The sequence below is a fragment of the Streptomyces sp. NPDC049915 genome, from assembly GCF_040656475.1.
Classification (GTDB): Bacteria; Actinomycetota; Actinomycetes; order Streptomycetales; family Streptomycetaceae; genus Streptomyces.
The window spans coordinates 1-40,825 of sequence record NZ_JBFAMH010000041.1 but is presented as its reverse complement, the minus strand read 5'-3'; the positions used below and the strand labels follow the sequence as shown (position 1 = coordinate 40,825).

The window sequence follows — 40,825 nt, the reverse complement described above, 5'->3', positions numbered from 1 at the left end:
GAAGGGGCCCGGAGGCGATCCGCCTCCGGGCCCCTTCGCGCTGTGCGCACGGCCCGGTCGAGCCCGAGCAGATGGCCGAAAACGTTCGGTCATCTGTGCTGTTCCGTGAAGGTGAACCCCCGCTCGTGAAGGGTCGGTAAAGGGTGTTTGGCGGTGAATCGGCAGGGGTTCTCCCCGCCTTCACGGACTGAGCGGAGCGTGATGTTGCCATCTCGTTAGGTGGCCGGTCTTGACGCAAGGTGGCGCTCCCGCGTTGGCTTTTCAGTCACGTGGGTCGTGCCGCTGCACCCGCGTTTCGTACCGCACCCGAAGTGAGCCCCCGCATGCGTCGTACCGCCATAACCGTGGCCGCGTCCACGATGATCCTCACGCTTGCCGGCTGCAGCATGCTCAACTCGACGGAGGGCGGCGCCACCGCGAGGCCCACGAAGGGCGATGCCGTCACCGTGGGTCTGCTGCTGCCGGAGAAGGTGAACTCCCGGTACGAGAAGTTCGACCACCCCATCATCGCCGCGAAGGTCGCCTCCCTCACCCGCAACCAGGGCAAGGTCGAGTACGCCAACGCCGAGCAGAACGCGTCCCGGCAGGCGACCCAGATGCAGCAGATGATCGACAACAAGGTCGACGTCATCCTGCTGGACGCGGTCGACTCGCACGCGATCGCCGACGAGGTGCAGAAGGCGAAGGACGCGGGCATCCCCGTCATCGCCTACGACCGCCTCGCCGAGGGCCCGATCGACGCGTACGTCTCCTTCGACAACGAACTGGTCGGCGAGGTGCAGGGCCGCACCCTGCTCGGCGCCCTCGGTGAGGGCGCCGACACCTCCGACCGGATCGTCATGATGAACGGCTCGCCGACCGACCCGAACGCGGGTCAGTTCAAGCGGGGCGCGCTCAGCGAGCTCAACGGCAAGGTGACGATCGCGAAGTCCTACGACACCAAGGACTGGGACCCGAAGAACGCACAGGCCAACATGGCCGAGGCGATCGCCGCGATCGGCGCCAAGAAGATCGCGGGCGTCTACTCCGCCAACGACGCCATGGCCGGCGGCATCATCAAGGCCCTCAAGGCGGCCGGTGTCTCCACCCTGCCGCCGATCACCGGGCAGGACGCCGAACTCGACGCGGTGCAGCGGATCGTGGCCGGCGACCAGTACATGAGCGTGTACAAGCCCTACCCGACCGAGGCGGAGGCCGCCGCGGAGATGGCCGTCGCCAAGGTGCAGGGCAGGGACATCCAGTTCGACGCGCTCGCCGGCGACACGGTCGACAGCCCCACGCAGAAGGACGTTCCGGCCCAGCTGGTCAGCGTGGTCGCCCTGACGAAGAGCAACATCAAGAGCACGGTCGTCAAGGACGGCATCTACAAGGTGCCGGAGATCTGCACCGCGAAGTACGCCTCGGCGTGCTCCGCGATCGGGCTGAAGTAGCCGCCCGCGCCTGAGCCGCCCGCGCGTCAGCCGTTGCGCGTTGGCGGTCGCAAAGCGGCCGGCACGACGAAGCCGGCCGCGGCAGGCGTCCGTCACGGCCCCGTGGCCGGGGCCAGGGGCACGAACACGCCGTCCGGGGCATGCGGGACCGTCGCACCGCTGAGGTAGCCGTCCGGGTCCCGGTCGCCGGTCACCCGCAGCCCGGTCACCCGCGCCCGCTTCGGGACGTCGTACCAGACCTCGATCTCGATGAGGTCGTGCCCGCCGATCTCGACCCGCTCGTGCTGGCGGCGCACCGCCATCGCGAAGGAGTCCGGCCGCGCAAGCGCCCCGCCGGCGCTCACCAGCCGCTGCTGCGCTGCGACGTAGGTGTGGAAGGCGGGGTCGGCGTTGCGCACCCGCAGGCGGGCGGTGCAGAACTGCCCGTCCGGCTGCGCCTCGCTGTGCGTGCCGGCCACGGCGGTCAGCCCGCACCCGAGGGCGAGCACCGTGAAGACCAGGTGCCCGTCCCGGTGCTCGCCCGGAGCGCGCGGCGAGGGGCGGGCGGAGGCACTCGGCGGCGCGCCGGCGGTCGCCTCGCACCCGGCCGCGCCCATGGCGCCGGCCAGGACGAGCGCGGCCGCCCGGACGACCGCGATCAGCGGGTACGTCGGTGTCGTACGCCCTGCACGGACCATGTCCGGCATTGTCGGGCCGCAGCTCACCGAAGGGGAGAGGTCCGGCCGTCATGGCCGCGCGGCCAAGGGCGGCGAAAGGCCGGGAGATAGCGGTACGAACCGGTGGTTTCCCTCGGTCACGCGCGCCCGAGCCGTGTTGCACCGCACGCTCCGTCCGCGCATAGTTGCGCTGCGAAGAGGCGTGAACCGGGGGTGGAGTGGGCGATGACCGGGCACGGGACGGAGGAGCACCCGCACGGTGCCGACCGACTGTGCGCGGCGGGGGACCGGGTGTACTCCCGGGCGGTGCGGCGCGGCCGGGTGCCGCGCCGGGACGCCGAGCAGGTGCCCTGCCTGCTCGATCTGGCGCTGCTGCACCCCGATCCGGACGACATGGACTGGCTGGTGCCCACCGCGCCCCAGGAGGTCATGACCCGGCTGCTGCGCGGCGTGTACGACGAGGTCGCGGACAGCCAGCGCCGGGTGGGCGCGGCGGTGGCCGCCGTCGAGTGGTACGCCGGCCTCGGTGGCCGTACGCCCGCGGCGGGACCCGGGGTGGGTGAGGGCAGCGCGATCCGGGTGCTCGACGGCCTTGCGCGGATCCAGGCGGCGATGGACGAGGCGACGCAGGCGTGCACGACCGAGGTGTTGACCGTGCAGCCGGGCGGCATCCGCCGTGAGCACGAGCTGTCCGAGGGGCTGCACCGGGCGCTGGCCCTGCGCGGCCGGGGTGTGCGCATGCGGGACCTGTACAACCACGTGGCACGGCACGGGCAGGGCCTGCTGACGTATCTGGAGCTGATGGGCGACGCCGTTCAGGCGCGCACGCTCGACGAGGTCGTGGACCGGCTGATCCTCTTCGACCGCACGGTGGCCTTCATCCCGGCGAACGCCGAGCGCACGATGGCCCTGGAACTGCGTCACCCGGCCCTGATCTCCTACCTGGTCACGGTCTTCGAGCGGTTGTGGCGCCTGGGCGTCCCGCTGAACGCGCCCATCCCCGACAGCGGCATCGAGGGCATCTCGCACCGCGAGCAGTCCATCGCGGCGCTGCTCGCGGAGGGGCACCAGGACGCGGTCATCGCCGAGCGTCTCGGCATCAGTGTCCGCACCTGCCGGGCCCACATCGCCCGTCTTTCGGAGACCCTCGGCGCGGCCAGCCGTACCCAACTCGGCGTCCGCATCGCCCAGGTGGGCCTGGACACCCCGGCCCACCTCACCTTTCCGTGCCAGGAGACCCCGTCCGTCGGATGAGGCGGCCGGGCTTGTGCCGCCTCACTGCTCCTTGTTGAGGATTCCGGACTGGGCTATCAGATAACCGAGCTGGGCCCGGCTGCCGCTGCCGAGGGCGGCGGCCAGCTTGGCGATATGGGCCCGGCAGGTGCGCACGTTCATGCCGAGGCGGCGGGCGATGGCCTCGTCGACGTGGCCCTCCACGAGCAGTTTGGCGATGGAGTGCTGGATCTCCGTGATGCCGTCGGGGGCGGTCTCGTAGGGCGCCCCGGCGCTCAGCGGCACGGCACGGTTCCACATGAACTCGAAGACCTTGATCAGGTAGCGGACGAGTGCCGGGTTGCGCAGTTCCAGGGCCACTTGCTGGTCGTCCCGGGCCGGGATGAACGCGACGGACTCGTCGCAGATGATGAGGCGCTCGACCAGCTCGTCGATCGTGCGGTACTCCACCTTGCCGTTGGCGAGCTGGCCCACGTAGGCCAGTTGCTCCAGGTTGAAGCGCACCGTGTGCTGGTAGAGGGTCCGGATCCGCACACCGCGGTCGACCAGGGCGGTGTCACGGTCCAGCCCCTGACGGATGGTGCGCTCGGTGAAGCGGTTGCTGGGCTGCACCGTGAGCATTTCGGCCTGGCACTGGGCGGTGGCCAGGTCGAGCGCCGCGTTGATCCGGTCGCTGCCTTCCAGCACGGTGATGGAATGGGTGGCCGACGCCATGTTTCCGCTCAGGGCCATGAACGGCTCAAAAGCATCGGACAGTTCGATTGCCCACCGCCGGCGCTCCGCGATCTCCCGCTCGATGGGCAGCAAACGCTGCGCGAGCGCAAGCGCCGGGGGGACCGGACGCAGCCAGTCCGGGTCGTCGGGATCGGGGTGGAGCAGGGCGAACTCCATCAGGCAAGGGGCGGGTTCCGCCTCCGAGCGGGAGATACGGCCTTCGCGGAGGGCACCGGCGTAAAGGCGGCTACCCTCCTCGCAGAGTTCGTTCGCCGCATGGGGATGTGCCGTCTTGGACCGATTCGACATCAAATCTCCACCCCCCAGGGTCCTGAACATGCAGGAACATGATGCACCGATTGTGTGGCCATGACGTGCCTGAATGAGCCATCGTCGTACTCGACGGGGGAAGAGGGGACCTTCAAGTGAGGACGAAGCCGACTATGGGGAAAAGAGTGCTTCGCTCGATACTTGTCGCCACCTTCTCCGCCGTTGTGGCCCTCGGAGCTCTGGGTGGCCACGCCGGTACGAAGGGCGACGATCGAGCGGACAGTAAGTGGCCGGCGGTGGCGGTGTCCTCCGAGTCCGTGGCTACGGCAGACGGTGCTGGGGGCAGATGATGGCGACTCCACCTGACGACCGTTCCTTCCGACGGGAAATGGCCACCGCGTACCGATCGGGCTGGCACTTCATCGATCTGGTCACCGCCATCCCCCACAACGGGGATTCGCTGATGGTGACCGTGTTCGGTGAGCCGGTCGTCGTCACGCGCGACGACGAAGGCGACGTGCGGGCGTACCGGTGTCTGCGGCGGCCTCGGGGGGCGCCGCAGCCTGTGCGGTGTGCCATCCGGTACGGAATGATCTTTGTGAACCTCGACCAGCGCGACCACCGGCTGTCGGAGCCGGACATCTCCGACGTGCGGACCATCTCGGCCACCCCCCGCAGTGCCTGACGCGATTCCCCCGTCGTAACAGATCGCTCAGGTGCTTCCCCCCGCAGCGGCGTCACCGTGACCTGAACACGGTGACGCCGCTGCAGTTTGTGCGCGTGTGCGCCGTTCATCCCCGGCCCATGGCCCGGTCCAGTTCGATCTCGATCACCACCCGCGACGGGTTCGGCGACGGCACCCGCTCGTAGCGCTCCGCATAGCGCCGCTCCGCCTCCGCGACCCGGTCGGTCTCGGTGCGGATGAAGGCGCGGCCCTCCAGCGTGGCCCAGCGCCGGCCGGCGACCTGGCAGACGGCGACCCGCGCGCCCGCGGGGCCGGCGGCCCGCACATGCGCCACCTTCGCGCTCGCCTTGTTGGTGATCACCCGGGCCAGCCGCGCCTCGGGGTCGTAGGTCACTCCGACCGGTACGACGTGCGGGGTGCCGTCGGGGCGCAGCGTCGTCAGGGTGCACAGGTGCCGTTCCCGCCAGAAGGCGAGATACGGCTCGTCCGGTGCGCCCGGGTCCTGGGGGTACGCGGTCATGGGACGCAACCTACCCGCAGCGGTGGCGGACCGCCGCCCTGTCAGCTCTCCCCTCCCTGCCTTGAGTGGAATAGACTCAACTTTGTGTACGTTGACTGAGTCAGTACGGGGAGACGGCTGACCCCAGCACGCGTAGGAGGAGAGAAGCGAACGTGGACGCCGAGCTGACCAACCGGAGCCGGGACGCGATCAACGCCGCCGGCAATCGGGCCGTGACCGAGGGACATCCGGACCTCACCCCTGCTCACCTGCTCCTCGCGCTGCTCCAGGGGCAGGAGAACGAGAACATCGTCGATCTGCTGGCCGCCGTCGACGCCGACCAGGCCGCCGTGCGCTCAGGGGCCGAGAAGGCGCTCGCCTCCCTGCCCAGCGTGACCGGCTCCACCGTCGCGCCGCCGCAGCCCAACCGCGAGCTGCTCGCCGTCATCGCCGACGCCCAGGCCCGGGCCAAGGAGCTCGGCGACGAATACCTGTCCACCGAGCACCTGCTCATCGGCATCGCCGCCAAGGGCGGTCAGGCCGGCGAGGTGCTCACCCGGCAGGGCGCCACGGCAGGCAAGCTCCAGGAGGCGTTCCGCAAGGCGAGGGGAGGGCGTCGCGTGACCACCGCGGACCCGGAGGGTGCGTACAAGGCGCTGGAGAAGTTCGGCACGGACTTCACCGCCGCCGCCCGTGAGGGCAAGCTCGACCCGGTCATCGGGCGGGACACCGAGATCCGGCGGGTGGTGCAGGTGCTCAGCCGCCGCACCAAGAACAACCCCGTCCTCATCGGCGAGCCCGGCGTCGGCAAGACCGCCGTCGTCGAGGGGCTCGCCCAGCGGATCGTGAAGGGCGACGTGCCCGAGTCGCTCAAGGACAAGCGGCTCGTCGCGCTGGACCTGGGCGCGATGGTGGCAGGTGCGAAGTACCGGGGTGAGTTCGAGGAGCGGCTGAAGACCGTCCTCGCCGAGATCAAGGACTCCGACGGGCAGATCATCACCTTCATCGACGAGCTGCACACCGTCGTGGGCGCGGGAGCCGGCGGCGACTCCGCCATGGACGCCGGCAACATGCTCAAGCCGATGCTGGCGCGCGGCGAGCTGCGCATGGTCGGCGCGACCACGCTCGACGAGTACCGCGAGCGGATCGAGAAGGACCCCGCGCTGGAGCGCCGCTTCCAGCAGGTGCTGGTCTCCGAGCCGAGCGTCGAGGACACCATCGCCATCCTGCGCGGTCTGAAGGGCCGCTACGAGGCGCACCACAAGGTGCAGATCGCCGACAGCGCGCTGGTGGCCGCGGCCACCCTGTCCGACCGGTACATCACCTCCCGCTTCCTGCCCGACAAGGCCATCGACCTGGTCGACGAGGCGGCCTCCCGCCTCCGCATGGAGATCGACTCCTCGCCCGTCGAGATCGACGAACTCCAGCGCGTCGTCGACCGGCTGAAGATGGAGGAGCTGGCGCTGAGCAAGGAGACCGACGCGGCCTCCCGTGAGCGCCTGGACAAGCTGCGCCGCGACCTCGCCGACAAGGAGGAGGAGCTGCGCGGCCTGACCGCCCGCTGGGAGAAGGAGAAGCAGTCCCTCAACCGGGTCGGTGAGCTGAAGGAGAAGCTGGACGACCTGCGCGGCCAGGCCGAACGGGCGCAGCGCGACGGTGACTTCGACACCGCCTCCAAGCTGCTGTACGGCGAGATCCCGGCCCTGGAGAAGGAGCTGGAGGCCGCCTCCGAGGCCGAGGAGGAGGTGGCCCGGGACACGATGGTCAAGGAGGAGGTCGGCTCCGACGACATCGCCGACGTCGTCGCCTCCTGGACCGGCATTCCGGCCGGGCGTCTGCTGGAAGGTGAGACGCAGAAGCTGCTGCGCATGGAGGACGAGATCGGCAAGCGGCTGATCGGGCAGGGCGAGGCCGTGCGCGCGGTGTCGGACGCGGTACGGCGTTCACGCGCCGGCATCGCCGACCCCGACCGCCCGACCGGCTCCTTCCTCTTCCTCGGCCCGACCGGTGTCGGCAAGACCGAACTGGCCAAGGCGCTCGCCGACTTCCTCTTCGACGACGAGCGGGCGATGGTCCGCATCGACATGTCGGAGTACGGCGAGAAGCACAGCGTCGCCCGGCTGGTCGGTGCCCCGCCCGGATACGTCGGCTACGAGGAGGGCGGCCAGCTGACGGAGGCGGTGCGGCGGCGGCCGTACAGCGTGGTGCTGCTGGACGAGGTGGAGAAGGCGCACCCGGAGGTCTTCGACATCCTGCTCCAGGTGCTGGACGACGGCCGCCTGACGGACGGTCAGGGGCGCACGGTCGACTTCCGCAACACCATCCTGGTGCTGACCTCCAACCTGGGCAGCCAGTTCCTGATGGACCCGCTGACCAGCGAGGCGGAGAAGAAGGAGCAGGTGCTGGAGGTCGTACGGGCGTCCTTCAAGCCGGAGTTCCTCAACCGGCTCGACGACCTGGTGGTCTTCTCGGCGCTGACCAAGCAGGAGCTGAGCCGGATCGCCGAGCTGCAGATCACCCGGCTGGCCAAGCGGCTCGCCGAGCGTCGCCTCACCCTCGACGTCACGCCCGAGGCGCTGGCCTGGCTCGCCGACGAGGGAATGGACCCGGCCTACGGCGCCCGGCCGCTGCGCCGCCTGGTGCAGAGCGCGATCGGGGACCGGCTCGCGAAGGAGATCCTCTCCGGCGAGATCAAGGACGGCGACACGGTCCGGGTGGACCGCTTCGGCGAGGGGCTGCTGGTCGGCCCGGCGACGGGCAAGACGCTCTGACGGCTCAGATGTCGGTCGTGAGGACGACGTACAGCGCCCACAGGAACCACAGGGAGAACGCAAGGGAGCCCCACCACAGGGTCCACAACCCCCACCGCACCGCTTTCGGTATGCGCATCCCCGCATCATCGCGCACACCGGGTGCGGCGGGGATCTTGCCGGCCACCGGCTGACCGGGCTTGCCGGCGTCACACGGTGAACGCCGGGAACCGCACGCGTGCGGTCGACGTGCTCTCGTAGGTCACGTCGACCGTCACGGCGTCGCCCCGGCGCCGGCGGGCGGCGGGTGGGCGTCGCTGTTCAGATTCAGGCACAGATCCGCGCCCTCGCGGCACAGCCGCGTCTCCGGCTGCTCCCGGTAGGTGCGGGTCAGCCAGCCGGTGACGTCGGACCGCGGCATGCGGAAGGTGACGAGGTAGTCGGTGTCCAGCCAGGTGCGCACCGTGCAGTCGATGTCGTACGCGCCGTCGGGCAGGCTCGCCCCGCCGAAGGCGAGGGCCTCGGTGCACGAAGTCTGCTCCGGGGCGCCGCCCAGCGGACAGTCGCTGGTCGCGAACCGCACCACCGCCGTGACCAGCCGTATCAGGACCAGTACCGGCAGGACCGCGACCGCCGCCACCAGCCCCCACCGGTTCCCTCTTCGGGGCATGCCGTGCCCTTCCCGCTCGCGGTGCTCTCGCCCGACCGGCCGGATCATGTCAGCCCAGGGCTGACAGGCCCCGTCGGGGCTTGCCACCCCCCTCCCCCTCTGGGGGAGGATGGCGGAATCCGTACGAAGGGAAATTCACGGTGACCATCGACCCGTCCTCGATTCCGAACTTCGGGGGCCAGCCCCAGCCGCAGCCGCAAGGACCGGCGGGCCCCGTCGTCCCGGATCAGGACCTCGTGAAGCAGCTCCTGGAGCAGATGGAGCTCAAGTACGTCGTCGACGACGAGGGTGACCTCGCGGCGCCGTGGGAGCAGTTCCGTACGTACTTCATGTTCCGCGGCGAGGACGACCAGCAGGTCTTCTCGGTGCGGACGTTCTACGACCGCCCCCACAAGATCGACGAGAAGCCCCAGCTGCTGGAGTCCATCGACGACTGGAACCGCCGCACCCTGTGGCCCAAGGTCTACACCCACACCCACGACGACGGCACCGTCCGCCTCATCGGCGAGGCGCAGATGCTGATCGGCATGGGCGTCAGCCTGGAGCACTTCGTCTCCTCGACCGTCAGCTGGGTGCGCGCCGCGATCGAGTTCGACCGCTGGCTCGTCGAGCAGCTGGGACTGGAGCAGGAGATCAACGACGCCGACGAGCCCGAGGAGGGCGAGGAGTAGTCCTCCCGGACCACAGGGGCGTACGGGCGATCACGGCCAGGTACGCGCCGTAGGCGAACGACAGCCCGGCCAGGGCGCCGGCCACCACGGCCGCGTGCCAGGGCCGGGCTTTCGCCGTGTGCGCCAGGGCCACGGCGAAGACGATGTGGTCGCCGTGCAGCAGCAGATGGCGCACGAAGCGCAGGGAGCCGCGCGGGAAGTCGCAGCGTGAGCCCCGCCGGCGCCGCGCGGCGAAGTAGCCGCCGAGCGGGTCGCCGGCGCGTCGGCCGACCCACAGGACATACGCGGACCGGCCGAGCGGCGCGAGCGCGGCGCCCGTCCACAGGCTGTGGGAAACTCCGCGGCCGCGCGCCGCACCCTCTCCCGGCCCGCGGCGGCACGCACCGCGGCGGCGACCGCGCACCCGTACAGCAGGGCGGCGCACCGGTGGATGCCGCAGGCGGCGGCCGCGGCCGCGGCACAGGAGCGATCAGTCGCGACGCGTCGCCGCCGAGCGGGCGCCGAGCAGCGCGAGCGGCTGGCAGGAGGCCTCCAGGTGGGTGGGGCGCGCACATGACCCGGTTGAGGGAAAGTACTTGCCGAAGTGGAAAGTAGTTCCTAGAGTGGGGTGCACGGGGGCGGACCGACCACCGCCCCGGACACGGGGAGGACCACATGACCCACAGCACGGAGCAGCCGTACGACCCGCACGCCGCCGCGGCGGCCCTGCACGCCGCGCGCGACGCCCAGGCGGCGGCCAGGGCCGCGCAGCGCACACCGCGCCGCTATGTGATCGCGCAGGCCGCCGCCTGCGCCGTCGAGTTCGCCGCCTTGGGGCTCACCGGGGTGTACGAGCAGTGGGCGGGCCCGCTGCTCGCGCTCGGTCTGGCCGGCTTCGTCGCCTTCATGGCCCTGATGTGGGCGGGCGTGAGGCACGGCGGGAGCGTGCCGTGGCCCCGGCGGGAGGGGCGCCCGACCTGGCGGATCCTGGTGCCGCCGGCCGCGACGATCGCCGTGGGCGGGCTGGCCGCGATCCCCTACGGAATGTCCGGCGCGCTGGTGGTCTTCGGCGTGGTCTGCGTCCTGGACCTCGGGCGGCGCGTCATACGAACGGAGCACGCGTGACCGACACCCCGCCACCCGCCCTGGACCGGGAGCTGCAGCATCCCACCCGGCTGGCGCTCGTCGCCTACCTCTCCTCCTGCACGGAGGCCGAGTTCGGGGTGCTCCGGGACTACTGCGGCATCTCCGACTCGGTCACCAGCAAGACCGTCTCCGCGCTGGAGAAGGCCGGCCATGTGAGCGTCCGCAAGGGCTACGTCGCCAAACGGCCGCGCACCTGGGTCGCGCTCACGCGAGAGGGGCGGCGGGCGCTCCAGGCGCACCTCGCCGCGCTGGAGGAGATCGTCACCGCCGCCCGGCGCGCGGGCGCCGAGCAGCAGGGGTGAGGACAGCCGAGCGGCGTAGGTGCGGTCGGCCGAGCGGCGGAGGCGCGGTCAGCCGGCCAGTGCCTTGAGCCGCTGTGCCGCCTCCTGCAACACCTCCGTGCGCTTGCAGAACGCGAACCGTACGAAGGGCGCGCCCGCCTCGCGGTGGTCGTAGAAGACGGCGTTCGGGATGGCCACGACGCCCGCCCGCTCGGGCAGTGCGCGGCAGAAGGCGAACCCGTCGTCGAAGCCGAGCGGGCGGATGTCGGTGGTCAGGAAGTACGTGCCGGCCGTCCGGAACACCCCGAACCCCGCTTCGGCGAGGCCCGTCGCGAGCAGGTCCCGCTTGCCGCTCAGATCCTCGCGGAAGGCCGTGAAGTACGACTCCTGCAGGTTCAGCGCCTCGGCGATCGCGTACTGGAAGGGCCCCGCGGAGACGTACGTCAGGAACTGCTTGGCCGAGCGCACGGCCGCGACCAGACCGGGCGCGGCGGTGATCCAGCCGACCTTCCAGCCGGTGAACGAGAACGTCTTCCCGCTCGAGGAGATGGTGACCGTGCGCTCCCGCATCCCGGGCAGGGCCGCCAGCGGCACATGGGCGGCGCCGTCGAACACCAGGTGTTCGTACACCTCGTCGGTCACCACCAGCAGGTCCCGCTCCACCGCCAGCTCGGCGATCGCGGTCAGCTCCTCGCGGGTGAGGACGGTGCCGGTGGGGTTGTGCGGGGTGTTGATCAGCAGCAGCCGGGTGCGGTCGGTGACGGCGTCGCGCAGTTCGTCGAGATCGAGGCGGAAGGCGCCCTCGTCGAGGTGCGGGCGCAGGGTGACCGGCACGCGCGTGCCGCCCGCCATGGCGATGCAGGCCGCGTAGGAGTCGTAGTACGGCTCCAGTGCGATGACCTCGTCGCCGGGCTCGACCAGGGCCAGCAGGGCGGCCGCGATGGCCTCGGTGGCGCCCGCGGTGACCAGCACCTCGGTGTCCGGGTCGAACGCCAGCCCGTAGTGGAGCTGCTGGTGCGCCGCGATGGCCGTGCGCAGCTCGGGGACGCCGGGGCCGGGCGGGTACTGGTTGCCGCGTCCGTCGCGCAGCGCCCGCACCGCGGCCTCGCGGACCTCCTCGGGTCCGTCGGTGTCGGGGAAGCCCTGACCGAGGTTGATGGCCCCGGTGCGCAGGGCGAGGGCGGACATCTCGGCGAAGATCGTCGTCCCGAACTCGGCGAGCCGGCGGTTCAGCAGGGGGCGGGCGCTGGAGGTCATGCGGGCCATCCTGCGCCGAAGCTCTGGAGTTCCTCAACTCTGCTTTGGGTCGCGACGGGGACGGGCATCTCCCGGTCACACCAAGAGCGGGGCGGCCGACGGGGGACGCCTCGCCGGACCCCGCCGGGCCGGCGCCCGGCGCGGGTCCACGGGGGAGACACGGAAGGAGGGTGACGCCGTGAGCGTGTTCTTCGGCTTCATCCTGGTGCTGATCGTCTTCGCGGTGATCGCGGTGGTCGTGTCCGCCGCGCGCCGCGGCCGGCGGACCACTCGGCGGCCCGCGGGCCACCACGGCCGTAGGAGTGCCGCCGCCGGCACCGTCTACGGCAGCAGCAGCGGCTCCGGCAACAGCTGGTGGGCCGGCGGGGGCGACACCGGTGGGTCGTCGTGCGGCTCGTCCTCGGGCGGGCACCACGGCGGTGGCCACTCCGGGCACGGCGGACATTCCTGCGGGGGAGGCCACTCCTCGTGCGGCGGCGGCTCGTCCTGCGGCGGCGGGTCGTCCTGCGGGGGAGGCGGATGCGGGGGAGGCAGCGGCTGACACGGGGCAGCCGAGTCTCGAACAGGGGAACGCATCCGCGCCGCGGGGCCCGGGCTCGAGTCCGGGCCCCGCGGTGAACCGTCCGACATACGTGCGGTGGGCGCGCGTACGCCTTCCGCGGGTGGGCGTACGCCGTCGTTGAACAGTTGAGCGTTGCAGCCCTCTGAGGGATGGAAACCCTCCGAAGTTGGGTAAAAACGCTGTGACGGCCGCACAGTTCATGATTCCCTCTGAGTCACCACCCCAGCCCCGAGGACGTCTCGCGCGGACGCCTGCCCGCCGGGCTGACCGGGCCGATCTCCCGGTGTCGACCGGGGTGTGACGGACCAACGCCCCCTGATCTTTGCGTGCTTGCGGAGCCGATCCATGCTCACGACCCTGAAGACCTCCTACACCGACACGCGCGCGGCCGACCTCGCCTGGGCCCTGGGACGCGAACCGCTCCCCGCACTGGCCACGCTCGACCTCGAACTGTCCGGCGCCAAACTTCAGTTGAGACTGCTCGGCGCCTCCCACCAGGTACTCCTGGAGGAGGAGCGGGGTGTGTGCTCGGAGACGGTGGCCTGTATCCCGGGCAGCAGCACACCCCTGCCGCTCGGTGTGGCCAAACGCGTCGGCGACTGGGAGTACGAGTTCGCCGCCCGCGTCGAGGTGCTCTCCCCGGGCTCCTTCGCGGGCCGTGCGCAGGAACTGCTGGCCCTGGTCTCCGACCACCCCAACGGTCTGGCCGGTGTCTTCCCGGGCAGCCCGCACGCCTTCACGGCGCTGCTGGCGCAGGGCCACGACGGTCACGTCCACTGGCGCACCTGGCACGCCTACCCCCAGGACGGCCAACTGGTGGCCACCCGCACGAGGGTCGGCGCCCGGGTACCGGCGGCGGTCTAGGCCCTGTCGTCTGGATCATCCCGGCGTCGCGGGGTCTGGTACGCACTCCCCCGAGCTCTTCGAGCAGGGGGGACCCCCACCGCGTTGGCGCCCTCCTCCGCCTTGCAGCTGCACGCACCAGACCCCGCTCGGGTCGGCCGAAAGGCACCGCACCTCACAGCCGGGATGATCCAGACGACAGGGCCTAGGAGCGTCCGCGCCGGCACCCGTACGGGTACCGGCCGTCGGCCGGGCAAACCCGCCAAGAGGTAACACCACGCGTGTGGGTGACGAAGCGTGGCGGACCTCTGACGTAACGTCACAAGCGTGATGGAACAGCACGCCCCCGCCCCGCCCGGCGCGCCGCCGCCCTGGGGCCGCCCCGCGCGGCTGCCCGTCCGCCCGGGCACGGGCCGGTTCCTGGTCCTCGCCGGTGTGTTCGTGTGCGCCGCCTGCGGACTGGTGTACGAACTCGAACTGGTCGCCCTCGCCTCGTACCTGATCGGCGACTCGGTCACCCAGGCCTCGGTCGTGCTGTCGGTCATGGTGTTCGCCATGGGCGTCGGCTCGCTGGCGGCCAAGCGGCTGCGCCGGCACGCGGCCATCGGGTTCGCCGCGCTGGAGGCGGCGCTGGCCCTCGTCGGCGGATGCAGCGCGCTCGCCCTGTACGCCGTGTTCGCCTGGACGGGTGCGTGGGGCGGGGTGTGGGCGAGCGGCCCGCGCTGCCTGCTGGTCGCCTTCTCCCTCGCCATCGGGCTGCTCATCGGGGCGGAGGTGCCGCTGCTGATGGAGCTGATCCAGCGCATCCGCCGCCAGGACGCGGGCGGCGCGGTGGCCGACCTGTTCGCCGCGGACTACGTCGGCGCCCTCGTCGGCGGCCTCGCCTTTCCCTTTCTGCTGCTGCCGCTGCTGGGCCAGCTGACCAGCTCCCTGCTCACCGGCGCGGTCAACGTCGTCGCCGGTGGCGCGCTCGTCCTCGGGCTGTTCCGCCGCGATCTGAGCCGGCGCGCCCGGCGGGTGCTGCTCGCCGTGGGTCTCGTCGTGCTCGGCGTGCTCGCCTTCGCCGCCGCCGAGGTCGACGACTTCGAGCGGGCCGCGCGGCACGCCGTGTACGGCGACGGGGTGCGCGTCGCCGTGCAGAGCGGGGTCCAGGAGATCGTCCTGACCGGCGGCACCGCCGGCCGCCCCCTCGACCTCTTCCTCGACGGCCGGCTGCGCGTCGGCGGCCGCGACGAGCGGCGCTATCACGAGGCGCTCGTCCAGCCCGCGATGGCCGGGCCGCACGCACGCGTGCTGATTCTCGGCGGTGGCGACGGCCTGGCCGCCCGCGAAGTGCTGCGCCATCCGGACGTGCGGCGGCTGCGGATCGTCGAGCTGGACCCCGAGGTGGTGCGCCTCGCCCGCACCGACCCGGCGCTGGCCCGGCTCAACGACCACGTCTACGGCGACCCGCGCCTGGCGGTCACCACCGCCGACGCCTTCGGCTGGCTGCGCACGGCGCTCTCCGGGTCGTACGACGTGGTGATCGCGGATCTGCCGGATCCGGGCATCACCGCCAGCACCAAGCTGTACTCGCAGGAGTTCTACGGGCTGGCCCGGCGTGTGCTCGCCCCCGGTGGGCGGCTCGTCGTGCACGCCGGGCCGGTCGCCGCGCGGCCCCGCGTGTTCTGGACCGTGGAATCGACACTGCGGGCGGCGGGGCTGCGCACGGTGTCCTACCGGGTCGGCGGCCGGGACTCCGGGTTCGCGGCCGGACCGGACCGCACAGCCGGGGCGGCGCACCCGCCGGGGGACTGGGGCTTCGTCCTGGCCGGTACCGGCGCACGGCCGCCCGCGCTGCGCCTGGACCCCGTCGGGCCCCGTCCGGCCACGCTGACTTCCGGCGCGCTCGCCGCCGACGCGCGCGCCGCGGCCGGCACGCGGGTGCCGGGGCTGTCGCCGTCGACGCTGGTGCATCCGCGGTACCGGGGCTGACCGGCTCCAGGCGGAGGGTGTTTCGCGCGCACGCGTGGGGGCCCGCCTCTCCCCCGAGAGGTGGACCCGTACCCTTCCCCGGGTCGGGTCGCTTCGGCATCGACGTCACGGACCGTGGGGCCGGGCCGAATCCCGCGTGCGGCGGATCTCGGGCGCACCCCGTGCGGTGGGCGTGCGGTTCCCGCAACCTCCGCGGTAGTCCGCAAGGGGGAGGGTGCGGGGATCCAGGCGCGTGGGGGTGCAGTTCGCCGCCCGCTGGGTAGGCTCCGTCGACATGGAGCATGAGGTGTTCGTCCCGGTCCCCGCCGAGCGGCTTCGGGCGGCGCTCGCCGACCCCGCGCGGATCGCCCGGGCGGTGCCCGGACTCCAGCGGGACGCAGGCGCGGAAGACGGCACGGACGTCGCCGGGCGGCTGAAGCTGCGGGTCGGCGGTCATTCCGTCACCTACCGCGGCACCCTGCGGGTCACCGGCCGCGAGGATGGTTCCTGCGCGGTCGAGGGCGATGCCGGGGAGGCGCGCGGCACCGGCACGGTGAAGCTGACGCTCACCGTGCGGGCCACGGACGCCGAGGGCGGCGCCACGCTCACCTTCGAGGGCGGCGCGACGGCGGACGGCCGCATCACCGAGTTCCCCGCCGACGAGGTCGAGGCGGCGCTCACCCGCCTCCTGACCCGCTTCGCGGAACAACTGGGGCAGGAGACGGCGCCGACCGGGGCCGCGGACAACGCGCCCGAGTCACCCGAGCAGCTGTCCACCGGGGACTTCGAGCCGGCCGCGACCAGTGACTTCGACACCGCGCCGGACGCCGATGACGCGCCGGCGCCGTCCGTCTTCGACGTCGACGTACCGCCGCCGTCGCTGGACCCGCGCGCCGACGAGACCGCCGAGCCGCCGACCGAGGCCGCGGCGGACCACGGCGAGGCGCAGGCCGACGCCCGCGCGGACTACACCGACGCCGGCCGGCCGCCCGCCGAGGCCGCGCACGCCCGGCGCACGATGATCGGCCGCAGCGCCGAGGAGGTCGACCACGCGCCGCCCCGGGGCCGCTACGCCCCCGTCCCGGCCCCGCAGGCGGGCTCGGCGACGTCCACCCTGCGCTGGATGGCCCCCGCGGCGGTGGCGGTGGTGGCATCGGCGATCGTGGTCGGCCGCGCCCTGCGCCGCCGCCGCTGACCCCCGCCCCGGAAACCGACGCCCCGGAGTCCCACCACACCTGAACCGGCGCCCCGGAGTCCACCGCCCCGGAAACCGTCGCCCTGGAGTCCCACCGCCCCCGAACCGTCGCCCCGGAGTCCACCGCCCCCGAACCGTCGCCCCGGAGTCCCCCCCCGCCCCCCGAACCGGCCCTGCGGCGTCCGCCGTCCCGTCGCCCCGGCGCCGACCCGCCCCCAGTACTGTCGTCCCGTGAGTAACGAAGACATCACGTTGAGCGCGGGGGTCGCGCAGGTCGTCGTGCGGCCCGGCAGCGGTGGGCGGATCGGGTCGGTGCTGGTCGGCGGTGTGGAGCTGCTGCGCCAAGGGGACCGCTACGGCTGCTTCCCGATGGTGCCCTGGTGCGGGCGTATCCGGGACGGACGGTTCCGGGACGGCGCCACGGTGCACCAGATGCCGCTGAACGCCCCGCCGCACGCCATCCACGGCACCGCCCGCGACGCCGCCTGGACGACCGCCCGCGTCACCGCCGACGAGGCCGTCCTGACGTACGACCTGGTCGAGCCCTGGCCCTACCCCGCCCGGGTCACGCAGGTCGTCGCCCTCGCGCCGGACTCCCTGACGCTGACCATGTCGATCGAGACGTACGACTCGTCGTTCCCGGCGCAGATCGGCTGGCACCCCTGGTTCCACCGGAACCTGGGCGGCGAGGACGTCACGCTGGACTTCTCGCCCGCCTGGCAGGAGGAGCGCGGCGACGACCACCTGCCCACCGGCAACCGGATCGAGCCGCGGCCCGGCCCCTGGGACGACTGCTTCGGGATGCCCGGCGGAGTCGACGTCACCCTCACCTGGCCGGGGCAGCTCCAGCTGAAGGTGGCCAGCCGCGAGGAGTGGGTCGTCGTGTACGACGAGCAGGCCGAGGCGGTGTGCGTGGAGCCGCAGACCGGGCCGCCCAACGGGCTGAACACCGCCCCGCGCCTGGTCACGCCCCTGGAGCCGCTGGAGGCCACGACCACCTGGAGCTGGCGGCGCCTTTAAGCTGGCAGACATGACGGACGTTCGCGCGGCGCTGCTGCAGCAGATCAAGGACAAGGCCGTGGTACACGGCAGGGTGACCCTCTCCTCGGGTCTGGAGGCCGACTACTACGTCGACCTGCGCCGCATCACGCTCGACGGCGAGGCCGCCCCGCTGGTCGGCCAGGTCCTGCTGGACCTGACCGCCGACCTGGAGTTCGACGCGGTCGGCGGCCTGACCATGGGCGCCGACCCGGTCGCCGCCGCCATGCTGCACGCGGCCGCCGCGCGCGGGAAGAAGCTGGACGCGTTCGTCGTCCGCAAGGCCGCCAAGGCGCACGGCCTGCAGCGCCGCGTCGAGGGCCCGGACATCGCGGGCCGCCGCGTGCTGGTCGTCGAGGACACCTCCACGACCGGTGGTTCCCCGCTCACCGCCGTCGAGGCCGTGCGCGAGGCCGGCGCCGAGGTCGTCGCCGTCGCCACGATCGTCGACCGGGCGACCGGTGCCGCGGAGAAGATCCAGGACGGCGCGGGGGTGCCGTATCTGTACGCCTACGCAAAGGACGAGCTGGGCCTGGACTGACCGCCCTCTGGACCGTGCCTGGACCTTCCGGCCGAGTCTGGGAAGATGGGGCCGACGATGACGTCGCCCCCATGGTCTAGGTCAGGGCCGTAACGCACCACACGCCCACCCGCACATACAAGGAGCGGACAGATGCCCATCGCAACCCCCGAGGTCTACAACGAGATGCTCGACCGGGCGAAGGCAGGCAAGTTCGCCTACCCGGCCATCAACGTCACCTCCTCCCAGACCCTGCACGCGGCCCTGCGCGGCTTCGCGGAGGCGGAGAGCGACGGCATCGTCCAGATCTCCACGGGTGGTGCCGAGTTCCTGGGCGGCCAGCACAACAAGGACATGGTCACCGGCGCGGTGGCCCTGGCCGAGTTCGCGCACATCGTCGCCGAGAAGTACGACGTCAACATCGCCCTGCACACCGACCACTGCCCGAAGGACAAGCTCGACGGGTATGTGCGTCCGCTGCTGGCGCTGTCGAAGAAGCGCGTCGAGGCCGGTCTGAACCCGCTGTTCCAGTCCCACATGTGGGACGGCTCCGCGGAGACCCTGGCCGACAACCTGTCGATCGCCCAGGAGCTGCTGGAGCAGGCCCGCGCCGCCAAGATCATCCTCGAGGTCGAGATCACCCCGACCGGTGGCGAGGAGGACGGCGTCACGCACGAGATCAACGACTCCCTGTACACCACGGTGGACGACGCGATCCGTACGGCGGAGGCGCTCGGCCTGGGCGAGAAGGGCCGCTACCTGCTCGCCGCGTCCTTCGGCAACGTCCACGGTGTGTACAAGCCGGGCAACGTCGTCCTGCGTCCGGAGCTGCTGAAGGAGCTGAACGAGGGCGTCGCCGCGAAGTACGGCAAGGTCTCCCCGTTCGACTTCGTCTTCCACGGCGGCTCCGGCTCCTCCGAGGAGGAGATCCTGACCGCCCTGGAGAACGGCGTGGTCAAGATGAACATCGACACCGACACCCAGTACGCCTTCACGCGTCCGGTCGCCGCCCACATGTTCACCAACTACGACGGCGTCCTGAAGGTCGACGGCGAGGTCGGCAACAAGAAGACCTACGACCCGCGCACCTGGGGCAAGCTGGCCGAGGCGGGCATGGCCGCCCGTGTCCTGGAGGCCTGCAAGCACCTGCGCTCCACCGGCACCAAGATCAAGTAAGCGGCCCCGCCGCCGACCGAGGGCCCGGCGTCCGTGCTTCGGCACGGCGCCGGGCCCTCGGCGTGTCACAGGCGCCGGGGGCGCCGCACAGGTGATACTCCCGCGCGCGATGTCAGGGACATGCTCTACGCTGCGCTTCGCGCGTCCCCGTCGGGACGCGTGGACCATTGGGGGGTCTCCTACATCGTGCGTAAGCGCTCTCTCTCGGCCGCGACGGCGCTCGCGGTCCTCTGCAGTTCCGCGGCGCTCGTCGCGGGCACGGCCGGCTCCGCCGCGGCGGACAGCAGCTTGCTGCTGCCGCTCAAGAGTGCCGGCGACGTCGTGGTGGACGGCGTCCACCAGCGGATCTTCATCAGCGATCCGTCCGCCGGCAAGGTCGTCGCGACCAACTACTCCGGCGCCGTGCTGGCCACCGCCTCCGCCCTGCCGGGCGTCACCGGCCTCGCCCTGTCCGACGACGCGAACCGCCTGTACGCCGCGGTACCCGGCGCCGACGCCGTCGTCGCCCTGGACACCCAGGCGGTCACCGAGCAGGCCCGGTACGCGACCGGCGAGGGCACCCACCCGCGCTTCCTCGCGCTCGCGGGCGGCAAGATCTGGTTCGGCTACGGCAGCGACATCGCCAACGGCGCCTGGGGCGACGACGACGGCGACATCGGTTCGCTGGACGCCTCCGGCGCCGACCCGGTGGTGGCCCTGGGCCAGGACACCGAGACCGCCTACTCGGGCGCCCCGCGCCTGGTCGCCTCGCCGGCGAACCCGAACGTCATCGCCGCCGCCGGCTCGTACTCCAACAGCTTCGCGCTGGCCACTTACGACGTGACGACGGGCAGCGCGGTGCGCACCGCGCGCGCCGAGGGGGACCAGAACGCGGCGCGCGGCATGACGAACGACCTCGCCTACACGCCGGACGGCACCCGCCTGATCACCGCCAACCCGGGCAACAGCCACTCCGTGTGGCAGACCTCGGACCTCACCCAGGTCGCCGGCTACCCGAGCGAGTACCACGGCGCCGCCGTGGCCGTCGCCCCGGACGGCACCGTCGCGGCGGGCTCCGACGCCGCGTACGGCGACGACGTCTTCGTCTACCGCCCCGGTGAGCAGACCGCCGTGCGGCACTACGACTTCCCCGGCACCGGCTACATCGGCAGCGGCAGCGGGGACGAGCTGGTCGACGGCGGTCTCGCCTGGGAGCCCGGCGGCAGCCGCCTCTTCGCGGTGACCCGCAACGACCGCGGCGCCCTGCGGCTGCAGCGGATGGACGAGCCGGTCAAGTCCGCGCCCGTCGTCACCGTGAAGGCACCGGCCACCGCCTCGCTCGACAAGGCGCTCACCGTCTCCGGCACCGTCACCGCGAGCCTGCAGCTGCCCGCCGGGACACCGCTCACCGTGACCCGGTACGACGCCGAGGCACCGAACGGCAAGGCGCTCGGCACCAAGCCGCTGGGCGCGAACGGCGCGTACTCCTTCACCGACACCCCGACCGCGGCCGGCACCGTCACCTACAAGGTGACCTACACCGGGGACGCCGAGCACGCGGCCGCCGCCGCGATCGCACGGGTCGGCGTCGCCCACAAGGCGACCGCGATCAGCCTCGACCGCAACGGCACGGTCGTGAACTACGGCACGACGGTGACGTACACGGCCACCCTCGGCCCGACGTACCGGAACCGGGTCGTGGAGATCTGGGCCGACCCGTGGGGCTACGAGCCCAAGCGGCTGCTCAAGCGGGGCACGGTCGACGCCCAGGGCAAGCTGTCGGCGTCCATGTGGATGAACCGCGACACCACCGTCACCGCGGTCTTCGCCGGGGACGCCCGCAACGGCTACGCGTCGGCCAAGTCGGGTGTGTACACCCGCGCCGGGGTGACGACCACGCTGTCCCGGCACTACAAGTGGACCAAGATCGGCACCACCTGGTACCAGACCTACCACCAGAGCACCGACGCGCTGATCACCACCTGGCACAACGCCTACCCGGGCCGCTGCACCCGGATCGACCTGCAGGTGTACGTCCAGGGCGCCTGGCAGACCGGTTTCTCGGAGTTCTACGAGCTCGGCAGCGACGGCAAGATGTACCTCACCCTCGACAACGACGGCGCCGCCGGAGTGCGCGCCCGGGTGCGGTCGGTGTACGTCGACGGCTACAACGGGGACAACGTGAACGCCGGTGTCACCGGACCGTGGAAGTACCTCAACGTCACCCGGTGACAGACTGGACGCCATGTCCCTTCACGAGAACCTGCTCGGGGGTCCGCCCCCGACCCACCTGCCCGACGACCCGGAGCCGCGTGAGCTCCTCGCCAAGGGCACCCCGCCCGCCGAGGTCGCCGCGCGGTTCCCGGCGTCCTCGCTCGCCTGGGCCCAGCTTGCCGACGACGCGTTCGAGCGGGGTGCGGCGGTGGAGTCCTACGCGTACGCCCGGACGGGCTACCACCGCGGCCTGGACGCGCTGCGCCGCAACGGCTGGAAGGGCCACGGCCCGGTGCCGTGGGAGCACGAGCCGAACCGCGGCTTCCTGCGGGCCCTGCACGGCCTCGCGCGGGCCGCGCACGCGATCGGCGAGGAGGAGGAGTACGAGCGCTGCTCGCAGTTCCTGAAGGACTCCTCGCCGGCCGCGGCCCAGACGCTGGGCTAGAGCGTTCTCCCTGGTGGGCCCGCCCTTGACGGGGCGGGCCTTGCCGTTTCCCCGGTGATTGCGGAGGATGCGGGTGGGGACCGGGGCCCCCGTGTCGGTAACGGCAGGGGCGGACCGCTACCCGGAGTACAGCAGGAGACAGCGATGTCCCACGAGGCTCACCAGTCCGACGAGCTTCAGACCCCGCATCTCGACTTCGAGGGCACCACGCCGTACGAGGACTACGTCAAGGCGGACGTGCTCACCCACCTCCAGCACACCCTCTCCGACGATCCCGGAGAGATGGTCTTCCTGGTCACGACCCAGGTGATGGAGCTGTGGTTCACGGTCATCGTCCATGAATGGGAGACGGCCGCGCGCGCCCTGCGCGAGGACCGGGTGCCGGTCGCGATCGATGCGCTGAAACGTTCCGTACGCGAGCTGGAGGCGCTGAACGCCTCCTGGAAGCCGCTGGGCGGACTCACCCCGCAGCAGTTCAACTCCTACCGGTCCGCGCTCGGCGAGGGCTCCGGTTTCCAGTCCGCGATGTACCGGCGGCTGGAGTTCCTGCTCGGCGAGAAGTCCGCGTCCATGCTGGTGCCGCACCGCGGCGCGCCCCGCGTCCACGCGGAACTGGAGAAGGCGCTGCACGAGCCGTCGCTGTACGACGAGGTGCTGCGGCTGCTCGCGCGGCGCGGGTACGCCGTTCCGGCGTCCGTGCTCGGGCGGGACGTGTCCCGCAAGTACGAGCCGTCCGACGCCGTCGAGGAAGCCTGGGCGGAGATCTACTCCGGCGACGAGAGCGGCGAACTGGCCCGGCTGGGCGAGGCGTTGACGGATGTCGCGGAGCTGGTGTGGCGCTGGCGCAACGACCACCTGACGGCCACGCGCCGCGCCATGGGCGCCAAGCAGGGCACCGGTGGTTCGGCCGGGGTGGCGTGGCTGGAGAAGCGCGCCCAGAAGAACGTGTTCCCGGAGCTGTGGACGGCCAGGTCCCATGTCTGAGCCGAATGGAGCGTCCGCGGTGCCGGAGCTGGGCGCGCGGGCGGAGAAGCTGGATGCCGCGGACGAACTCGCAAACGTGCGCGGCCGGTTCGTGCTCGACGACGTCGTGTACCTGGACGGCAACTCGCTCGGCGCGCTGCCGGCGCATGTCCCGGGCCGGGTGGAGGACGTCGTCCGCCGCCAGTGGGGCGAGCTGCGCATCCGCTCCTGGGAGGAGAGCGGCTGGTGGACGGCGCCCGAGCGGATCGGCGACCGGATCGCGCCGCTGGTCGGCGCGGCGCCGGGGCAGATCGTCGTGGGCGACTCGACCAGCGTGAACGTGTTCAAGGCGCTGGTCGGCGCGGTGCGGCTGGCCGGGGACGGACGCCACGAGATCCTCGTCGACGCCTCCACGTTCCCCACGGACGGGTACATCGCCGAGTCGGCGGCCCGGCTGACGGGGTGCACGCTGCGGGCGGTGACGCCGGCGCAGGTGCCGGGGGCGCTGTCGGAGCGTACGGCGGCGGTGCTGCTGAACCACGTCGACTACCGCACCGGGCGCCTGCACGACCTGCCGTCGCTGACGGCGGCGGTGCACGCGGTGGGCGCGGTCGCGGTGTGGGACCTGTGCCACAGCGTGGGGGCGCTGCCCGTGGGGCTGGACGAGCACGGGGTGGACCTGGCGGTCGGCTGCACGTACAAGTACCTCAACGGCGGCCCCGGTTCGCCGGCGTACCTGTACGTGCGCCGTTCGCTCCAGGACCGTTTCGACTCGCCGCTGCCGGGCTGGAACTCCCACGCCGAGCCGTTCGGCATGCGCCCCGAGTACGCGCCGGCGCCCGGTGCGCTGCGGGGGCGTGTGGGCACGCCGGACATCCTGTCGATGCTGGCGCTGGAGGCGGCGCTGGACGTCTGGGACGGGGTGCCGATCGAGGCGGTGCGTGCCAAGTCGCTCGCGCTGACGGACTTCTTCCTGACGTGTGTCGAGGAGTACGTGGGCCCGGGTCGGGTCGAGTCCGTCACGCCGGTGGCGCACGAGGAGCGCGGCAGCCAGGTCGCGCTGCGGTGCGCGGACGCGGGTGACGTCATGAAGCGCCTGATCGAGCGGGGGGTGGTGGGCGACTACCGGGCCCCTGACGTTCTGCGCTTCGGCTTCACCCCGCTGTATGTGGGGTTCGCGGACGTGGAGCGGGCGGCTCGGGTGCTGGGGGCTGTCCTGAGCTAGCGGCGTGCGGGTGGGCCGCCGTCACCCGGTGACTGACGGGGGACTGCCAACCGGGCTGCCAGGGCGCGGAGTCGGCCGATGTCGGTGGAAAAGTCGGACGCGTTCGTGATGAACCGTTCGACAGGAGGACCGATATGAAGACACTGAGCCGTGTCCTGGCACCCGCCCTGCTCGCGCTGTCCCTCGGAGGCCTGGCGGTGCCCGCCGCGTCCGCCGCCCCCGCATCCGTCCCCGTCGTGCAGGCGGCCGACGACGCGGGCCTGGTGGCCGGCCGGGACTGCCGGGCGGGGGACAACCTCGACGAGATCGCCGCGAAGTTCATCTCCCGCTGCAAGAAGGGCTCGATCCGCCGGGAGTTCCCGAGCGACCGTCTCTCCCGCAGCCTCGGGCAGATCTACGACGGCAAGCAGCGCGGTGACCGCGATGACGTCAAGGCGTGGAAGCTGCTGAACGACCGCCGCTTCGACAAGTAGCGTGGATCACGTGAGCGAGACATCCGACGTACTGCCCTTCGTGGCGCTGGTGGTGATGGAGGCCACCGGCGCCGGGGAGCCCCTGTTCCAGGAGAACGTCGTCCTGGTGCACGCACCCGACGAGACCTCCGCCCGGCAGCGGGTGGAGCGGCGGGCGCGTGAGGCCGAGACCGACTACCTCAACGATCAGGGGCAGACGGTCAGCTGGCGGCTGAAGGCGATCGTCGACGTCAAGGAGGCCGAGGACACCGACCTCGGCCGTGACGCCGACCTGTACACCCGCCACTTCCGGGACTGGGCCGCGTACGAACGGGTGGAGCCGCTGCTCTCCCGCGAGGAGTGAGCGGCCGGCGGCTGTCGTGAACCGGAGCGCGGCCCCCGGCTACGTACCGGGCATGCGATACGACACGACAGCTGCCCCGCCCTCGGCGAGGGAGCGAGACGACCCCTCGCTGATGACCGTCACGGGAACGGAACTGGCCCGCCTCAAGCGAGGCTTCCTGGCGTGGTACCACCTGCTGGCCCCGGTGGCCATCACCGTGCCGCTCTTCCTCGGCGCGCTCGGCTCGTCGGAGGCCAGGGCCGGGCAGACGTTCGAGGTCTTCCGGAACGTGACCCTGGAGTTCTGGGGCGTCCTGGTGCCGATGACGGCCGGGCTCGCCGCCGCCCTGTCCGTGCGCGCCGACCAGGACGCCTGGCGCCTGCTGCTCTCCTACGGCGTGCCGCGCGGCAGGTACTTCGTCGGGAAGGTCGCCGCCCTCGGGGTGCTCGGATTCCTCTCGGCGACCGTGCTGCTGGTGATGCTCTCCCTGGGCGCCGCGCTCAGCGGACGCTTCCCGGACGCGCTCGGTACCGTGGCCGCCGCCGTCTATCTGCCCTGGCTGGTCGGCCTGTCCATGACCGCGCTGGCGACGCTGGTCGCCGTGGCGTGGGGCATGGGACCCAGCATCGGCGTGGGCGTCGCCGGACTGCTGTGCGGGGCGCTCGTCTCGGACAAGGTGTTCTGGTACGCGGTGCCGTTCGCCTGGCCGATGCGGGTGGTGCTGCCGCTGGCCGGCATCGGGCCGAACGGTGTGCCGCTGCCGAAGGACAGCCCCGTCACGGATCCGGGGGCCATTCCGGTCGCCGTCGCTCTCGCCGCCGTGCTGGCCGCCGTCCTGCTCGCCGTGGGCCGGCTGCACATGACCCGCAAGGAGATCTGACATGGTGCCCGCCCTGCGCATCCGCGACCTGCACAAGCACTACGGCACCCACCGCGCTCTGGACGGCGTCGACCTGACCGTGGAGTCGGGAGAGGTCTATGGGCTGCTCGGCCCGAACGGCGCCGGCAAGACCACGTTGATGAAGGCGCTGCTCGGGCTGCAGCGGCCCACCTCCGGGAGCATCGAGATCCACGGCCGGCCGGTGGGCCGGGACAGCCTCGCCGAGGTCGGCGCGCTCATCGAGGTGCCCGGGCTGTGGCCGCAGCTGACCGCCGACGAGACGCTGCGCATCCACGCCCGGCTGCGCGGGGTGCCGAGGGAATGGATCGAGCCCGCGCTGGAGCGGGTCGGCATGACCGGGGCGCGGGAGCGCAAGGTCGGCGCGTACTCGCTCGGCATGCGCTGGCGTCTGGGCATCGCGGTGGCGCTGCTGGCGCGGCCGCGGCTGATCGTGCTGGACGAGCCGACGAACGGCCTCGACCCGGTGGGCATCCGGGAGATGCGCGGCATCATCCGCTCCCTCGCCGGGCAGGGGGTCGCGGTGCTCATCGCCAGCCATCAGCTCGCCGAGGTGGCGCAGGTGTGCGACCGGGTCCAGGTGCTGGTGGCCGGCAGCACCCGCTATGAGGGCCCGCTGGACGGGCTCGCCGTCGACGGAGATGTCGAGGCCGGCTTCTTCCGGCTGGTGGAAACGGCCGGTGCCGGCATCCGGTGAGGCCGTCACGGTGCGGTCCGGCCGCCCCGGGTGCGCGGGCGGCCGGACCGTACGGCCTCGGGGCGGGTCAGCCGGCCCGGCCGACCGGGCGGCCGGGAGCGTCGATCAGCCCCAGTTCGGCCGCCCGCGCGTGCAGTTCGCTGCGGCCCGACACCCCGAAGGCGTCGTACAGCTTGCGGATACGGCGGTACATCGACCGCTCCGAACAGTAGTTGCGGCGCGCGATCTCCGACACCGTCGCCGAGGTGCACAGCATCCGCAGCAGAGCGGCGTCGTAACCGCCCGGCCGGGGGGCGAGAGCGGGGAACGGCTCGGTGCCGGGCGCGGGGGCGGGCGGCCGTATCGGAGCGCCGTCCGGCAGGACACACAGCCGGAAGGCCGGACGGCCGGCGGCGGGTGAGTCGGTGTCGGGCGAGGCGTGCGCCCGGCACCGCGCCAGCAACAGGTCGATCTGCCGCTCCTCGGGAATGGCGAGGTTGAGGACGCAGTTCGCCCCCGAGCGTATGGCGTTGTAGGTGAGGTGCCCGGACACGTCGTCGGTGACGGCGATCAGCAGCGCCATCGCATGGCGGGTCCGCAGGGCCCGCAGCCGGTCCGCCTGGAGTTCGCTGGACACCGGCAGGAGGACGGGCAGCCCGGGATCACCCGGGGCGGCCAGCTGGGAGTCGTCGACGAAGTCGACGCGGTCGAGGCCGGCCCGCAGCGTACTGAGCGGTGTGCCGGGCGTGGAGAACGGCCGCTTCAGGCCGGTGTGGGCGAGGACGTGGAGCGACGTGGTGACGATGAGCTGGGTCAAGACGGTGTTCCCCCGTGGTTCGCAAGGTCGGTTCCGTACGGATCGGTGCCCGACCGGTGGATCCTGAGCTTCGGTGTCCTGCGTCATGGGTCCTGGTGTTCAGGTCGGCATGCGGTCCTCGGACGGGCTGCCCCCTGTGTGGCGGGGCAGCAGGAACCGCGCCGCCCCGGTGGGAGCGGCGCGGTGGCGGGCTCCGGTGGTCAGCCGGCGGCCCTGCACAGCTTCAGGGTCTTGCTGAGCAGTGAACCCAGACTGATCGGGTCGCCGTCGTCGCCCTTGGCTCGCAGCGGCCCGATGTCGTGGTAACCCGCGTCCCGCGCACGGTCGTTGAGCGCGTAGGCGGTGCCGTCGGGCGCGGTGAAGACGGCCTGGGTCCCCTTGCGGCACTCGGCGGTGCCGTGGTCGACGGTGAGCGGCCAGGTGTAGCCGAGGTTCTTGGCGCTCATCCGCTGTGCGGTGGAGGTCGGGCTGGGCAGCGGGTCGGGGTGGCCGGTGGCCGGGTGGCTGGTGCCGCTGCCGCCGCACCCGGTGAGGGCGAGCAGCAGGGCTGCCGCGCCGGCGAGTGTCACCGGCAGGGTCGTGCGGGTCCGGGACGGCCGGCGACAGCCGGGGGTCGATGTCTCGGATGTCATGAACTGGCTACCTCGCTCTCGGGAGAGGCGGAAGGGGTGACAGGGTGTCCGGTGGCTCGGAGCAGGGCCGCGTAGCCGTCCTCCAGCGTCGGCTGCACCGGCCGGGCGTCCGGAGGCGGCACGGAGGCGACCACGCGGTACTGGGGCCCGTCGGCGGTCGTGAGCGCGCTGACCACGTCGGCGCCCGGCCGCGGCGCCGCGGCGCCGGCCGGCAGCAGATAGGTGCAGCCGGCGGCCTGGCTGATCAGCGCGGACGTGGTGTCGTGGAAGACGAGCCGGCCCGCGGTGAGCACCGCCACCTCGGGGCAGGTCTGGGCGACGTCGTCGAGGATGTGCGTGGACAGCAGCACCGTGCGGTGGCCGCCGAGGCCGGCGAGCAGTGCGCGGAACCGCATCCGCTCGTGCGGGTCGAGCCCCGCGGTGGGCTCGTCCACGATCAGTACCGTCGGGTCGCCGAGCAGCGCCTGGGCGATGCCGATACGGCGCCGCATGCCGCCGGAGAAACCACCCAGCCGCTCCCCGGCGCGGTCCTCCAGACCGACCTCGGCGAGCCGGTCGCCGACCTGGCGGCGGCGTTCGCGTTTGTCGTGGACGCCCTTGAGGACGGCGATGTAGTCGAGGAACTCCCGTGCCGTCAGGTCCGGGTACGGCGACAGCTCCTGCGGCAGATAGCCGAGGGTGCGTTTCATCGCGGTCAGGCCCGCGGTCGTGGCCAGGTCGTGCCCCGCCACGACGACGCGGCCCGACGTGGGTTTCAGCACGCCGGTCAGGATGCGCAGCAGCGTGGTCTTGCCTGCGCCGTTCGCCCCGAGCAGGCCGACCGTGCCGCCCTCGATGTGCAGGTCCACGTCCTCCAGGGCGCGCCGGCCGCCCGGGTGGACCTTCGTCAGGGATTGCGTCGTGATGTTCATCGGGGTCGCTCTCCGTGTCGTCGTGGGCGGGCGGCGAGGTGACCGAGGACGTGGCACACCACGGCGGTCAGCAGCACCAGTGCGAGGTTCAGGCAGGCGGAGGTGCCGGTGGCGTCCGGACGCAGCGGGCCGGCGCCGTCGCGGGCCGCCCAGACCGACGGCGCGTCCGCCCACGCCACGAGCGGATAGCCGCCGAGCGGCGACAGCACGGTGCCGGTGGGCGTCGGCAGCGGGGAGAAACGGGGAGGGAACTGGGTCGCCCACAGCCACACCGCCACCAGGCCCGCCCGCGCGGCGGCGACCGGCATGAGCAGGCCCAGCAGCCCGGCGAGCGCCGTCGCGGCGAGCGCGGCGGGCACGACGGCCGTGACCAGGGCGGTCAGCGCCGCCGCGAGGGGGCGGGCGTCGGCGTGGGCGAGCGCGAGAACCGCCCCGTAGGCCAGCAGCAGGGCGGCGATCGGCGCGAGCGCGGTCAGCAGGGGGCCCAGGAGGGCGCCGGTGCTGCGCGACAGACGGCCGGTCGGAGTGGCCGTCAGCAGTTCCGGCATGCCGCGGGTCCGCAGACCGCGGCGCGGCAGGTCGGTCGTCGCGAGGGCCAGGCCGAGCGCGCAGAACGTGTTGACCAGCACCGCGGCCGCGCCCACGCGGGTCGCGGGATCGGCGGCGGCGGTGACCACGGGCGAGGTCAGCGCGAGCAGCAGGCTCAGCGCGGCCAGCGGGAGCACGGCGGCCCACACCGTGCGGCGCCGGGCGGCCATGAGGGCCTCGTAGCGGACGCTGCAGAGGAAGACGGTCATGTGGTCACCCGGGTCGCGGGGGATCGGGGGGTGGGTGCGGTGGTCGGGTGAGTCGCGGCCTCGGGGGCGGAAGGCGGGCGTGCCGAGTCGCCCTGTGCTGTGGGGGGTTGGTGGAGGCTGGCCTGTGCCTGGGCCGGTGCGCGCACTCAGTTCTCCTTGTCGTGGGGGGTCAGGGCGCCGGAGCGGTCGCCGTCGGCGAGGGTGCGCAGGGCCAGCGCGGTCAGTACGGCGCCGGCCGCGAGGGCCGGCACGCCCTGCGGTGCGCCCTGTGGCGCGACGCGGTCCAGCAGCAGCAGTTTGGCCAGGCAGACGGCGATGACCAGGGCGGTGCCGGCTCCGGCCGAGCCGCGGCGGGCGGTGCCCCACACGGCGCAGCCGGTCAGCAGGGCGGTCAGGCCCGCGAGTTCGGTGAGCGTCGTGGCGGGGCGGATGTCACGGCCGGTGGCGGTGAGCAGGCCGACCAGGGCGGTGGCCGCCAGGACCGCCAGGACGGTGGGTGCGCACAGGCGGCGGGCGACGGTGTGGGGGTAGCGGGTCGGGAGGGTGAGGTGCAGCTCGGTCATCGTCTCCCGGGCGACGACGGAGGCGCAGGCCAGGGCGGTGGCGGCGGGGAGGGCGGTGGTGAGGAGGGCGCGGCCGAGGAGGGTGCCGTCGGGGTCGTCGCCGGTGGCCATCGCCGCCCAGGCTACGAGGGCGGCGGCGCAGGGCAGGACGAGGGCGGCGAGGCCGCAGCGGCGGGCCTCGTGCGGCCAGGCGCTCATGACCTGCTCCTCCCCGTGCGGTGTTCTGGCGGGATCCGTCGCCGCCTCGCCAGGCGGGGGATGACTGGCGAGGGGCGGCGGACGTGTGGTGTACGTAGCGGTGGGGGTGGGGGGCGGTTCACGGAAGTTTCGGGATGGCTGGGGGCGGGTGCCTGCGGCGCCTGGCCGGTTTTTGTCTGCGGGTTGTGTTGTGGCTGGTCGTGCAGTTCCCCGCGCCCTTTTGTTGCCTGCGGCGGTCCGTTGCTGTCCAGTGGGTGGCTGGTGTCGCGCCTGCGGTTCGTTGTGAGTCGGGGACTCGGGGCGGGGGGCCAGTCATCCGGCGGGTGCGCGAGCCTTACCCCCGGGCGGGGTAGCGGCGCATCGATCCCGTTGCCCAGGCCAGCAGCGCTGCTGACGCCGTCAGGGTCCAGGGGCTCGTGGACAGGACCGGGTCCAGCAGGGCGCGCAGGGGGGTGGAGAGCAGGCCCTGCGGTCCGGTCAGTACGCCCAGTGCCCACAGGCCGGCTCCCGCCGCCGCTCCGGCCGCCGGTGCTATCCGTACCGACAGGGCCAGCGCCAGGGACGACGCGAGGAGGGCCTCGCCCAGCCAGCCCGCGACCACCGGCCACCACCCGGGCCCGCCGATGAGGGCCGAACACACCACCGCCAGCGCGAGGTCGGCGCCGATCACCACGACCATCCGGGCCAGGAACACCGTCCCCGGCGGCACCTGGAGGGTGAACATCAGCTCCCCCCGTGGATCACGCCGCGGCGACGCGACGACGAGCCCGGCGAGGACGATCAGCGCCACGCAGGCCGCGCCGAAGAGGCGGGGGCCGAGCCGTCCCGCGTCCAGGAGGGGGGTCACCGCGGCGGCGACCAGCAGTCCCATCGCGCTCAGCGGCGCCCACAGCCTGGGCAGCAGCGCCGCTTCCGTGCGTGCCAGCTGCCAGGCCAGCCGCCAGGGCGCCGGCGAGCGCGCGGGGGCCGGGGACGCCTGGGGCGAGGCCGTGGCGGCGGCACCCGAGAGGGCCGGGGCCAGCAGGGTGTCGAAGCTCGGTACGGTCGCCTCCGCGCTCTCCGCCTTCCGCACCGTGACGCCCAGCGCACGCCAGTCCGCGAACCGCGCCCGGCAGCCGGTGCAGCCGTCGAGGTGACGGCGGTCCTCCTCGGCGGGCACACCGCGCAGGAGCCCGATCAGCTCCTCGTCCGCAAGATGGTCTCTCATCGTCGTCCCGTTCCTTCCAGCCGCGAGGCGGCGAGCATGCTGCCCAGTCGCCTGCGCGCATGGGACATCCGGCTCTTGACTGTGCCCACCGGGATGCCGAGGACGGCCGCCACCTCCGGATAGGCGAGTTCCTCCACGAGGACCAGGCCGAGCACCTCCCGCAGATGTTCGGGCAGGGCGCGGACGGCCTCGCGCAGCTCCGTGCGTTCGGTTTCCACGAGGACCTGCTCCTCCACCCCGGGCTCAGGGTGCGGCACGTGCTGGGCCTCGGCGAGGTCCGTGAACCGGGGCCGGGAGCGGCGCAGCTGGTTGTGGGCCTGACGCCGGGCGACGCCCAGCAGCCAGCCGCGTACCGAGGACTCGCCACGGAATGCCGCGGCGGACCGCCACACGGCGAGCCACGACTCCTGGAGGATCTCCTCCGCCACCCCCTGATCGGAGGTGAGTCTGCGGATGAGGCGCAGCATGGCGGCCGCATGCCGCTCGTAGAGGGTCCGCAGGGCGGTCTGGTCACCACGCGCGGCCGCGGTCAGCAGGGCTTCGTCCGAACACACACGTCGTACGTAGCGCCTGACCGGGCGGCGGTTCACACCCGTGCGTCGGGATTCGGCCGCCGCTCGGGGCGCCGTGCGGGGCCGTTCGGAATCCGGGGTTCCAGCCTCTGCCAGCGGACTGCCATTCCTGCCAGGCCGCACGGGAGCTGTTGAGTACGTCCGAAACGGCATGGTTCCGTGACCACGGATCGATCCGACGAACATTCATCCGGTTCTGACGAAGGAGCCTTTCATGGGCACCCACGGAGTTCAGTACGACGAGGCGGACCTGTTCGACCTCGACCTGGAGATCGGCGTGGAGAAGTCGGTCGCCGGTCCGGCGATCACCTCCGTTTCCTACTGCACGCCCGGCTGCACCAGCGACGGCGGTGGCTCGGGCTGCAGCCACTGCTGCTGACCGCCCTCGGCCCGGGGCCGGCCGGTTCTCCCGGCCGGCCCCGGGCCTCGCCCGGCATCCACCGGTGCCCGGGAGCAGTCCGCGAGGAGGGGAAGAAAACCTTGGGGGAGTCCTTGTTCCGTGCCGGAGACGTCTTCCTGCTCCGTGCACCCGTCGCGCAGGCCGCACCCGGCCTGCCCCTCCCGGCGGACGGCACCCCGCCCGCCGATCCCGCGGCCTGCGCCGCGCTGCTCGCCGCGGCCGCCGCCGACCCGGTGCTCGACGAAGCCCTCGCCGTGGCCTCTCCGGCGCTGAGCGCCCTGGTCCACCGCGTCGCCCGGCACGGTGGCGGCGGTCTCAAGGCGAGCCGGCTGCGCCGCGCCGCCCTCGCCGTCCTGCGCTACGACATCCGGATGCGGACCCGGCCCACCCCCTTCGGCCTCTTCGCGGGCGTCACGGCCGGCGAGTTCGACGTCACGGCCAAGGCGGTCCGCGGCCCGGGCCACCGCACCCGCACGCACGCCGACCAGCGCTGGCTCGCCAAGGTGACCCACCGTCTGGAGCGCGACCCGGCCGTCCTGCAAGCGCTGACCGTCCAGGCCCACCAGGCACTGGCCGTCCGCGGCGACCGTCTCGTCCTCACCGCCCCCTCGGCGCCGGACGCCGGCCCCGACCCGGACGGCGAGGGACGCGCCACGGTCTCCGTGCGGCACACCCCGGTCGTGGCGTGGGTCGTGCGGGAGGCGCGTACGCCCGTGCCGTACCCGCTGTTGGCGGAGCGGCTCACCGCTGCCTTCCCGCAGGCGCCCGTGGACCGGCTGCACCACCTGCTGGGGGAGCTGGTCCGGCAGGAGATCCTGCTGACCGGGCTGCGTCCGCCCCTCGACGGCGGGGACCCGCTGCGGCACGTCCTGGCCGTCCTCGGCCCCGTCACCGGGGCGTCGGAGGAGACCCGGCACACCGTCGGCGCCCTGCGCCGGCTCGATCGCGAGCGCGCCGAGTACGACGCCCTGCCGCTGGGCGCCGGACGGGACCGGCTGCACGCGCTCCTCGGCACCGCGCGTTCCGTCGCGGCGGACGACACCCCGCTGCACATCGACACCCGGCTCGACGCCACCCTGCACCTGCCGCACGCCGTGCGCGCCGAGGTGGAGCGCGCGGTGGACGTCATGGTGCTGCTGTCGCGGCCCAAGCGGGGGCTGTTCGCCCTGCGCGACTACCACCGGCGGTTCCTCGACGTGTACGGCGCCGACCGCCTCGTACCCGTGCTGGACCTGCTCGATCCGTCCACCGGGCTCGGCGCGCCCGCCGGGTACGGCTGGCCCAACAGCGAGGCCGCGCCCGTACCACCGGACGACCCGCGCACCGCCCGGCGCGAGCGGGCCATGGCGCGGCTGGCCGCCGCCGCGCTGCGCGAGCGGCGGCGGGAAGTGGTGCTCACGGACGCCGACCTGGCCGAACTGCGCCACGACGGCGCCGGCGAGCGGGCGCACGCGCAGAACTCCTGCGAGGTCACCGTGCAGGTCGTCGCCGCGTCGGCGGAGTCGCTGACCGACGGCGACTTCCTCGTCTTCCTGTCCCCCTCACCGGGCTCGCACCGGGCCGGGTCCACCTTCGCCCGGTTCGCCGACCAGGACCCCGCCTGGCGGGAGCCGTTCGCCGCCCTGCACCGGGACACGCCCGTCCACGTCGAGGGCGCGCTCGCCGCCGATCTGGCCTTTTGGCCCCGGTCGGGCCGGGCGGCCAACCTCGCCCACACCCGGCCGGCGACCGGCCGCCGGATCTCCGTCGGCGTCCCCGACGCGCCCGGGGTGGAGGATTTGCGCCTGGCGGACATCGCGGTCGGCGCCACCCTCGACCGGCTGACCGCCGTCCACCTGCCGACCGGGCGGGAGATCGTCCCCGTCCTCGGCAACATGGTCAGCGCCCCGGCCCAGGCGCCCAACGCCGTCCGGCTGCTGTGGGAGATCGGCCTGGAGGGGCAGCGGCTGTGGGAGCCGTGGAACTGGGGGCCGCTCGCGGACGCGCCCTGCGTGCCCCGCATCCGCCACGGCCGCTTCGTGCTCGCGCCCGCCGTCTGGCGTCTCGACGAACTTCGCGCCCTCGGGGGTGGGGAGCACGGTGCGGACGGCCCCGAGGGCACCGCCTGGGACCGGGCCGTCGCCCGGTGGCGCGAGCGGTGGGACGTACCCCGTCATGTCCTCGCCGTCACCGCCGACCAGCGGCTGCTCCTCGACCTCGGCCACCCCTGGCACCGGGAGCTGCTGCGCGACCAGGTGCTCCGGCATCCCGACCTGATCGCCCAGGAGGTGCCCGGTGAGCACGAGGGCCTGCTCGACAGCCCGCTGGCCGGGCACACCGCCGAACTCGTCGTCCCGCTCACCCGCCGCTCCGGCACCCCGGCCCACCGGCCGTACGCCGGGCGCCACTTGCCGCAGCGGGCCGTGCACGGACTCGGCGGCGACTGGCTCCACCTCAAGCTCCACGGCTCCGCCCGCACCCAGGACGACCTGCTGCGCCTGCACCTGCACCGGCTGATCGGCCGGTCCCGCGAACTGGGCGCGGACCGCTGGTTCTTCATCCGCTACACCGACGACGCCGGCCACCACCTGCGCCTGCGTCTGCGCGGCGACCGGCGTGTGCTGTGGAGCGCGGTGGCCCCGGCAGTCGGCGAGCTCCTCGGAGACTGGCAGCGGCAGGGGCTCCTGCGCGGCCACACCGTCGCCCCGTACGACCCGGAGACCGAGCGCTACGGCGGGGCGGCCGCACTGGCCACGGCGGAGGAGGTCTTCCAGTACGACAGCGAGGCCGCCGTGGAGTTGCTGCGCATCGCCCACCAAGGCGCCCCCGGGAGCGAGGGCCTGTGGGCCGGCGGGCTCGGCCTCGACGCCCTCGCCGTAGTCTCCTGCGCCGCTCTCGCCCACGCCTTCGGGCCGCCCGCCCCCGGGCACCCCTTGCTCACCGAGGACTGCGGGGACGACGCGGCCGCCGCCTGGCTGTCCATGACCGGGTCACGGCGCGACCTGCCCGACGCCTACCGCGCCCGGCCCGCGTACTGGCGCCGCCTGGTCGACCCCCGCGGCGGCTGGCCGGCCCTGGCCGCCGACCCGCTGGGCGCCCGCGTCCTGGCCGCCCTGCGGGAGCGCGACGCGGCCGTGCGGCGGCTCGCCGCGCAGGTCAGGGCGGCCGACGAGACACCGGAGGGCCGGGTCGTGGGCAGCCTGATGCACATGGTGTGCAACCGGCTGTTCGGCGGCTCGACCGCACGGGAGACGACCGTCCTCGGCATCGCCCGCGGCGCGGTCCAGGACCACCTCAACCGTCGGAGGCACCAGTCATGAGCTCCCTCGCCGGCACCCCGGCAGCACAGCGCACGGCCGCCGGGCGCGCCGTCACCCTGGTCGCCGAACGCCTCGCCGACCCGGACGCGGTGGCCGCCGTCGCCTCGCGCGACGACAACCGGGACCCCGTGTACGACGCGGTGATGTGGGGCCCGCTGACCCTCGCCAACGGTCTGCCCGGCACCGCCCTGCTGCACGGCGAACTGGCCCGCGAGGACCCCTCCTGGCGGTCCGTGGCCCACCGTCACCTCGCAGCGGCCGGCCGCGCGGCGCCCACCGCACCCAGCCGCGGCCTGTTCTCCGGCCCGGCCGCACTGCTCGCCGCCGCCCAGACCTGTGCGGGCCCCGAGGGCCACTACGCCTCCCTGCGGCACCGCCTGACGTCCTGGGTCGCGAGGGACCAGACCGAACGCCTCGCCGTCTTCCGCGCCCGCGCCCGCGCCGACGAGGGCGGACAGGGCGTCGACTGGGCGGCGTACGACCTGGTCAACGGCCTGTCCGGCACCACCCGGCTGCTCCTCGACGCCGTCGACGACCCGGCCGAGCGCTCACCGGCGGCCGCTCGGGCGCTGGAGGAGTCGCTGCGTCACCTGGTGGCGCTGACGGAACCGGTGACCGTCGACGGCCCGGACGGGCCGCGGAACGTGCCCGGGTGGTGGGTGCCGGCGGCCCTGCAGGTCAGTGAGCGGGACCGGGCCGCGTATCCGCACGGCGACTTCAACCTCGGTATGGCACACGGCATCGCCGGGCCGCTGGCCGTCCTCGCCGCCGCCGCCGAACGCGGCCACCGGACGCCGGGCATTCAGGAGGCCGCCCACCGGATCGCCGAGTGGCTGCTCGGGTGGACGCTGGTCGACGACGCCGGACCCTACTTCCCGGCCCGCGCCGGCTGGGAGGACGAGACCGCCGACCCGCGCCCGCGTGCCCTGTTCACCCGGACCGCCTGGTGCTACGGCACCCCTGGCGTCGCTGCCGCGCTGCACCGGGCGGGCGAGGTCTTCGGGCAGCCGATCTGGCGCGCGTCCGCGGTCGCGGCACTGCGGGCGGCCCTGCGGCGCGAGGAAGACAGGTGGGCGATCGAGGGCCCCACCGTCTGCCACGGGTACGCCGGGCTGCTCGCCGTGGTCTCCCGGGTCGCCGAGGCGTCGGGCGACCCCGAACTGCACGCCGGGCGCGCCCGGCTGACCGGCATGGTCCTGGACTGCCTCGACGAGGACGCCCCGTTCGCCTTCCGGCACCTGATGCGTTTCCCGGCCGCCGCCCGCTCGCCCGTCCCGCACCGGGCGCTGAACGTGGCCGGCATGCTCGAAGGGGCCGCCGGAGTCGCCCTCGCCCTGCTGCCGGTGACGAACGGACCCCACCCGTGGGACCGCTGTCTGGGGCTGGCGTGAGGGCGGCGGGGCCCGCAGCGGCGGGTACGGCCGATCCGCGGGCCCGGTCCGGCGAGGAGGTCCGCACGCCCGCGATCGACGTACGGGGCCTCGTGGTCCGCTACGGTCGCGTCACCGCCGTCGACGGCGTCGACATCTCCTCCCCGCCCGGCCGCATCACGGCACTGCTTGGCCCGAACGGGGCGGGTAAGTCCAGCCTGATGGGCGTGCTGTCCACCGCGTCCCGCCCCGACGCGGGCAGCGTGCGGATCTTCGGGCACGACGTGCGGCAGGCCCCCACGGCGGCGCGCCGCTCGCTCGGACTGGTCTTCCAGGAACGCACCCTCGACAAGGAGCTGTCCGTCGAGCGCAACCTCTGGTTCCATGCCCGCCTGTTCGGCATGCGCCGCGCCGACGCCCGCGAGCGCATCACCCTGATGCTGGACCTGTTCGGCCTCGCCGACCGGCGTCGGCAGCCGGTGGAGGAACTGTCGGGCGGGCTCGCCCGGCGCGTGGAGATCGCCCGAGCCCTGCTGCACCGCCCCGGACTGCTCCTCCTCGACGAGCCGACCAACGGCCTGGACCCGAGCGCACGCGGCGCCGTCTGGGCCGACCTGACCCGGCTGCGCGACGAACTGGGCGTGACGGTCCTGTACTCCACGCACTACATGGACGAGGCCGAGTACGCCGACGAGATCGTGATCATGCACCAGGGGCGGGTCGTCCGGCAGGGCAGCGCCGCGCGCCTGAAGTCCAGCCTGGACTCCTCGCGGATCGTGGTGGCCAGCGGCGACGACCGGCTCGCCGCGGACCAGCTGCGCGCCGCCGGGTTCCACCCGCTGACGGAACCGGACGGGATCGCCGTGCACTGTGCCGACCCGGAAGGCCGGATCGCGGACGTCGTCCGCGCCCTGGACGTACCCGGTCTGACGGTGTCGGTGCGGCATCCGTCGATGAACGACGTCTACCTGGCGGTGGCGCAGGAGAAGCGGGTGGGAACGCCATGAGCACAGTTCTGCTGCCGGCCGTCGCCGACAGCGCCGGGGCCCGGTTGGCCGAGGGCGCGCGGGCGGTCGCCGTCATCGCCCACCGGGACCTGCTGCGCCAGCTGAAGCGGCCGGGCGTGCTGTTCAGCCAGGCCGTGCAGATCGTGTTCTTCGTTCTGGTCTACGCCGTCGGCTTCGACGGGATGATCGGCGCGGTACGCCCCGGGCTGCCGTTCAGCGCGTACGTCTTCCCCGGCATCATCGCGATCCAGGTCGTGTCCATCGGGGTCGCCTCCGGCCAGACGTACGCCTGGGACCGCGAGTACGGCGTGCTGCGCGAGCTGCTCGTGGCGCCGGTGCCGCGGATCTGCCTGCCGCTGGGCAAGGTCGTGGCCGGCGCCGGGACGGTGACGGTGCAGAGCATGCTGATGCTGGCCTTCGCCCCGCTCGCGGGGGTGCCGATGACCCCGCGGCGCTTCTGCCTGGCCGCGGGCTGCTACGCGCTGTCCGCGGCGGTGTTCAGCGTCCTCGGACTGTGCCTGGCCACGCTGATCAAGCGGGTCCAGACCCTTCAGGCGACGGTCCAGCTCGCGATGTTCCCGATGCTGTTCCTGTCGGGCTCGGTCTTCAGCCCCGAGGACGCGCCGGGGTGGCTGTCGGCCGCGATGCACCTCAACCCGATGACCTACGCGGTCGACCTGGCCCGTCAGTCCCTGCTGGGCGGGCCGGGCCTGTTGCCGTGGTGGGACGACCTGGCGGCACTGGCAGGGGTGCTGGTGCCGGCCCTGGGGCTGCTCCGGCTGAGGAGCGGGCGGTGAGCGGGGCAGGGACGGAACCGGCGCGGGACGTCCTGCCGCGGGTTGTGGGCTGGCTGGAGCGGAACCTGCGCTTCTTCGACCCGGAGACGTGGGAACGCCACCTGCCCCGCCGGCCCTTCCGGGCCGGGCCGTTGCTCGAACTCCTCGGCTTCCTGCGTCTGTTGTCCGGTACCCCTGCGCCTACGCCTACGCCTACGCCTGCGCCGGTCCGGCCCGTGCCCGAGGGCCTGCGCGCGGGTGCGCTGGCGCTTGCCGAACAGGTCGTGGGCACAGCCGAGTTCACACGGCGGCTGCGGCGCGCCGACGAATTCTTCCCCTACCACCTCAACCTGGTCGCGCTGCAACACCTGCTGGGCCGCCCCCGGCCCGCCCTGCTGCACAGATGCGAGGCCCTGCTCGTCGCGGGCGCGGGCGGCCACTTCCAGCCGCACCGGCCGCTGCTGTCCCGGCTGGAGCTGCGCTACGTCGCCGACCGGGCCGGCGTGGCGGTCCCCCCGGGCGTGCCCGGCCTGCCCGCCCTGTACCGCCAGAGCGTGCCCGGCCTGGGCGCCGATCCGCTCGCTCTGGACGACACGGAGATCTACGCATTCACGCACGCGCTGTTCTACGCCACCGACTTCGGCGCCCATGCCCTGCCGCCCGGCGCGGCCGTGGACGACACCGTCCGCGTGCTGCTGGCCTCCCACCTGATCGGCGGCCACCTGGACCTGCTGGCGGAACTGCTGCTGTGTGCGGACGTGGTGGGCCTGGAGGAGACGGGCCTGGTGCGAGGGGGTCGGACGGACTTGGTGCGGCGGGGGTGGACGGCCCTGGCGTCGGCGCAGCGGCCCGACGGCGCGGTACCCGGCCCGGTCCATCGCCCGGCGGTGCTGTCGGGACTGACGGGGGAGAAGGCCGAGGCGTACCTCTTCGGCACCTGCTACCACACGACCCTGGCTACCGGGCTGGCGGCGGCGGCACGGCTGCGGCAGGTGAGCCGGCCGGTGCCGGAAGCCCCGTCGCCGTGCCTGCCGGAGTCCGCCGCTGAGGGGACACCGTCGCCGTATCCACCCGTCGGCGCGGCCCCCGACGCCGTACATGCGTGGGCCGGGGCCGTCGCGGCGGCGGCTGCGCACGCGGCGGAGCCGGACCGCGCGCGGTGGGCCGAGGCGGTGACCGGAGCGCTGGTGCTGTGCGCCCGCCGTCGGGACCGGCCGGGGCTGGAGGCCGTGCTGCGGGCGGCGGGGGTGCTGGGGGTGGCGGAGAGTCCGCTCGTGCGGTCGGCTACGGCGCGCCTCGCGGCGGGGTGGTGCGGCTGAGGTCCGGCGGCGCGGGGTGTCGTTCGGCTGTCGTTTGCCTGCGGGTGCGTGGGGGCTGGTCGCGCAGTTCCCCGCGCCCCTTTTTGTGCCTGCGGCGGCCCGTTGCGGTGTGTGGGTGGCTGGTGTCGCGCCTGCGGTGCGTTGTGGGTCGGGGCCGGGGTGGGGGGTGTCCGTCCTCGGTCCGGCCGCCCGTTTCCGACGAGGGGCGCCCTGTGCCGGTGCCGGCCGCTGCGG

The 40,825-nt window shown here is 73.2% G+C and carries 41 protein-coding genes; 28 read left to right on the top strand and 13 right to left on the bottom strand.

Translation table 11 applies throughout. The annotated features are described in order from the left end of the window. Positions 1 to 323: 323 nt before the first annotated feature. Positions 324 to 1,430: a substrate-binding domain-containing protein gene (locus AB0J12_RS36995; RefSeq protein WP_363269136.1), complete on the top strand. Its 1,107-nt coding sequence runs from the start codon at positions 324 to 326 to the stop codon at positions 1,428 to 1,430. A gap of 92 nt (positions 1,431 to 1,522) precedes the next feature. Here AB0J12_RS36995 and AB0J12_RS36990 read toward each other — a convergent pair whose 3' ends face one another. Further along, a complete protein-coding gene (locus AB0J12_RS36990) occupies positions 1,523 to 2,107 on the bottom strand; it encodes a hypothetical protein (protein WP_363269134.1) in 585 nt (194 codons plus the stop codon). 204 nt (positions 2,108 to 2,311) lie between these two features. On the opposite strand from AB0J12_RS36990, the gene AB0J12_RS36985 reads away from it, so the two are divergent. Beyond that, positions 2,312 to 3,340, top strand: coding sequence for a helix-turn-helix transcriptional regulator (locus AB0J12_RS36985; protein WP_363269132.1), 1,029 nt, complete (start codon positions 2,312 to 2,314; stop codon positions 3,338 to 3,340). Between the two features lie 21 nt (positions 3,341 to 3,361). Here the strand turns inward: AB0J12_RS36985 and AB0J12_RS36980 are convergent, their stop codons facing one another. Beyond that, positions 3,362 to 4,342 (bottom strand): helix-turn-helix transcriptional regulator, encoded by a 981-nt coding sequence (locus tag AB0J12_RS36980; protein WP_363269130.1) that lies wholly within the window; start codon positions 4,340 to 4,342, stop codon positions 3,362 to 3,364. A gap of 310 nt (positions 4,343 to 4,652) precedes the next feature. On the opposite strand from AB0J12_RS36980, the gene AB0J12_RS36975 reads away from it, so the two are divergent. Further along, entirely contained in the window at positions 4,653 to 4,988 is a 336-nt protein-coding gene (locus tag AB0J12_RS36975) for a hypothetical protein (protein ID WP_361634932.1), read from the top strand. A 106-nt stretch (positions 4,989 to 5,094) separates the two neighbouring features. On the opposite strand, the gene AB0J12_RS36970 is transcribed toward AB0J12_RS36975, so the two are convergent. After that, positions 5,095 to 5,508, bottom strand: a complete 414-nt coding sequence (locus AB0J12_RS36970; RefSeq protein ID WP_363269129.1) for a TIGR03618 family F420-dependent PPOX class oxidoreductase — start codon at positions 5,506 to 5,508, stop codon at positions 5,095 to 5,097. 152 nt (positions 5,509 to 5,660) lie between these two features. Here AB0J12_RS36970 and clpB point away from each other — a divergent pair, with 152 nt between their 5' ends. Continuing rightward, positions 5,661 to 8,258, top strand: a complete 2,598-nt coding sequence (gene clpB, locus AB0J12_RS36965) for an ATP-dependent chaperone ClpB (RefSeq protein ID WP_363269128.1) — start codon at positions 5,661 to 5,663, stop codon at positions 8,256 to 8,258. 253 nt (positions 8,259 to 8,511) lie between these two features. Here the strand turns inward: clpB and AB0J12_RS36960 are convergent, their stop codons facing one another. Further along, positions 8,512 to 8,907 (bottom strand): hypothetical protein, encoded by a 396-nt coding sequence (locus tag AB0J12_RS36960; RefSeq protein WP_363269127.1) that lies wholly within the window; start codon positions 8,905 to 8,907, stop codon positions 8,512 to 8,514. A gap of 140 nt (positions 8,908 to 9,047) precedes the next feature. On the opposite strand from AB0J12_RS36960, the gene AB0J12_RS36955 reads away from it, so the two are divergent. Continuing rightward, a complete protein-coding gene (locus tag AB0J12_RS36955; RefSeq protein WP_363269126.1) occupies positions 9,048 to 9,578 on the top strand; it encodes a YbjN domain-containing protein in 531 nt (176 codons plus the stop codon). Here the strand turns inward: AB0J12_RS36955 and AB0J12_RS36950 are convergent. Continuing rightward, positions 9,541 to 10,002 (bottom strand): hypothetical protein, encoded by a 462-nt coding sequence (locus tag AB0J12_RS36950; protein ID WP_363269125.1) that lies wholly within the window; start codon positions 10,000 to 10,002, stop codon positions 9,541 to 9,543. The genes AB0J12_RS36955 and AB0J12_RS36950 overlap by 38 nt on opposite strands. Before the next feature lie 230 nt (positions 10,003 to 10,232). Here AB0J12_RS36950 and AB0J12_RS36945 point away from each other — a divergent pair, with 230 nt between their 5' ends. Together AB0J12_RS36945 and AB0J12_RS36940 are read left to right on the top strand one after the other, a co-directional pair. Further along, the gene (locus tag AB0J12_RS36945) at positions 10,233 to 10,682 is read left to right on the top strand and encodes a hypothetical protein (RefSeq protein WP_363269124.1); all 450 of its coding nucleotides are present in this window, start codon (positions 10,233 to 10,235) and stop codon (positions 10,680 to 10,682) included. Then, positions 10,679 to 11,005: a transcriptional regulator gene (locus tag AB0J12_RS36940; RefSeq protein WP_363269122.1), complete on the top strand. Its 327-nt coding sequence runs from the start codon at positions 10,679 to 10,681 to the stop codon at positions 11,003 to 11,005. The genes AB0J12_RS36945 and AB0J12_RS36940 overlap by 4 nt, the downstream gene beginning before the upstream one ends. A gap of 48 nt (positions 11,006 to 11,053) precedes the next feature. Here AB0J12_RS36940 and AB0J12_RS36935 read toward each other — a convergent pair whose 3' ends face one another. Beyond that, positions 11,054 to 12,250, bottom strand: coding sequence for a pyridoxal phosphate-dependent aminotransferase (locus AB0J12_RS36935; protein WP_363269121.1), 1,197 nt, complete (start codon positions 12,248 to 12,250; stop codon positions 11,054 to 11,056). A 169-nt stretch (positions 12,251 to 12,419) separates the two neighbouring features. On the opposite strand from AB0J12_RS36935, the gene AB0J12_RS36930 reads away from it, so the two are divergent. The 15 genes from AB0J12_RS36930 (at position 12,420) to AB0J12_RS36860 (ending at position 26,744) form a co-directional block, all read left to right on the top strand. After that, the gene (locus AB0J12_RS36930) at positions 12,420 to 12,782 is read left to right on the top strand and encodes a hypothetical protein (RefSeq protein ID WP_363269120.1); all 363 of its coding nucleotides are present in this window, start codon (positions 12,420 to 12,422) and stop codon (positions 12,780 to 12,782) included. A gap of 366 nt (positions 12,783 to 13,148) precedes the next feature. Further along, positions 13,149 to 13,667, top strand: coding sequence for a DUF2617 family protein (locus AB0J12_RS36925; protein WP_363269119.1), 519 nt, complete (start codon positions 13,149 to 13,151; stop codon positions 13,665 to 13,667). Positions 13,668 to 13,973: 306 nt separating this feature from the next. Further along, positions 13,974 to 15,620 (top strand): polyamine aminopropyltransferase, encoded by a 1,647-nt coding sequence (locus AB0J12_RS36920; protein ID WP_363269118.1) that lies wholly within the window; start codon positions 13,974 to 13,976, stop codon positions 15,618 to 15,620. A 274-nt stretch (positions 15,621 to 15,894) separates the two neighbouring features. Beyond that, entirely contained in the window at positions 15,895 to 16,794 is a 900-nt protein-coding gene (locus tag AB0J12_RS36915; RefSeq protein ID WP_363269117.1) for an SRPBCC family protein, read from the top strand. A 231-nt stretch (positions 16,795 to 17,025) separates the two neighbouring features. Continuing rightward, a complete protein-coding gene (locus tag AB0J12_RS36910) occupies positions 17,026 to 17,814 on the top strand; it encodes an aldose 1-epimerase (RefSeq protein WP_363269115.1) in 789 nt (262 codons plus the stop codon). Positions 17,815 to 17,824: 10 nt separating this feature from the next. Continuing rightward, positions 17,825 to 18,373 (top strand): orotate phosphoribosyltransferase, encoded by a 549-nt coding sequence (gene pyrE, locus AB0J12_RS36905; RefSeq protein WP_363269113.1) that lies wholly within the window; start codon positions 17,825 to 17,827, stop codon positions 18,371 to 18,373. A gap of 132 nt (positions 18,374 to 18,505) precedes the next feature. Next, complete coding sequence (gene fbaA, locus AB0J12_RS36900) at positions 18,506 to 19,528, top strand: class II fructose-bisphosphate aldolase (RefSeq protein WP_363269112.1); 1,023 nt, start codon at positions 18,506 to 18,508, stop codon at positions 19,526 to 19,528. Positions 19,529 to 19,714: 186 nt separating this feature from the next. After that, entirely contained in the window at positions 19,715 to 21,739 is a 2,025-nt protein-coding gene (locus tag AB0J12_RS36895) for an Ig-like domain repeat protein (RefSeq protein WP_363269111.1), read from the top strand. A 13-nt stretch (positions 21,740 to 21,752) separates the two neighbouring features. Continuing rightward, positions 21,753 to 22,166 carry a DUF3151 domain-containing protein gene (locus tag AB0J12_RS36890; RefSeq protein WP_363269109.1) on the top strand — a complete coding sequence of 138 codons (414 nt, stop codon included), beginning with the start codon at positions 21,753 to 21,755 and terminating at the stop codon, positions 22,164 to 22,166. Positions 22,167 to 22,310: 144 nt separating this feature from the next. Next, positions 22,311 to 23,150, top strand: coding sequence for a tryptophan 2,3-dioxygenase family protein (locus AB0J12_RS36885; protein ID WP_363269108.1), 840 nt, complete (start codon positions 22,311 to 22,313; stop codon positions 23,148 to 23,150). Continuing rightward, entirely contained in the window at positions 23,143 to 24,354 is a 1,212-nt protein-coding gene (kynU, locus tag AB0J12_RS36880; protein WP_363269107.1) for a kynureninase, read from the top strand. Before AB0J12_RS36885 ends, kynU begins: the two co-directional genes overlap by 8 nt. Before the next feature lie 134 nt (positions 24,355 to 24,488). After that, positions 24,489 to 24,827, top strand: coding sequence for a hypothetical protein (locus AB0J12_RS36875; protein ID WP_363269106.1), 339 nt, complete (start codon positions 24,489 to 24,491; stop codon positions 24,825 to 24,827). Between the two features lie 10 nt (positions 24,828 to 24,837). Then, positions 24,838 to 25,170: a DUF4288 domain-containing protein gene (locus AB0J12_RS36870; protein WP_363269105.1), complete on the top strand. Its 333-nt coding sequence runs from the start codon at positions 24,838 to 24,840 to the stop codon at positions 25,168 to 25,170. A 112-nt stretch (positions 25,171 to 25,282) separates the two neighbouring features. After that, positions 25,283 to 26,029: an ABC transporter permease gene (locus AB0J12_RS36865; protein ID WP_363269104.1), complete on the top strand. Its 747-nt coding sequence runs from the start codon at positions 25,283 to 25,285 to the stop codon at positions 26,027 to 26,029. 1 nt (position 26,030) lies between these two features. Then, positions 26,031 to 26,744 carry an ATP-binding cassette domain-containing protein gene (locus AB0J12_RS36860; RefSeq protein WP_363269103.1) on the top strand — a complete coding sequence of 238 codons (714 nt, stop codon included), beginning with the start codon at positions 26,031 to 26,033 and terminating at the stop codon, positions 26,742 to 26,744. A 67-nt stretch (positions 26,745 to 26,811) separates the two neighbouring features. On the opposite strand, the gene AB0J12_RS36855 is transcribed toward AB0J12_RS36860, so the two are convergent. The 7 genes from AB0J12_RS36855 to AB0J12_RS36825 form a co-directional block, all read right to left on the bottom strand. Beyond that, positions 26,812 to 27,540, bottom strand: a complete 729-nt coding sequence (locus AB0J12_RS36855) for a DNA-binding response regulator (RefSeq protein ID WP_363269102.1) — start codon at positions 27,538 to 27,540, stop codon at positions 26,812 to 26,814. Between the two features lie 200 nt (positions 27,541 to 27,740). Beyond that, a complete protein-coding gene (locus AB0J12_RS36850; RefSeq protein WP_363269101.1) occupies positions 27,741 to 28,172 on the bottom strand; it encodes a DUF2511 domain-containing protein in 432 nt (143 codons plus the stop codon). Then, positions 28,169 to 29,083, bottom strand: a complete 915-nt coding sequence (locus tag AB0J12_RS36845) for an ATP-binding cassette domain-containing protein (protein ID WP_363269100.1) — start codon at positions 29,081 to 29,083, stop codon at positions 28,169 to 28,171. Before AB0J12_RS36845 ends, AB0J12_RS36850 begins: the two co-directional genes overlap by 4 nt. After that, positions 29,080 to 29,880 carry a hypothetical protein gene (locus tag AB0J12_RS36840; protein ID WP_363269099.1) on the bottom strand — a complete coding sequence of 267 codons (801 nt, stop codon included), beginning with the start codon at positions 29,878 to 29,880 and terminating at the stop codon, positions 29,080 to 29,082. The genes AB0J12_RS36845 and AB0J12_RS36840 overlap by 4 nt, the downstream gene beginning before the upstream one ends. 146 nt (positions 29,881 to 30,026) lie before the next feature. Further along, positions 30,027 to 30,641: a hypothetical protein gene (locus AB0J12_RS36835; RefSeq protein ID WP_363269098.1), complete on the bottom strand. Its 615-nt coding sequence runs from the start codon at positions 30,639 to 30,641 to the stop codon at positions 30,027 to 30,029. A 334-nt stretch (positions 30,642 to 30,975) separates the two neighbouring features. Further along, a complete protein-coding gene (locus tag AB0J12_RS36830) occupies positions 30,976 to 31,848 on the bottom strand; it encodes a hypothetical protein (protein WP_363269097.1) in 873 nt (290 codons plus the stop codon). Then, positions 31,845 to 32,402 (bottom strand): sigma-70 family RNA polymerase sigma factor, encoded by a 558-nt coding sequence (locus AB0J12_RS36825; RefSeq protein ID WP_363269096.1) that lies wholly within the window; start codon positions 32,400 to 32,402, stop codon positions 31,845 to 31,847. Before AB0J12_RS36825 ends, AB0J12_RS36830 begins: the two co-directional genes overlap by 4 nt. 232 nt (positions 32,403 to 32,634) lie before the next feature. On the opposite strand from AB0J12_RS36825, the gene AB0J12_RS36820 reads away from it, so the two are divergent. From AB0J12_RS36820 to AB0J12_RS36795, 6 genes are all read left to right on the top strand, one after another. Continuing rightward, the gene (locus AB0J12_RS36820; protein ID WP_363269094.1) at positions 32,635 to 32,799 is read left to right on the top strand and encodes a gallidermin/nisin family lantibiotic; all 165 of its coding nucleotides are present in this window, start codon (positions 32,635 to 32,637) and stop codon (positions 32,797 to 32,799) included. A 113-nt stretch (positions 32,800 to 32,912) separates the two neighbouring features. Continuing rightward, complete coding sequence (locus tag AB0J12_RS36815; RefSeq protein ID WP_363269093.1) at positions 32,913 to 36,119, top strand: lantibiotic dehydratase; 3,207 nt, start codon at positions 32,913 to 32,915, stop codon at positions 36,117 to 36,119. Next, positions 36,116 to 37,510 (top strand): lanthionine synthetase C family protein, encoded by a 1,395-nt coding sequence (locus AB0J12_RS36810; protein WP_363269092.1) that lies wholly within the window; start codon positions 36,116 to 36,118, stop codon positions 37,508 to 37,510. The genes AB0J12_RS36815 and AB0J12_RS36810 overlap by 4 nt, the downstream gene beginning before the upstream one ends. Next, entirely contained in the window at positions 37,507 to 38,496 is a 990-nt protein-coding gene (locus tag AB0J12_RS36805; RefSeq protein WP_363269091.1) for an ABC transporter ATP-binding protein, read from the top strand. The genes AB0J12_RS36810 and AB0J12_RS36805 overlap by 4 nt, the downstream gene beginning before the upstream one ends. Beyond that, positions 38,493 to 39,293, top strand: coding sequence for an ABC transporter permease (locus AB0J12_RS36800; RefSeq protein WP_363269090.1), 801 nt, complete (start codon positions 38,493 to 38,495; stop codon positions 39,291 to 39,293). Before AB0J12_RS36805 ends, AB0J12_RS36800 begins: the two co-directional genes overlap by 4 nt. After that, positions 39,290 to 40,591, top strand: a complete 1,302-nt coding sequence (locus tag AB0J12_RS36795; protein WP_363269088.1) for a hypothetical protein — start codon at positions 39,290 to 39,292, stop codon at positions 40,589 to 40,591. Before AB0J12_RS36800 ends, AB0J12_RS36795 begins: the two co-directional genes overlap by 4 nt. Positions 40,592 to 40,825 lie beyond the last annotated feature (234 nt).

Excerpts from the sequence above, each read along its gene's own strand:
- AB0J12_RS36995 (WP_363269136.1), top strand. The coding sequence starts at position 324 with ATGCGTCGTACCGCCATAACCGTGGCCGCGTCCACGATGATCCTCACG.
- AB0J12_RS36990 (WP_363269134.1), bottom strand. The coding sequence starts at position 2,107 with ATGGTCCGTGCAGGGCGTACGACACCGACGTACCCGCTGATCGCGGTC.
- AB0J12_RS36985 (WP_363269132.1), top strand. The coding sequence starts at position 2,312 with ATGACCGGGCACGGGACGGAGGAGCACCCGCACGGTGCCGACCGACTG.
- AB0J12_RS36980 (WP_363269130.1), bottom strand. The coding sequence starts at position 4,342 with ATGTCGAATCGGTCCAAGACGGCACATCCCCATGCGGCGAACGAACTC.
- AB0J12_RS36975 (WP_361634932.1), top strand. The coding sequence starts at position 4,653 with ATGGCGACTCCACCTGACGACCGTTCCTTCCGACGGGAAATGGCCACC.
- AB0J12_RS36970 (WP_363269129.1), bottom strand. The coding sequence starts at position 5,508 with ATGACCGCGTACCCCCAGGACCCGGGCGCACCGGACGAGCCGTATCTC.
- AB0J12_RS36960 (WP_363269127.1), bottom strand. The coding sequence starts at position 8,907 with ATGCCCCGAAGAGGGAACCGGTGGGGGCTGGTGGCGGCGGTCGCGGTC.
- AB0J12_RS36945 (WP_363269124.1), top strand. The coding sequence starts at position 10,233 with ATGACCCACAGCACGGAGCAGCCGTACGACCCGCACGCCGCCGCGGCG.
- AB0J12_RS36935 (WP_363269121.1), bottom strand. The coding sequence starts at position 12,250 with ATGGCCCGCATGACCTCCAGCGCCCGCCCCCTGCTGAACCGCCGGCTC.
- AB0J12_RS36925 (WP_363269119.1), top strand. The coding sequence starts at position 13,149 with ATGCTCACGACCCTGAAGACCTCCTACACCGACACGCGCGCGGCCGAC.
- AB0J12_RS36915 (WP_363269117.1), top strand. The coding sequence starts at position 15,895 with ATGGAGCATGAGGTGTTCGTCCCGGTCCCCGCCGAGCGGCTTCGGGCG.
- pyrE (WP_363269113.1), top strand. The coding sequence starts at position 17,825 with ATGACGGACGTTCGCGCGGCGCTGCTGCAGCAGATCAAGGACAAGGCC.
- fbaA (WP_363269112.1), top strand. The coding sequence starts at position 18,506 with ATGCCCATCGCAACCCCCGAGGTCTACAACGAGATGCTCGACCGGGCG.
- AB0J12_RS36890 (WP_363269109.1), top strand. The coding sequence starts at position 21,753 with ATGTCCCTTCACGAGAACCTGCTCGGGGGTCCGCCCCCGACCCACCTG.
- AB0J12_RS36885 (WP_363269108.1), top strand. The coding sequence starts at position 22,311 with ATGTCCCACGAGGCTCACCAGTCCGACGAGCTTCAGACCCCGCATCTC.
- kynU (WP_363269107.1), top strand. The coding sequence starts at position 23,143 with ATGTCTGAGCCGAATGGAGCGTCCGCGGTGCCGGAGCTGGGCGCGCGG.
- AB0J12_RS36875 (WP_363269106.1), top strand. The coding sequence starts at position 24,489 with ATGAAGACACTGAGCCGTGTCCTGGCACCCGCCCTGCTCGCGCTGTCC.
- AB0J12_RS36865 (WP_363269104.1), top strand. The coding sequence starts at position 25,283 with ATGACCGTCACGGGAACGGAACTGGCCCGCCTCAAGCGAGGCTTCCTG.
- AB0J12_RS36860 (WP_363269103.1), top strand. The coding sequence starts at position 26,031 with ATGGTGCCCGCCCTGCGCATCCGCGACCTGCACAAGCACTACGGCACC.
- AB0J12_RS36850 (WP_363269101.1), bottom strand. The coding sequence starts at position 28,172 with ATGACATCCGAGACATCGACCCCCGGCTGTCGCCGGCCGTCCCGGACC.
- AB0J12_RS36845 (WP_363269100.1), bottom strand. The coding sequence starts at position 29,083 with ATGAACATCACGACGCAATCCCTGACGAAGGTCCACCCGGGCGGCCGG.
- AB0J12_RS36840 (WP_363269099.1), bottom strand. The coding sequence starts at position 29,880 with ATGACCGTCTTCCTCTGCAGCGTCCGCTACGAGGCCCTCATGGCCGCC.
- AB0J12_RS36835 (WP_363269098.1), bottom strand. The coding sequence starts at position 30,641 with ATGAGCGCCTGGCCGCACGAGGCCCGCCGCTGCGGCCTCGCCGCCCTC.
- AB0J12_RS36830 (WP_363269097.1), bottom strand. The coding sequence starts at position 31,848 with ATGAGAGACCATCTTGCGGACGAGGAGCTGATCGGGCTCCTGCGCGGT.
- AB0J12_RS36820 (WP_363269094.1), top strand. The coding sequence starts at position 32,635 with ATGGGCACCCACGGAGTTCAGTACGACGAGGCGGACCTGTTCGACCTC.
- AB0J12_RS36810 (WP_363269092.1), top strand. The coding sequence starts at position 36,116 with ATGAGCTCCCTCGCCGGCACCCCGGCAGCACAGCGCACGGCCGCCGGG.
- AB0J12_RS36800 (WP_363269090.1), top strand. The coding sequence starts at position 38,493 with ATGAGCACAGTTCTGCTGCCGGCCGTCGCCGACAGCGCCGGGGCCCGG.